The 41,662-nt window shown below is 62.1% G+C and carries 32 protein-coding genes and 3 pseudogenes (1 of these 35 cut by a window edge); 12 read left to right on the top strand and 23 right to left on the bottom strand.

Translation table 11 applies throughout. The features are described from left to right. The 3 genes and pseudogenes from AC27VQ_RS08055 to AC27VQ_RS08045 form a co-directional block, all read left to right on the top strand. Positions 1-3,171, top strand: a 3,171-nt coding sequence (locus AC27VQ_RS08055; RefSeq protein WP_488715858.1) for a hybrid sensor histidine kinase/response regulator, incomplete at its 5' end; no start/stop codon positions are given. Next, positions 3,164-3,695: pseudogene (locus AC27VQ_RS08050) on the top strand (response regulator); the annotation flags it as partial. The gene AC27VQ_RS08055 and the pseudogene AC27VQ_RS08050, both read left to right, overlap by 8 nt. Positions 3,696-3,766: 71 nt before the next feature. After that, positions 3,767-4,078 (top strand): annotated as a pseudogene (locus AC27VQ_RS08045) (response regulator transcription factor); the annotation flags it as partial. A 29-nt stretch (positions 4,079-4,107) separates the two neighbouring features. Here the strand turns inward: AC27VQ_RS08045 and AC27VQ_RS08040 are convergent. Continuing rightward, positions 4,108-4,461, bottom strand: a pseudogene (locus AC27VQ_RS08040) (ATP-binding protein); the annotation flags it as partial. A 430-nt stretch (positions 4,462-4,891) separates the two neighbouring features. Beyond that, on the bottom strand, positions 4,892-5,731 hold the full coding sequence (locus tag AC27VQ_RS08035) for an ABC transporter ATP-binding protein (protein ID WP_488715857.1): 840 nt from the start codon (positions 5,729-5,731) through the stop codon (positions 4,892-4,894). A 173-nt stretch (positions 5,732-5,904) separates the two neighbouring features. Between AC27VQ_RS08035 and AC27VQ_RS08030 the strand changes: the two genes are divergently transcribed. The 6 genes from AC27VQ_RS08030 to AC27VQ_RS08005 all read left to right on the top strand — a co-directional run bounded on the left by AC27VQ_RS08030 (position 5,905) and on the right by AC27VQ_RS08005 (position 13,721). Beyond that, positions 5,905-6,393 carry an RNA polymerase sigma factor gene (locus tag AC27VQ_RS08030; RefSeq protein WP_488715856.1) on the top strand — a complete coding sequence of 163 codons (489 nt, stop codon included), beginning with the start codon at positions 5,905-5,907 and terminating at the stop codon, positions 6,391-6,393. Positions 6,394-6,493: 100 nt separating this feature from the next. After that, on the top strand, positions 6,494-7,483 hold the full coding sequence (locus AC27VQ_RS08025) for a FecR family protein (RefSeq protein WP_488715855.1): 990 nt from the start codon (positions 6,494-6,496) through the stop codon (positions 7,481-7,483). Between the two features lie 167 nt (positions 7,484-7,650). After that, positions 7,651-10,083, top strand: coding sequence for a TonB-dependent siderophore receptor (locus AC27VQ_RS08020; protein ID WP_488715854.1), 2,433 nt, complete (start codon positions 7,651-7,653; stop codon positions 10,081-10,083). A 34-nt stretch (positions 10,084-10,117) separates the two neighbouring features. After that, positions 10,118-11,002, top strand: a complete 885-nt coding sequence (locus AC27VQ_RS08015) for an ABC transporter substrate-binding protein (protein WP_488715853.1) — start codon at positions 10,118-10,120, stop codon at positions 11,000-11,002. After that, entirely contained in the window at positions 10,999-12,981 is a 1,983-nt protein-coding gene (gene fhuB, locus AC27VQ_RS08010) for a Fe(3+)-hydroxamate ABC transporter permease FhuB (RefSeq protein WP_488715852.1), read from the top strand. The genes AC27VQ_RS08015 and fhuB overlap by 4 nt, the downstream gene beginning before the upstream one ends. Continuing rightward, positions 12,978-13,721: a siderophore-interacting protein gene (locus AC27VQ_RS08005; RefSeq protein WP_488715851.1), complete on the top strand. Its 744-nt coding sequence runs from the start codon at positions 12,978-12,980 to the stop codon at positions 13,719-13,721. Before fhuB ends, AC27VQ_RS08005 begins: the two co-directional genes overlap by 4 nt. A gap of 90 nt (positions 13,722-13,811) precedes the next feature. Here AC27VQ_RS08005 and AC27VQ_RS08000 read toward each other — a convergent pair whose 3' ends face one another. Both AC27VQ_RS08000 and AC27VQ_RS07995 read right to left on the bottom strand, forming a co-directional pair. Further along, the gene (locus AC27VQ_RS08000; RefSeq protein WP_488715850.1) at positions 13,812-15,440 is read right to left on the bottom strand and encodes a N,N-dimethylformamidase beta subunit family domain-containing protein; all 1,629 of its coding nucleotides are present in this window, start codon (positions 15,438-15,440) and stop codon (positions 13,812-13,814) included. A gap of 4 nt (positions 15,441-15,444) precedes the next feature. Beyond that, positions 15,445-17,928 (bottom strand): CoA transferase, encoded by a 2,484-nt coding sequence (locus AC27VQ_RS07995; RefSeq protein WP_488715849.1) that lies wholly within the window; start codon positions 17,926-17,928, stop codon positions 15,445-15,447. A gap of 72 nt (positions 17,929-18,000) precedes the next feature. Between AC27VQ_RS07995 and AC27VQ_RS07990 the strand changes: the two genes are divergently transcribed. Further along, the gene (locus tag AC27VQ_RS07990; protein ID WP_488715848.1) at positions 18,001-18,930 is read left to right on the top strand and encodes a GlxA family transcriptional regulator; all 930 of its coding nucleotides are present in this window, start codon (positions 18,001-18,003) and stop codon (positions 18,928-18,930) included. 52 nt (positions 18,931-18,982) lie between these two features. On the opposite strand, the gene AC27VQ_RS07985 is transcribed toward AC27VQ_RS07990, so the two are convergent. Further along, entirely contained in the window at positions 18,983-19,159 is a 177-nt protein-coding gene (locus AC27VQ_RS07985; RefSeq protein ID WP_488715847.1) for a hypothetical protein, read from the bottom strand. A gap of 234 nt (positions 19,160-19,393) precedes the next feature. On the opposite strand from AC27VQ_RS07985, the gene rsgA reads away from it, so the two are divergent. Beyond that, a complete protein-coding gene (rsgA, locus tag AC27VQ_RS07980; protein WP_488715846.1) occupies positions 19,394-20,416 on the top strand; it encodes a ribosome small subunit-dependent GTPase A in 1,023 nt (340 codons plus the stop codon). A gap of 117 nt (positions 20,417-20,533) precedes the next feature. Here rsgA and AC27VQ_RS07975 read toward each other — a convergent pair whose 3' ends face one another. The 7 genes from AC27VQ_RS07975 to AC27VQ_RS07945 are packed head-to-tail and all read right to left on the bottom strand — an operon-like array spanning position 20,534 to position 27,636. Further along, on the bottom strand, positions 20,534-21,802 hold the full coding sequence (locus AC27VQ_RS07975) for an amidase (RefSeq protein WP_488715845.1): 1,269 nt from the start codon (positions 21,800-21,802) through the stop codon (positions 20,534-20,536). Continuing rightward, positions 21,799-22,968: a substrate-binding protein gene (locus AC27VQ_RS07970; protein ID WP_421589929.1), complete on the bottom strand. Its 1,170-nt coding sequence runs from the start codon at positions 22,966-22,968 to the stop codon at positions 21,799-21,801. Before AC27VQ_RS07970 ends, AC27VQ_RS07975 begins: the two co-directional genes overlap by 4 nt. 52 nt (positions 22,969-23,020) lie before the next feature. Further along, complete coding sequence (gene urtE / locus AC27VQ_RS07965; protein ID WP_488715844.1) at positions 23,021-23,716, bottom strand: urea ABC transporter ATP-binding subunit UrtE; 696 nt, start codon at positions 23,714-23,716, stop codon at positions 23,021-23,023. Next, the gene (locus AC27VQ_RS07960; RefSeq protein WP_488715843.1) at positions 23,716-24,405 is read right to left on the bottom strand and encodes an ATP-binding cassette domain-containing protein; all 690 of its coding nucleotides are present in this window, start codon (positions 24,403-24,405) and stop codon (positions 23,716-23,718) included. Before AC27VQ_RS07960 ends, urtE begins: the two co-directional genes overlap by 1 nt. Next, complete coding sequence (locus tag AC27VQ_RS07955; protein WP_488715842.1) at positions 24,402-25,382, bottom strand: branched-chain amino acid ABC transporter permease; 981 nt, start codon at positions 25,380-25,382, stop codon at positions 24,402-24,404. The genes AC27VQ_RS07960 and AC27VQ_RS07955 overlap by 4 nt, the downstream gene beginning before the upstream one ends. After that, positions 25,379-26,227 carry a branched-chain amino acid ABC transporter permease gene (locus AC27VQ_RS07950; RefSeq protein WP_488715841.1) on the bottom strand — a complete coding sequence of 283 codons (849 nt, stop codon included), beginning with the start codon at positions 26,225-26,227 and terminating at the stop codon, positions 25,379-25,381. Before AC27VQ_RS07950 ends, AC27VQ_RS07955 begins: the two co-directional genes overlap by 4 nt. Then, complete coding sequence (locus tag AC27VQ_RS07945) at positions 26,227-27,636, bottom strand: amidase (RefSeq protein WP_488715840.1); 1,410 nt, start codon at positions 27,634-27,636, stop codon at positions 26,227-26,229. Before AC27VQ_RS07945 ends, AC27VQ_RS07950 begins: the two co-directional genes overlap by 1 nt. Positions 27,637-27,736: 100 nt before the next feature. Here AC27VQ_RS07945 and AC27VQ_RS07940 point away from each other — a divergent pair, with 100 nt between their 5' ends. Next, positions 27,737-28,690 (top strand): LysR family transcriptional regulator, encoded by a 954-nt coding sequence (locus tag AC27VQ_RS07940; protein ID WP_421589923.1) that lies wholly within the window; start codon positions 27,737-27,739, stop codon positions 28,688-28,690. A 449-nt stretch (positions 28,691-29,139) separates the two neighbouring features. Here the strand turns inward: AC27VQ_RS07940 and hisN are convergent, their stop codons facing one another. The 11 genes from hisN to AC27VQ_RS07885 all read right to left on the bottom strand — a co-directional run. Further along, entirely contained in the window at positions 29,140-29,913 is a 774-nt protein-coding gene (gene hisN, locus AC27VQ_RS07935; RefSeq protein WP_488715839.1) for a histidinol-phosphatase, read from the bottom strand. Positions 29,914-29,926: 13 nt separating this feature from the next. After that, a complete protein-coding gene (locus AC27VQ_RS07930; RefSeq protein ID WP_488715838.1) occupies positions 29,927-30,865 on the bottom strand; it encodes a phosphotransferase in 939 nt (312 codons plus the stop codon). A gap of 11 nt (positions 30,866-30,876) precedes the next feature. Then, a complete protein-coding gene (locus AC27VQ_RS07925; protein WP_488715837.1) occupies positions 30,877-31,806 on the bottom strand; it encodes a phosphotransferase family protein in 930 nt (309 codons plus the stop codon). After that, positions 31,793-33,061, bottom strand: a complete 1,269-nt coding sequence (locus tag AC27VQ_RS07920) for a Zn-dependent hydrolase (RefSeq protein WP_488715836.1) — start codon at positions 33,059-33,061, stop codon at positions 31,793-31,795. The genes AC27VQ_RS07925 and AC27VQ_RS07920 overlap by 14 nt, the downstream gene beginning before the upstream one ends. Next, positions 33,054-33,812 (bottom strand): DeoR/GlpR family DNA-binding transcription regulator, encoded by a 759-nt coding sequence (locus tag AC27VQ_RS07915; protein WP_488715835.1) that lies wholly within the window; start codon positions 33,810-33,812, stop codon positions 33,054-33,056. Before AC27VQ_RS07915 ends, AC27VQ_RS07920 begins: the two co-directional genes overlap by 8 nt. Further along, entirely contained in the window at positions 33,802-35,625 is a 1,824-nt protein-coding gene (locus tag AC27VQ_RS07910; protein ID WP_488715834.1) for a dipeptide ABC transporter ATP-binding protein, read from the bottom strand. The genes AC27VQ_RS07915 and AC27VQ_RS07910 overlap by 11 nt, the downstream gene beginning before the upstream one ends. Beyond that, complete coding sequence (locus tag AC27VQ_RS07905; RefSeq protein WP_488715875.1) at positions 35,625-36,533, bottom strand: ABC transporter permease; 909 nt, start codon at positions 36,531-36,533, stop codon at positions 35,625-35,627. The genes AC27VQ_RS07910 and AC27VQ_RS07905 overlap by 1 nt, the downstream gene beginning before the upstream one ends. A gap of 10 nt (positions 36,534-36,543) precedes the next feature. Continuing rightward, positions 36,544-37,524: an ABC transporter permease gene (locus AC27VQ_RS07900; RefSeq protein ID WP_313524622.1), complete on the bottom strand. Its 981-nt coding sequence runs from the start codon at positions 37,522-37,524 to the stop codon at positions 36,544-36,546. 63 nt (positions 37,525-37,587) lie between these two features. Beyond that, entirely contained in the window at positions 37,588-39,153 is a 1,566-nt protein-coding gene (locus tag AC27VQ_RS07895) for an ABC transporter substrate-binding protein (RefSeq protein ID WP_488715833.1), read from the bottom strand. Next, positions 39,126-40,595 carry an amidase gene (locus AC27VQ_RS07890; protein ID WP_488715832.1) on the bottom strand — a complete coding sequence of 490 codons (1,470 nt, stop codon included), beginning with the start codon at positions 40,593-40,595 and terminating at the stop codon, positions 39,126-39,128. Before AC27VQ_RS07890 ends, AC27VQ_RS07895 begins: the two co-directional genes overlap by 28 nt. A 378-nt stretch (positions 40,596-40,973) precedes the next feature. Then, on the bottom strand, positions 40,974-41,662 hold the 3' end of the coding sequence (locus tag AC27VQ_RS07885) for an amidohydrolase (protein ID WP_488715831.1). The gene runs 979 nt beyond the window's last position; only the last 689 of its 1,668 coding nucleotides appear in the window; its start codon lies beyond the right edge, outside the window; it ends in the stop codon at positions 40,974-40,976.

Genomic DNA, 41,662 nt, shown 5'->3' with positions numbered 1-41,662 from the left:
AACGCCATCGTGGCGATCATCGTCGCGAGCCTGATGATCCTTCTCGTCGGCCTGCCCATCAGCCGCTATGCCATCCGCCACGGCGTCGACATCGACCTCCTCACCCGCGGCGCGAGCTTCGGCTATATCGGCTCGACGCTAACCTCGCTGATCTACGCCAGCTTCACCTTCATCCTCTTCGCCATCGAGGCGTCGATCATGTCCGGCGCGCTGGAACTGGCGCTCGGCGTGCCGCTCTGGATCGGCTACATCATCTCGGCCGTCATGGTGATCCCGCTGGTGACGCACGGCGTGCAGCTCATCTCGCGCTTCCAACTCGTCACCCAGCCCTTCTGGATCGTGCTCAACATCCTGCCCTTCGTCTTCATCGCCTTCGCCGACTGGGAAAAGGTCGGCGCATGGCTGGCCTATTCCGGTCTGCACCATGCCTCCGGCCCGCCCGGCACCTATGCGCCGTTCAATCTCGTGGAATTCGGCGCGGCATCGGCCGTCATCTTCGCGCTGATGGCGCAGATCGGCGAGCAGGTCGATTTCCTGCGCTTCCTGCCGCCGGACGGGCAGCGCAAGCTGCACCACCGCATCGCCATCTTCCTCGCCGGCTCCGGCTGGGTCATCGTCGGCGCACCGAAGCTGATCGCCGGCTCCTTCCTCGTCGTGCTGGCGCTGTCGTCGGGCGTGCCCTCGACGCGCGCGGCCGATCCGGCACAGATGTATTACACCGCCTTCGGCTACATGTTGCCCTGGGATATGGCGGCCCTGCTGCTGATGGTCGCCTTCGTGGTTGTCTCGCAGCTCAAGATCAACGTGATGAACGCCTATGCGGGCTCGCTCGCCTGGTCGAACTTCTTCTCGCGCCTCACCCACAGCCATCCCGGCCGCGTGATCTGGCTCGTTTTCAACGTGGCGATCGCGCTGCTTTTGATGGAACTCGGTATCTACCGGCTGCTGGAGGAAACGCTCGGCGTCTTCTCCATCGTCGCCATGGCCTGGCTCTGCACGATCTCCGCCGATCTCTTCATCAACAAGCCGCTCGGCCTCTCGCCTGAAGGCATCGAATTCAAGCGCGCTCATCTCTATGACATCAACCCGGTCGGCCTTGGGGCCATGACGCTGTCTGCGGTGATCGCCCTCACGGCGCATTTCGGTGCCCTCGGTGAAATCCCGGCCTCGCTCGCCCCCTACATCGCCGCCGTCGTCGCCTTCCTCGCCTCCCCGGCCATCGCCTGGGCGACCGGCGGCAAATATTACCTCGCCCGCAAGCCCCGGAAGAGCTGGGCACTTCAGCATTCCATCACCTGCTCGATCTGCGAGCACCCGTTCGAACCAGAGGATATGGCCTGGTGCCCCGCCTATGCCGCGCCGATCTGCTCGCTATGCTGTTCGCTCGACAGCCGTTGCCACGATCTGTGCAAGCCGAAGGCGCGCTTCAACGCACAGGTAGCGGGTGTTGCGAAAAGCATCCTGCCCGAACCCGTTACATCCGCACTTTCCACGCGTCTCGGCCGCTACGGTATCGCCACCGTGCTGTCGATCACCGGCATGGGCATCATCCTTGCGATGATCGCCCATCAGGTCGGCACCCATTCACCAGAGACGGCCTCCGTGGTGGAGCGTACCATCGCGGTGGTGTTCTTCGTCTTCGCCGTGGTGGCCGGCGTCGTCTGTTGGTTCTACGTACTGGCGCATGACAGCCGTGTCGTGGCGGAAGAGGAATCCTCCCGCCAGACCACGCTGCTCCTGAAAGAAATCGCCGCCCACAAGAAGACCGACGCCGCCCTCCAGCAGGCGAAGGAAACGGCCGAGGCTGCCAACCGCGCGAAAAGCCGTTACGTCGTCGGCCTCAGCCACGAGCTGCGCACGCCGCTCAATGCCGTGCTCGGCTATGCCCAGGTGCTGGAGCGTGACGAGAGCATCCCGCCGCAGCGGCAGGGCGCCATCCGCGTCATCAAGCGCAGCGCCGATCACCTCTCCGGCCTGATCGACGGCCTGCTCGACATTTCCAAGATCGAGGCCGGCAAGCTGCAGGTCTATTCCAACGAAATCCATATCCACGACTTCCTCGACCAGATCGTGGACATGTTCCGCCCGCAGGCCCAGGCCAAGGGTCTGGCCTTCGAGTATACCCGTCCGGACAATCTGCCCGCCTATGTGCGCACCGATGAAAAGCGTCTGCGCCAGATCCTCGTCAATCTCATCTCGAACGCATTAAAATTCACCGATCAGGGTGAAATCCGGCTCGACGTCGCCTATCGCAGCCAAGTCGCCGCCTTCACCGTCACCGACAGCGGACGCGGCATTCTCGAAAAGGACCTGCCGCGCATCTTCGAACCCTTCCAGCGCGGCGATGCCGAACATGGCCGGATGACCGGTCTCGGCCTCGGCCTCACCATCACGCGACTGTTGACCCAGACGCTCGGCGGCGAAATCTCCGTCAAAAGCGAGCGCGGCAAGGGCACGGAGTTCCGCGTGCGCCTCATGTTGTCCGCCGTCGATCGCCCTATGGTTCCAAAAGACGCCGTGCGGCGCATCAAGGGCTATACCGGCCGCCGGCGTATCGTTCTTGCGGTCGACGACAATTTAGACCACCGCAATCTCATGGAAGAGGTGCTGCGCCCGCTCGATCTCACGGTGCTGACGGCAAAGGACGCTGCCGACTGCTTGCAACTGGTCGAAGGCCTGAAGCCGGACCTGTTCCTCGTGGATATTTCCATGCCCGACATGAACGGCTGGGAGTTGGTTGCGCGCCTGCGGGCGCTCGGGCAGGCCGGGCCGATCATCATGCTCTCGGCCAATATCGGCGACGGCACCGTGACTTCGTCCCAGACCGGTCACAGCGACGCGCTGTCAAAACCCTTCGACCTGCGCCAACTGACCGACAAACTTGCCCTGCATATGGGCCTAGACTGGATTTATCACGACGCGGCGAAGCGCGACGCGCCTGAGAATCTCAGCATCGTCATACCCGAAGAAAACCATGTCCAGGAACTGATCCGTCTCGGTGAGATCGGTTATGTGCGCGGCATCGAGGCAAAGCTTTCCGAGATCGCCCGCACGTCGGAACACCAACCCTTCACCGAGGCGGTGCGCGCCTATGTCCGGGCCTTCGACCTTGTCGGTTACAATGCCTTTTTGAAAACCTTGAACCGACAGGAAGGTGCGGCCCGTGACTGAGACAGCCAAACCCCGCGACATCGTGCTGATCGTCGATGATTCACCCGATGCCCTGGGCTTCCTGACCGAAGCTCTCGAACAGACCGGGTTCTCCGTGCTTATCGCCACATCCGGAGCGTCCGCGCTCAACATCGTGGATCGCATCACGCCGGACATCATTCTGCTCGATGCCGTCATGCCCGGGCTGGATGGGTTCGAGACCTGCCTGAAACTCAAGGCAAATCCAGCGGTCAGCCCCGTACCGGTCATTTTCATGACAGGGCTGACGGAGACAGAACATGTCGTACGGGCGCTGGACGTCGGCGGCGTCGACTATCTCACGAAGCCGATCAACATCGACGAACTGCGCGCCCGTATTCGTGTGCATCTGGCCAATGCTCGCTCCGCCCAGAGCGCACGCGTTGCTCTGGACGCAGCAGGACGCCATCTCCTTGCCGTTAGCGGGACGGGAAACATTCGCTGGTCGACGCCGCAGGCGAGCCGGCTCGTGAATGCTGCGATGGGAAATGACGACGGACTTGAGGCGATCACCGCCCATCTGCGCACATGGATGAGCGCGCACAACACGACGCGAGAAAACCCTTTCACAATCTGCAACGAAGGTCAGGCGAGCCTGCAACTGTCCTTCCTTGGTACGATCGGCGTGGACGAACATCTCTTCCGCCTCTCTGCCGAACAGCGCAAATCCGGCGACGAGACGCTGCGCCAGCGGTTCTCGCTCACCCATCGGGAGTCCGAGGTACTGCTCTGGATTGCCAATGGAAAGTCGAACCGCGATATTGGCGAAATCCTCGGCCTCAGCGCTCGAACTGTAACGAAGCATCTCGAACAGATCTATGTGAAGCTGGGCGTCGAGAACCGCGCCTCTGCAGCCGTAAAAGCGTCCCATGCGTTGCACCACGCCTAGCCGGGCTTCTCCAGCGGCGCCAATAGCGCCGAGCGGGTTTCCGTTTCCAACCGATTGACCAGATCGACTACGGTGAAGAAGCGGCGCGCGTGCTGTTCCAGATGAGTGCGGGGGCAATCGCGATGGCCAGGTGGCTCTTGCCAATTCCCGGTGCCGGTAGTCAATTCCCTCACTAGGGATTCGTTAACGGGCGTGTCGGCGAAGTCGAAGTCGTCGATGTCCTTGGCGAGTGGAAGCTTGGCGATGCTGAGCTGATAGCAAATGGAGCGGGCCTGCTTCTCGGCGATCTCCGATTGCAGGAGTTCACCGACGATGCGCGGCGGTTCGTGCTTCCGCTTGATTCTATTGCCCGTGACCTCGTCGCAGGCGCGGCGCATTTGCATGCTCAGCAATGTGGGTGCGGAGAATACGGATGATTATCTCCGCACATGAGCTTTATCGTGCGATATGACCTACCTCTGGCAATCAACCCAATGGTCGAAATTCGATTGGCACATTGACACTCTCGACGTCGAACCGCATGGCATCGGGACCGTAGCAGATGCGCGAAATCTTTGCGGCAATCGACGCAAATGACCAGAATGCCGCAGCCTCCGCATGCCGCGCCCGTGTCGGCGCAGCCGCAGCAATTGCGAAAACAATTTTAAGCTAGGATGGGGACCTAGCCGCGGTGAAAAGTTCCGTGTCTGCGTTGTCGTTCGACTTAGACATCGGCCACTCGAAAGCACCGTGCAGAGCGTAGGTCAGATCTTTCCGGAATGCATTTTCTGGTCGTCTGCCTCTTCGTCGGACGATGTGCTGCGAACGATAAAGTCAAAGAGGATAGGCGATTGGGTGTCGTGCGTTTGCTTCAGTTATCACATTCATTTCAATGCCGAAAATCGTATACAGGGTATCCGAGACCAGCACCTCCCTCGGCAGCCCTGTCGCCACGACGCGCCCGTTTTTAAGAGCATGAATTCGATCACAGAAGCGGGCGGCCATATTGATATCGTGGAGAATGATGATCACACTCTTTCCGCTGTCGTGGGCCAGCTGGCGTATGACTGACAGAACTTCCATCTGATGTGCGATATCAAGCGCTGCCGTCGGCTCGTCGAGAAGAAGGCAGCTTGCATCCTGGGCAACAAGCATTGCGATCCAGGCCCGCTGTCGCTCACCACCAGAAAGCGTTCCCACCAAACGTTCAGCGTACGCACCTATACCGGTCGCACGGATTGCGGCGTCCACCTTCTCGCGGTCAACACCGGAAAAGCGGCCTAACGCGCCATGCCAGGGATAGCGCCCGCATGCAACGAGTTCCCGGACTGTCATATCCGATCCGGTTCCCAGATCCTGCGGAAGATAGGCCACTGACCGCGCGAACGACCTGTCGTCATAGGCCGCGAGAGGATGCCCGGCATACGTGGATGTTCCCGCTGTCGGCCCAAGTTGGCGAGCAAGTATTTTCAGGAGGCTGGATTTTCCCGACCCGTTATGGCCGACGAGCGCCACGACCTCACCTTCTGGAAATTCGAGTGTAACGTCTGACAGAATCTCCCGCCCATCGATCGTCAGGCCAATATTGTTTACTGCAAAGGCGTGACCCAAATCTCTCTCACCTGGGCTGCCAATCGATTTCTTGATGTGATTTCGTGCATTCAGCACCGACATCTCCCCGACATTTCTCGACACCGTTTACCGTTGGTGATCCCGCGAGATCAAGTATCGAGCGCTGATCGTGCATCACGATAAATCGGCGTAGGTCACGACATTAGATTGCTAAAGCGCGGCCAAGTCTATAAGCGGAGTGCATTAGTCCAGTTATGCACAGCGGTAGATCACCCGTGACGACCAAGCAACACGAATTCGAGGCGCTCTATGCGTCGGAACGCTTTCGGCTCGAGAAGTTGGCCAGCCGCAGGATCGACCGCTCGAATGCAGCCGATGTCGTGCAGGACGTTTTCACCGTCCTTTGGGCTCGCGCGAAAGAACATGCCTCACTTACGCCAGCATATCTTTCCCGCGCCACGCAGTTTACAGCGATCAGCCATTTCCGGGCTGAGCAGAGGCGCCAAAAGCTCACCAAAGGCCTGACCGAAGAGCAATATACCCAACCCGTTATCCCGCCAGACCAGATCGTTGGCGCGCGCCAGGAACTCCGCTACCTTCAGGCTGCCATTTGCAATCTGCCGAAACGCACGCGGCAGATTTTTATGCTGAACCGCTTTCACGCCTGCACCTATGACGAGATCGCCGTTGCGCTGGACATCTCCTACAGCACGGTCGAGCGCGAGATCGCCAAAGCCCTTCTTGCCTGCCGCCAATTGCGGTAGTCAGGGATGCGACGCGAGGGTAATCGCACTCGGCGAACGATATGCTTAGAGGAAGGCCCGTTCAGCCGGGTCGGATTTCGAGTCAAGGCGATTTCATTCGATGGACGACAGGCAGATCTCTCCAGATGAGGCGCGGATCGAGCGGGAGGCAATTGCTTGGTTTACCCGCATGAACGGCAAACCTTCCCATCAGGACAATCGCCACTTTCACGACTGGCTTGCCGCCTCGCCGCTTCACAAAAAAGCATTCGAGGACATCGGAGGGTTATGGTCCGATCTTGGTGCCTCCGATCCGGAAGGAGATCCGGGGGACGGCGATCTCGCTCTTCCGCTGGAAAAAATCCGCTGGTTGCGTGAAAAACGGGCCAGAGGCAAGGCCGGGGCCGTTGTCACCGGCTGTCTCATGCTCTTGCTGGCCGGATCATGGGCCTGGCTGGAGCATCCTCACCTTTTGCAGGATGTGCAGGCCGATTTCGTCTCGCCGCGCGGTGACCGCCGCGAACTGGCTCTCAGCGATGGGTCGCATGTGCTGCTCGATGCCGATAGCGCGCTCGACGTGTCAATTTCTGCTCGTGAACGGCGTGTGAAGCTGCTGCGAGGGAACGCCTTCTTCCGCATCTCTCATACCGGCGCGACCTTCTTCGTCGAAGCAGCCGGGGGGGAAGCGAAGGTTCTGGGAACCGAATTCGATGTCTCGCTGAAGGAGCACGGACAGGTCACGGTTACGCTTGCGGAGGGCAGCCTTATGGTCGGCATGATAGGAGCCGAACAGGATGTTATCCTCAAGCCGGGAGAAAGCGTCGATTACGGGTCTGCAGGCCTCAGCCCCGTCAAACAGGCCATCATCGAAGACGAGATGGCTTGGCATGACGGCCGCTACATTTTCAGTAATGCCCGGCTCGCCGACGTTCTTGCCCAGATAGAACGTTACCGGCCCGGACGGATCGTGCTTGTGGGTTCGAGCCTCGGCGAATTCAGGGTCAGCGGCAATATTGCGCTCCACGACACCGACAAGGCGCTTGCCGCCTTGCAGTCAACCGTCGGCTTCCGCCTAAACAGTTTCGGTCGCATGACCGTGGTCGGCCCCTGACAGACACCTTCGAACCGCCAAAGAAAATTCTTGAGAAAATGTGAGGGTGCGCGCGCGCGCCGGGCGACATTCCTTATGAGAAGCCGATGCCGGACACCGGCAGGCTGTGCTGGTTTTGTTCGGAATGAGGGCGACGTATGAGGGGCAATGCATTGAGAAACAGGACCATGGTTCTGCTGGCAGCAACGATGATGGCAGGCTTTGCCGTGGTTGGCACCGGTGTAACACCGGCCGCCGCACAGGCTCTGGCGGGGCGCCAGCATAGTTTCGACATTCCCGCCAAGCCGATCCGCCAGGCGATGAACGACATCGTTCGCACCACCGGCATCAATGTCGTCTTCCCCGAAACGCCGGTCGCCTCCACAACCGGCAACAGCGTGCGTGGCACGATGAGCACGTCGCAGGCGATATCCACCCTGCTCTCCGGTTCGGGGCTTCAATTCAGCTTCACCAACGCCAACACCGTGACCATCATCAGTGACATTCCGGCAGACAGTGCCGGTGTAACAGGCGATGCAACCGTGCTGGCGCCGATCATACTGGCGGGCGACGCCGGTGGCGTTAATGGCTATGTTGCAGAAAGCAGCAAGACCGGCACCAAGACTGACACGCCGATCCTTGAAGTACCCCAAACGATCAACGTCGTGACGCGCAAGGAGATGGACGATCGCGGCGTTACCGATTTCAACTCCGCCGTCGCCTATACGCCCGGCGTGCGCATGATCGATTATCCTGGCGGCCAGGGAATGCCGGACATTTATTTGCGCGGCTTCAGGGCGATCGGCCAGTTCGCCAACTATCGCGATGGCCTGCGCAACGGCTTCAATAGCTATGACAGCGATATCGAGATGTATGCTTTCGACCGTCTCGACGTATTGAAGGGGCCGTCCTCGGTCCTTTACGGCCAGGCGACACCGGGAGGCCTCGTCAATGCGACGACCAAGCGCCCGACCGAGACGCCCTTGCGGGAAGTCGAGTTCCAGTATGGCAGTTTCAACAGAAAGCAGACAGCTCTCGATTTCGGTGGTCCCGCCAATGACGATGGCACCTTCCTCTATCGCCTGACTGGTCTTTACCGCGATAGCGGTACGCAAATCGACCACTCGCCCGACGACAGCTTCTACATCGCGCCGGCATTCACCTGGAAGCCGGACGATGCGACGAGCTTCACCCTGCTCTCCAATTACCAGAAGACGACAAAGGGCGGCGGCGAGCAGAGCCTGCCGATGGACAACACGATCTTCAACAACGGCGTGCGGATTCCGTCCAGCACTTATCTCGGCGTGCCCGGGCTCACCGAATGGAAGGTGGAAGGAGAGTCAGTTGGCAACGAGTTCAAGCATGAATTCGACAATGGCTGGACCTATCGCCAGAGTGCCCGGTTCAGCCATTCCAAGGTAGATTATACGGCCGGTTTCATCTGGGACTGGCCAACGGCGCTGGTTAATGGCCATTTCGCCAATATCGGCACGCAGAAGCGGCCGAAGACCATCAACAGCTTCCTCTTCGACAACAATGTCAGCGGCGAGATCGAGACAGGTCCTGTAACCCACACGATCACGCTCGGCGCCGATTACGGTTATTATTCCGGCAAGGAAAGCCGCGCCAACTCTTCCAACTTCATCACGATCGATGTTCTCGACCCGGTCTATGGCGGCCCTGCCCTGACTTATGATCCGCTCTGGTCGGATGAAAGGACCGTCACTTCGCAGTTCGGCATCTATGCGCAGGATCAGCTCAAGTGGGACAACTTGATTCTCTCGCTCGGCGGACGGTATGATTGGGTCAACGGTAAGATCTACGACAATCTCTCCGACAGCGTGACGAAGACAGACGATGCCGCCTTCAGCGGCCGGATCGGCCTTGGATACATGTTTGACAACGGCATCGTGCCCTATGTCAGTTACGCGACCTCCTTCCAGCCCGACTCAACGATCGATTTCTCGGGCAGCCCCTTCGAGCCGACAACGGGGCAGCAATACGAAGCCGGTGTGAAATATCAGCCAATTGGCTGGAATGCTCTATTCACCGCCTCGGTTTTCCAGATCACACAGCAGAATGTCACGACGGCCGACCCTCTGCATGTCGGTTATGCCGTGCAGCAAGGCGAGATACGCTCGCGCGGCTTCGAACTCGAAGCCAAGGCAAACCTGACCGGCGAGCTCAGTCTTACAGCCGGCTATTCCTACACGGATGCGCGTGTCACGGAGGACAATCCGAACACGAGCGGCGTCAGCGCGATCGGATCCCGCTCAGCGTCTGTTCCCTATCATACTGCATCGTTCTGGCTTGATTACGCTCTTCAGGACGACACGTTCGACGGCCTGAGACTTGGCGCGGGATTACGCTACGTCGGCAGTTCGATGGCAGTGATGGACACGACGACAGGATCGCAGGTCAAGGTTCCCGGCCATACACTTCTGGACGCTTCGATCGCCTATGACTTCGGCGCGAAAAACGTCGATCTGAATGGGTTGACGCTAGCGATCAGCGGCACAAACCTTACAGACGAAAAGTATTTCACGCCCAGCTTCTACTCGAACACCGTTGTTTACGGCAATCGGCGCGCCATCAACGCCACCCTCGCCTACAAATGGTAGACGCGTGATCCGGCGACGGACGTCACGCCAAATCATGTCCCGCCGGGCATTTCTCGGCGGGTTGATGTCTTTTGCTTTTCCATCGACAGCGGGTGCCCGTAAGCCTCCACCGCAGCAAATTGCCGCCTTGGACTGGACCAGTGCGCAAAACCTGCTGGCGCTCGGTGCAAACGTCATCACGCTGCCCGAGCGCACACGTTACGGCGAGCGCGTGGTGGAGCCGGAGGCACTGCCCCACACCCACGATCTCGGTCTTCGCTCAGAGCCAAATCTTGAGCTGCTTGACAGCCTGTTCCCGGACCTGATCGTTCTGCATCCGGAACTCGACATGCTTCGGCCGGAACTGAATGCGATCGCGCCGGCAATTCTCTTCGATCCCGATGCGAATGACGACCCACAACGCATCGACAGGCTTACCAATGCCCGCATAAAACTTGAAAGGCTAGCCGGCAAGATTGCAAGGCCTAGTGCATTTTCCTCCTACATGAATGCCTACGAAGCAGGGATATCAGAGGCTGCGGCGAGATTGCGAGATTATGATGGGAGGGCGGTCTATATCGTCACCCTACTCGACACACGCCGTGCCCTCGTCTTCGGAAAGAACAGCCTTTTTCAAAGCCTGTTCGACCAGTTTTCTATCGAAAATGCATGGGATGGCCCGACCTCTTTTTATGGACATGCGACGATCACGATCGATGCCCTTGCGCAGCAGCCCCATGCAAGATTGTTGTCAGTCGGGCGCGAAAGCAGATTGCTTTTGCAAACGGCGCTGCGATCTCCAGTCATAGCCAGCCTTCCCTATGTTCGGGAAAACCGGGCCGTTGCGATCGACGACGTGCTATTTTACGGGGGCCTGCCTTCGGCGCGACGTTTTGCGCGACTGGCATCCTTCGCGTTGACGGAAACCACTGCGCCATGAGGCCGGGCGACATACTACGCCATCCTTCGACCATTCTCGGCATAATGGCGATATCAGCTGCAGCCGTCTGCCTGAAAAACATCTATGCCGTGCTGCCTCAGGGGGCAGGCATCAGCACGATCCTGTTTCCGAACCCGTCGAGCACGGCGGAACTGCTGCTCCAATATACCGTTATGCCGCGCATCGTGATGGCCCTAATGGCCGGCGGGGCACTCGGCCTCTCCGGCTCGCTTATGCAGCGGATCCTGAAAAACCCGCTGGCAGAACCCGCAACGCTCGGCGTTTCGGCGGGTGCGTACCTGACACTTGCAATTGCCGGCGTTTTCGCACCTTCCATCCTGCTCGTTGCCCAGACATGGATCGCGATTGCCGGCGCAGCGCTTGCGCTTCTTGCCGTTCTCGGCCTCTCCTGGAGAGGCGGCCTCTCAGCGGAGACCGTGACCCTGTCCGGCCTGATCGTCAGCCTTTACTGTGGGGCAGCCAGCGCCGTGCTGACGCTGTTCAACCATGACCTGCTTCTCGGACTGTTCATCTGGGGCGCGGGATATCTCGATCAGCAGGACTGGACCGGCGTGCTTTTTCTGGCACCCCGTCTTGCGTGTCTGGCAATCGCCATAGCGCTCATTCTGCGCCCACTGACGATCCTCTCGCTTGACGACCGGAGCGCCCGCAGCCTGGGTCTCTCCACCACGACCTTCCGCATTATCGCGCTGGTTCTGGTGACCGCGCTCACCGGGCTTGTAACGGCACAGGTCGGTATCATCAGCTTCATCGGCCTCGCCGCACCGGCGATTGCGGGTGGCCTCGGTATGCGACGTACCGGTGGAGCGATTGTGTGGTCGAGCCTGATCGGTGCACTGCTTCTGCTGCTGACGGATCAGATCGTGCTCTCCTTTCCCGTCACCTATCGGCTCTTCCCGGTTGGGACAATTACAGGCCTGCTGGCCGCACCACTGCTGATTGTGATAATCCGCCGGCTGAGACCGGCGAATGTGCCGGAGCAACGGGCGCGCCAAGGGGGTGCTCGAAAGAGGCATCCTATCCTGTTGCTGGCTGCGCTGATCCTTGTCAGCCTCCCACTTTTCTGGCTTGCAGTTGCCCTCGGCCGTGGATTGGGTGGCTGGGAACTCTCCAGTGGTGACACCCTCCTCAAACTTTCGACTTGGCGATTGCCACGGGCAGTGTGCGCCTTTGCCGGAGGTGCGATGCTGGCGCTGGCCGGCGCCATTCTGCAGCGCATGACATCAAATCCGCTGGCCTCGCCGGAAATTCTGGGCGTTTCCTCCGGCGCATTGGTCGGCACAATCCTGTTCATCATGGCAGTCGCACAGCCGACACGATGGGGACAGATCAGCGCTGGGGCAGCGGGTGCTTTCATTGTGCTCGTAGTCATGCTGATCCTGTCGCGCCGACCCGCGTATGGCGGAAACCGGCTGCTCCTGCTTGGCGTCTCGTTGAGTTCGATTTCCAGCTTTATCATCGCGCTGCTGATGACGAGCCAGGATCCTCGCTTGGGGCAGGTCCTGAGCTGGCTTTCGGGGTCGACCTACGCTGTGACCCCCTCTGATGCCATCGCCGCCGCCGTCGTGCTGTTTTTCGGCTGCCTCACCATTCCGCTAATTGCCCGCTGGCTTGAACTTCTGTCACTAGGTGAACCCGCGGCATCGTCCCTCGGCATACCCCTGATTGAAAGCCGCTCGATCCTGTTTTCGATCGCGGCGGTCATGACGGCTGTGGCAACAACGCTGGTCGGGCCGCTCAGTTTTTCGGGCTTGATGGGACCACATCTCGCTCGCCTCGCCGGCTTTCGGCGCCCCTCGATCCATCTTTTTTCCTCGGCTCTGACGGGTGGGCTTGTTCTCCTTATTGCCGACTGGGCCGGCAGAAACATGATCTTTCCATATCAAATCCCGGCAGGTCTGCTGGCAACACTCATCGGCGGGCCTTTCCTCCTCTTCTTGATCGGACGAAGGGCATGAGGAGAAATGGCAGTTTCCGGGCGATGCACGTGCTCTCCTCGACACGAATCGCACCGAAAATGCAGCGCCTCCGTCTCACGGGCAACGACCTGCATCATTTCGATACCGACGCCAACCTCCATGCCCGCGCATACATTCCGGCGCGATGGGATGCGGATAGCCTGGAAACGTTTCGGGCCTTCATCGCGGCCGAAAGTCGCGAGGGAAGCGAGCTCGTCGCAACCCGCTATTATACGATCCGTCGGATAGACGCGGACGCAGGTTGGCTGGACATCGACTTTGCGCTTCATGACACCGAGGGACCAGGCTGCCGTTTCGCCTGTACGGCAAAGGCGGGCGATATCTGCGGTCTCTCTGGCCCGTGCGGATTGGGCATAAAAAGGGCAAACCGATATCTGTTGGTCGGGGATGAAACGGCACTTCCCGCAATCGCCCGGATCACGGAGAATCTGGGAGACACTCCCGCAGTGCACACTTTTATTTTCGCAGAGCCGGAATACTTTCGATCCAGCGTGACAAACCCTGTGAGCCCAAAAAATGCTTGGATACCGGGTGAAGAACGACAGTCGTTCTTTTCGCGCCTCGACGAACTCCGAAGTGCGCACTATTCACCTGACGATCCGCACTTTATCTGGATTGCCGGGGAACGGACGCTCGTTCGCGCCCTTAACCCGCTCCTCTCCTTAACACGCAAGAACCGCCTATTGTGCGTCCCATATTGGGGGAAAAATGATGGATGATCTGAACCTGGTTCAAATGCACGATATGGGCTGACTACAGAATATCTGCAGGGCAGTGCAACTCGGTGATGCTAAGCCACGAATGGCCCCTCACCGCTCACCAAACCGGTCGAGCACGTTTCGCGTAACGGTGTGAACTTGCATGTCACCACGCGCGAGACCCGCCACCCACTCACAGGTCGCAACGGTAAAAATCTCGCCGCGCTCCTTCGCCCAGTGCACAATCATGCCGTTTCCGCGGGCGCTGGCATCCAGAGTTTCGGGAGTTACCGCGCCATAGAGGGATTGCGCTTTAAAGGCGGCATCCGACGCCTCGATATACTGCGTCTCGCCCCAAATCCGATTGTCGGTTTCGATGTTGGTCGCAAGGCCCATCGCGAGGATGGTGATATCGAGGGAGCCGCCATCAGTCCCCGTGGGAAACGGCAACCCGTCGTCCATGCGGTAGTCCAGCCCGTCCACCTCATAGCCGAAAACACGCGAGGCGGCGCCCAACTGGTCCCCGTAGCCCAGTCCGGCTCCGGCAAAGGCCCAATGTCCGGATCGATACACGGTAAAGCCACCCGACCCGAGGCCGACACATCGCCCGAGTCCCGTGTAGATCCCACGCAACGCATTAACCCCAAAGGTCAGCGCGCCGGGCCGATCGACGGGTGCGACCTCCCAGGCCCCGGTGACCAGATGAGCCTGCCCGGTTCCTGAAAGAGGATCATTTTCGGCCAGATATTTGTAGCAAATCTGTCGGCGGCCCTCGTCTTCCAGCCGCGTCTGCCACAGGAAATTGCCCGCAAAGCGCGCGACCTTGCCTCCACCAGCGACGAAGGCGTCGACGGCATCGCGCATCGCTGCGCTCCAGTATTCGTCATGCCCCACAAAGATCACGCAGCTGTGGCCGTCTAAAAGGCCCGGGTCAGCGTCGAGGTCATGCAGAGTGGCGAAGTCGAGATCATAACCGGCGCTCTCGGCCCAGCGAGCAAAGAGGCGTTCATAGCTCGCCCAGCCGGCCGAGGCATATTTCTTGGAATAGCCGTAGGCATAGGCCCATTCCATGTAGGGATAGCGCACCATGCCGTCGGGGCGTTGCGGCCCTTCTGGCAGCGCTCGCGGGGCGCCGGCGGGCAGCTTGCAGAATCCACGCGTCCAAGGGCGCTGCGTCGATAGAACCGGGGAAAAGGCGTTGCCCTCCGGTCCGGTGATGCCTTCGTAATGGTTGGAGCCGCCCCAGCAGTTGTAGGCCAGCCATGTGCCGGTCGCGCAAACCAGAACATAGGGGGCGCGGGGAAGGTGCCGGGCGCGGCGGACCAGAATAAGGTGGTGTTCCTCAATCCGGTCGCCATCGCGCTCGGCGATGAAGGTGATCAGGTATCCCCCCGGCCGCCAATCCGTCGGCACGATGAAGCGCGCACTCTCCGGCCAGCCGCAGCCCGTAACCGAACAATCGGCCGGCGTATCGTGGTGATGGCCCGGCAGGTTCTCGACGGCAAGGACCGGCTCATACCGGGAACCGTCACGCCCGACTTCGTAGGACCAGCGCTCTGCCGTCGTCGAGACGTGCAGGACGACTTCCTCGCCGGGCGCATAGGTCATGCGAGGGGTGTAGCCCCAGATTTCCAGCACTGCGGCGTCCCGCGACGGGCCGATATAGTAGTGATCGAGGATGTGACGCGCGCGGGCGCGCGTCCGTGGGGTTATGGCGGGACCTTTGCCTTCGGTGGTCATCACATCACTCCGGAAGATATCGCGCGGACCAGCTTTCGCCGGCGACGCCCGCCTCGATCATCGCCGCGATCTCGGCTTCGCTATAGCCGAGACGCGACAGGATCGCCCGCGTTTGTGCGCCAGGCTTCGGGGCTGCTGCGGGAACCGTGATCGTCGCGTGCTCGGGCCGCACGGCATTAGGTGCGACCAGATCGACCCAGCGACCCATCGGGTGGCCGTCATGGCGGATCGCGCGATAGGTCGCTTGCCGGATGTCGGCCGGCCCCTCGCTTTCATGATGCAGACCGGCCTGGCGATTGCCCGAGAGGGAGCCAAGCGGAACCACGCTGGCCGACCCTTCGCGGAATCGTCCTTGCCAATGGGAGACCGGGTGAAGGGCAAAGCGTTCCGCCAACCTCTCGATCAGCTCGTTTTTGCCAAGCCCGGCCAAGTCTTCCAGCTCAGGCACGCGGGCGAGTGCCCCGCCCCGTTCGGTGGGCGCGGCGAAGAACATCCAGTCTTCGGCGGCGCGATAGCAGTGATAAAACGCCCCCCATCCACGCGCCTGCCGCCCGGCGGGTTCGTCAAACGGCGCACGGCCGTCAAAATCATACATGAACTGCGCCTGGATCATCGCGCCGCAGCCGGCCAGCGCGGCGCGGGCGACACCGCCCTTGCCGGTAACCCGTCGCCGCTCCAACGCCGCACCGAGCGCAACACAGGCCATATAGCCTGTCAGCACATCGATGGTTCCAAAATGGGCGTGTTCCTCGGGAGTATCCAGCCCGCCGCCGAACCTCACCATCACTCCCGTCGCCGCTTGGGCAAGATCGTCATAGCCCAGATGATCGGACTTCGGCCCTCGCCGCGGTCCGCCCCATGCGTCTAGTTGCACCAAGATCGCCCGGGGATTGAGCGCCGCCAACCTCCCGGGCGAGAGGTTCAGGTCATCGCGCTGCTGGTCCGTGCCGTTCATCGTTACCACATCCGCATCGGCAATCAGCCGCTCCAGAGCCGCACGTCCCTGATCGCTGCCCAGATTGAGAAGCACGCTCTCCTTGCCCCGGTGGGCGTGCAGGCCGAACACGATCGCATTCCACGGATCAACCGAGGGATTGACTGGCTGTACCGAAGTGACCTTGGCGCCAAAGCGCGCCAAAGTCGATCCGATCGTCGGGCCTGCGATCACATTCGTCAGATCCACGACCTTCAGTCCATCAAGCCAGCCGCCCTTGTTCCTGCCTTGCGGGTGGGGCCGCGGCGGTTCAGCCATCAGACGAGGCAGGTCGTCGCGGAATTCGTCGGTCGTGGGCCCCGGCCGCTTCTCCAGGGCGCCATCGTCGCCCAGCAGCCATGCCAGGTTCCCCAATTGCCGCATCGGGCCATGGCGCGGATCGTCGACCTCCAACACCAGACCGGAGGCGCGCGCATGCGGATCGTCCAGCCATTCCCGCGTGCTGCGTTGCGCCGAGGCCGGCGCCTTTCCTGCACCGAAAAGCTCCTCCCATTCCCACGAGGGCCGTGTGAGAAAGGCGGCCTGCATGGCCTCAGCCACACGCTTGCGGTCGCGCGACCCAACGGGGTAGTTGCGCATCGCCCAGTCTTCGGGCCAGTCCTTCCGGTCGAGATAGGCGTCGAAATCCGGTAGCGTTGCGGCAAGGTCGTCCAGACCCAGCACATGCAGGACCCGCCGCGGATGCGTGACGATGGAGCAGGACACTACATAGAAGCCGCGCCCGTCGGCGCAGCGATAGGTTCGGTAAAAGGGGTCTAGGAACTCACCAAGATCGGCATAGCTGAGGTTCAGCGGTAGATTTTCCGCGCGACGGCGATCCAGTTCCACCTCGCGCGGGGATTTGTAGCGCTCCGGGTAGTCCTCGATCTGCTCGCAATTATAGACCAGTCCCTCGAACAGGGCCGACGCCAGTGGCACCTCGATATGCTCGCCACCCATCCTGTCTTTTGCCCCGAGTGCTAACAGAACTGACATGGCACCAAACGCTGCGCCATAAGCGGAGGCGAGGCCGAGCGGCGTGAAGGAGGGGTTGATCCCCATCAACTGCCGGTTCAGCCCCATATCGGTGAACTGCCCCGTGCGGGCGGCGATCACCGCCTCCCAGGCGGCCAGTGGCGCAAGCTCGGTGTCGGTTGAGGCAAAGCCGGGCAGTGAAAGCGAGATGATGCCAGGATTTGCCGCGCGCAGATCGGCTGGCCCCAGACCCAGCCGCGCCATGACGCCCGGCCGAAAATTGTCGATGACGACATCGGCGCGAGCGACCATCGCCAAAGCGGTTTGCCTACCGTTTTCCGTCTTGAGGTCGAGGGTCAACGCTCGCTTGCTGCGCGACAGCATTTCGAAAGCAGGATCGTGCCAACGCGGCCCGCCCGGCGGATCGATGCGGATGACCTCGGCGCCCAGATCGGCAAGCATCATGCCGACCATCGGTCCGGCAAGGTAGTGGCCAAAGTCCAGAACGCGGATGTGGTCGAGCGGACGGCGGTTCGTCATGAGGGTCTCCAGAACGGGTTTGGGCCAAACTAACCTTGATCATTGCATCCCGAGCATCATAATCTGCCAAATATGAAGCACGATCTGCCAAACGCACAAAAGTCGCTGCGCATCAACGTTCTGTTGTTCGAGGCCTTCTCGAATATGCTGCTCGCCTGTCTCATCGAACCCATGCGCGTGGTCCGCGACGAACATGGCGCGGAGATCACCTGGACGGTGCTGACACCTCATGACGAGGCCGTACGTTCGTCCAGCGGGTTGGCCATGGCGCCGGAGCAGCCGCTTGCGGAGACGGGTTCTTGCGATCTCCTGATACTGATCGGCGGCGACCGGTTTCGCGGCGACGCAAACGATCCCGCCGTGCGCCGTGCCTTGCGGCTGACCAGAAAGGCGGGTGCCGTCATCGCCGCCGATACCGGAGCGTGGCTTCTGGCGCGTGCCGGCTACCTGCATGGCCGTCGTGTGACGTTGCATTGGCAACTGCTGGCGGAGTTTTCCGAAACCTTCCCCGACGTGCAAGTTGTCTCCGCGCCTTTTGTGGTCGACGGACGATGGATGACGTGCGGCAGCGCGGCCGCGGCGATGGAATTGGCCTTACAGGAAATCACGCGCAGGTTCGGAGCGACCGCGCGTTTCGATGCCGCAGCGATGTTCCTGAACGGCCCGCGGATGACGAGGCCCGCCGAACCCGCCTTCGGGGCGTTTCCATCCCATCCCAACGCGCGCCTGCGCCAGGCACTGGACCAGATGACGGCCCATATCGAGCGGCCTCTTGCCTTACCGGAGATTGCCACTACCGCGGGCTTAACCTTGCGCACCATGGCCCGACTTTTCGAGGAAGAGCTGGGACTGTCACCGGGCCGCTGCTACCTCCACATGCGGTTGGCGCGGGCGCGGGAACATTTGCTTCAACCTGGGCTTACCAAAGCCGAAATCGCGGCGATGTGCGGGTTTTCATCTGCTGCCTCTTTGTCGCGAGCGTTGAGGCGAGCGCTTGGCTAAATTTCGGTTGCCGCAAAGCTCTTGATGGGATGTAAACCTCTGGCACCTGTTGTCAGCGGAAATGCAGTCCGCCCATCTGCCAATCTCCGTCCGCCGCCTTGAGCGGGATCGAACCGGCGGCGACGAATTCGTCTTTTGTGCGAATACCTGTTAGAGCAATAGCATGCTGAGAATGACGGTCGGACATCATCTTCAGGTTTGGAAACATTGGACCGAAGCTGGAGAGCATTTATGGGTTGGAAAACGCCAAAGTTTGAATACGTGAATGGGTATAAGATCATCGAGATCGATGGGCCTGCCTTCCAGGTTTCCGACGGCGACAGTCACTTGGGGGAGCCTTTCCCCTATTCCGGCGAGGCTGCTGCTTACGCGAACTCTTTGCCAAAGCGAGAACGGCACTGCGGCTAGGTAGAAGGCCTGTGAAAACCATCAGTAAGCTCCCTCAGTGAATGCGAAGCGGAATTTGACAAACGCACCTCTTCCCACATCCCTGGAGTTGCTTGGTTGGTCTGATTTCTTCGCAGATCAGATCAAGCCTGCCGAGGAAGACCTCGTGCCACGGCGTGTCGCATCAGTCCACCGGGCACGCATCGAGGCAATCGGTGTTGCAGGGCCAGTCGAGCTGGAACTTTCAGCCAATGCCAACACGGCGGATTTTGCGGTAGGCGACTGGGTACTAGCCGATCCGTCGTCTGACATGTTTGTTCGCCGGTTCAATCGAAAAACCGTTTTTCAGAGACGTCCGGAGGTCGGACGTGGCCAGCAACTCGTTGCTGCCAACGTCGATACACTGTTGATCGTGACATCGTGCAATGCCGATTTCAACACTGACCGGCTGGAACGTTATCTCGTCATGGCCAACCAGGCGGGAAGCAACCCGGTCGTCGTGCTGACAAAGGCTGACACCGCTGACGACGTTGGCCTTTTCCAGACGCAGGCCGAGGCTCTGCAGCGTGGCCTGCCTGTCATTGCACTGAATGGACGCTCCACCGATGTAAGCCTTCTTCTGCGTCGCTGGTGCGGTGCTGGCCAAACGATCGCCCTTGTTGGATCATCCGGGGTCGGAAAGTCGACGCTGGTGAACACGCTGACCGGTCCTGCCTATGGCTCGGAGCAGAAAACCGGCAGTATTCGCGAACATGATGCGCAAGGCCGTCACACCACGACCGCGCGATCCCTGCATGCCATTCCCGGTGGCGGTTGGGTTATCGATACGCCTGGAATTAGGACGCTCTACGTCAGCGATGTCACCGATGGCATCGACACGCTTTTTGCCGACATCGTGGAACTGGCGCCGCGTTGCCGATTTCGAGATTGTACCCATGTGCATGAACCGGGCTGCGCAGTTCAGGCTTCTGTCAAAAGCGGCACTTTGGCCGCCGACCGCGTTGAACGGTGGCGAAGCCTTGTTTTTGAGAACCGGGATAGAACACCGACCATCAGCGGCCCTCGCGGCAACAAAATTGTTCGAAAGCAGAAATATTGAAGGTCGGCACACTTTGACGGGATACGAACGGGCAACCGATCGCAGAAATGCACCATGAATTCGGCCGCATTGGCACCGGCGTCACGTAATCGACACGCTAACTCCAGGCGCGTACCGTTACACAAGCGGCAGCGCCAGCGTTCCATGGTCGTCATTTCGGGCGGCGACGACCTGTAAGCTACCGCCATGTGCCGGCAAGGCCGCGGCGGGATGGCCCGTATGGTCGAAGAGGCAGGTCAGCCGGACCAGTCCATAGGTGAAATCCCGCTTCTTTCCACCGACATCCAAGGTTGCCGCGGCTTTCGGTGCCTTGGCCATTGCAGTCGTGGGACTCACGATTGCCACGCCTTCTTCAAGGATCGAATCGACCGCCGCCCGCATCTGCTGGCGGTCGCGACAGGCGGCAAGGTATGCCGACATGCCGATCGATTCCGCATGATCGACGGCCCCCCGTCCCTCTCGCGGCAATTCGGCGCCGGGGATGACGAAGCCGCGGTAGAAGGCGGCCGTCTCGACGCAGAAGATCGTGCTGTGAACGCCGCTCACCCGATCGAGCGCAGGGAGGCGGGTTTCAGACAGCGTGATGCCGGCGCGTTCCAACGCTTTCAGCGTTTGAGCAAACGTTTCCTGTACGTCTTGCGCGCATTCCGCAATCCAATCGGGATCGAAGACGACATGCCGTGCCGCAGGGCTGGGCGACAGGTCGGGCGCAAGCGCGTTGGCCACCAGCGATAGATCCTCACGCGTGCGGGCCATCGGACCGACATGATCCAGCGACGGCACGAGGGGCCAGACACCTGCCAGGGACCACCGGCCGAAACTCGGTTTCAAACCCGCGACGCCACACAGCGCGGCAGGGATGCGAATCGATCCACCGGTATCGGTACCGATTGCCGCATGGCAAAGCCCCGCCGCCAGCGCCGCAGCGGAACCGCCCGACGAGCCGCCGACGGAGAGACCGGGATCGACCGGGTGCACCACCTCGGCGGTCCGCACCCCGAAGGCGCCGGGGTCGCTGATCGTGGTGCCGACAATCGTCGCGCCAAGCACGCGCAGCCGCGCGGCGACCCAGCTATCCGCCGATGCTTTCCGGTTCCGCAGGAAGCGCATGCCGGCGCTTGCATGCGCCGGCACCGTGTCGATGTTTTCCTTCACCGCCACGCAGAGCCCTGCAAGCGGCCCCGCGTCGCGGCCTGCCGCCCTTGCAGCATCGGCAGCGCGAGCCTCGGCGAGCGCCGTGGCTTCCAATGTCTCGCGATAGGCGTTGATCCGGGGATTCTCCCGGACGATGCACGCCAGCATCGCCCGGGCGATCTCCTCGGCACTTGCCGCGCCGGACAGGAAGGCGGCCCTTGCCGCCTTCCCCGAGGTGAGGATGTCGTTCAATTCAGGGTGCATCCGGGTACATCCGGGTCGATCTGGCCAAAATTCTCGACGGTTTCCCAATGGCCGTCAGGCGTGCCGCGGGCGAGGATGGAATTTGCGCGCAGGCAGTTGTTGGCGGCGAAATTCACCTTACCCTGCGGGGCGTCGAACTCCACCTCGCGCAGCGCCTTGATCACGGCCTCGCTGTCCGTCGATCCGGCCTTCTCCACGGCGGCGGCATAAAGGTATACACCGTCATAGGCCGCCTCGCCAATGGCGTTGATCGGCTTGTCGGCACCGTATTTCTTGGCGAAGGCCTCGGTGAAGATTTTGTTGCGCGGCGTGTCGAGCTTCATGAAATAGGCCTGGTTGGAAAGCGCGCCCGCCGTCAATTCCGGGTGGGCGAAGGAGAACAGCTCGTCCAGCGCATTGGAAAAGAGCTGCTGCTTGAAGCCGAAGGACTGGTATTGCTTCAGGGCCGTGATGACATCCGCGCCCGCCACCATCATCCAGATAAAATCGGGGTTGGCCGCCCGCGCGCGGTCGAAGATCGGTGCGAAGTCCTGCGTGCCGAACGGTGCGAACTCGGCGCCGAGCAGCTTGCCGCCGAGCTTTTCGATCTCCGTCTTGATGACCTCGGCCGAATTGCGCGGCCAGATGTAGTCGGAACCGATGACATAGACCGTCTTGCCGGTATTCTTTGTCAGCCAGCCGAGCGACGGCACGATCTGCTGGTTCGGCACCTGGCCCGTCGAGAAGAAGCTCCGGTCGCAGACGCCGCCCTCGTAATAGGTCGAGTACATCAGGATATGGTTCGCCGGGCTGGTGACCGAGCGGGCGGCGACATGCTCCAGCGAGGCGATCATGCCCATGGTCGCGGCGACTTCGTCCTCGAACACCAGCTTGCGCGCCTTCTCGATCGCGCCGCGGGTGGTGGTCTGGTCGTCCTCAACGACATATTCGATCTTGCGCCCGCCAATGCCGTTGGCCGCGTTCAGTTCTTCCACCGCGAGCTCGAAGCAGTGGAGCTGCGTTTCACCGAGAATGGTTTCAAGGCCGGTGAGACCCGACAGGAAGCCGAGCTTGATCGTGTCGGCGGCGCGCAGGATGGACGGTGCGCCGAGCGCCGAGGCGGCGGCGATGCCGGCAAGGCCCTGGAGCGCGCGGCGGCGGGTGATAAGCGTCATTGTAGTTCCCCTTTTGGTTCGCCTTGATGCAATCCCGGCCACCCGGGCGTCTTCAGATGGCCAGATACCGGTGAAGCGTCTCCTCTTCGAGCGTCTGCGGTGCGCTTTCGTGCACGATGCGCCCCTTCTCCATGAACAGCACCCGGTCGGCCGCCGAGAGGCCGAGATCGAGGTTCTGTTCCACCAGAAGCACGCCCAGACCCTTTTCGGCCGCGAGCTTGCGCAGGATATCGCCGATCATCTGAACGATGTTTGGCTGGATACCCTCGGACGGCTCGTCCAGAAGCAGGAAATCCGGCGCGGCGGCGAGCGCCCGGCCAAGCGCCAGCTGCTGCTGCTGCCCGCCCGAAAGCGTGCCGCCCAGCTGGTTGCGGCGCTCGGCAAGGATAGGGAACATCTCGAAGATCTCGGCCGGCACCGTCGCACTGCGGTCCCGGCGGGCACGCGTGCCCATCGTCAGGTTGTCTATCACCGAGAGCTTGTGGAAGATGCCGCGACCCTGTGGCACATAGGCAAGGCCTGACCGCGCGATCTTTTCCGGCGGCAAGCCGGCAACGGCGCTGCCGCTAAGCGCAACCCGTCCCGCCCAGGGCCGGTTGAGGCCGATCAAGGCCTTCATCAGGGTCGTCTTGCCGACGCCGTTGCGGCCGAGGATCGATACGACCTCGCCCTTTCGGACCGACAGGGTGACACCTTGCAGAACCTCGGTGCTGCCGTAGCCTGCGCGCAGATCGTTCACATCCAGCATCACGCACGCCCCAGATAGATATCGCGCACCATCGGGTCGCGCTCGATTGTCGCAAAATCGCCTTCCGCGACGAGCCGGCCCTGATGCATCACCACGGTCCGGGCGGAAAGCGCCCGCACGAAATGCATGTCATGGTCGATCACCACCACCGTGCATGTGCCGCGAAGCGACAGGAGGAGGTCGGCCACGGCCTGGGTCTCCTCCGGCGAAAGACCCGCCGTCGGCTCGTCGAGCAGCAGCAGGCGCGGCTTGCGGATCAGCCCCATGGCGATTTCCAGCCATTGCTTCTTGCCGTGGGCCAGCACCTCGGCGCGGATATCGCGCTCGGCGGCAAGCCCGGTGCGCGCCATCACTTCTTCCGTGTCGCCACCGCCAGCCACAGCCAGGTTTTCCGCGACCGTCAAAGAACCAAAGACCGACGGAACCTGGAACTTGCGGGCGATGCCGGCGCGGGCGATCGCATGGCGCGAGAGCCGATCGATCGGCTTGCCCTCGAACAGGATGCAGCCGGAACTCGGCGCGATCGCACCGCAGATCATGTTGAGCAGGGTGGATTTTCCGGCTCCGTTGGGTCCGATCACGCAGGAGACCTCTCCTGCGGCAAAGGTTACGCTGACACCCTCGACTGCGACCAGCCCGCCGAAGTGGCGGCCGAGACCTTCGGTGCGCAATTCTCCGCCGACCATCATGCCGCCCTCCCTTCCTTCATTGTCTTCCAGCGCGTCCAGAGTTTCTGCGCGGCAGCGGGCAGGCCATCGGGGAAGAAGAACACCATGGCGAGGAAGAACGCGCCGATGAACAGCGGCCAGGCCGACGCGCTGAGCGTGGAGACCTCCTGCTGCAGCCGCCAGACGATCATCGTTCCCGCGACGGCGCCGATGAGGGAACCGCGACCGCCGACCGCGACCCACATGATGACCTCGGTCGAGAGAAGAAGGGCGATCATGTCCGGAGCGACGAAGCCGGTTCCCGTGACATAGAGCGCGCCTGCAAGCCCCGCGATCAGCCCAGACAGGACGAAGACCACGAGCAGGTGAAGCGACGTGTTGTAGCCAAGCGTCTGGGCCTTGCGCTCGTCATCCTCGATTGCTCTCAGAACGAGCCCCCTCCGGCCGCGCAGCCCCGCCCAAAGGGTAAGCACGATACCGAACAGCACGGCAACCACGAGATAGTAGAAGACCTTGCCGGTGATCGGGATGCCGATGGTGAGCGGTGGCACGCCGATCAGACCGGCATCGCCGCCGGTGATGGAGGACCAGCCGATGGCGATCTGCTGTGCGATCAGGGTCAAGGCCAGCGTGACGATGGTGAAATAGGCTCCGCGCACCCCGCCGAAGATGACGAAATAGCCGACGGCGAGCGCGATCATGCCGGCAAGGCCGACGCCGAAGGCAAGCCCCGCAAGACTGCCCCAGGCCGCACCTGGCGCCACGTGGATCGTCATTATCGCCATACCGTACGCGCCCGCACCGAAGAAGGTGGCGTGGCCGAAGGAGAGGACGCCGGTACGCCCCCAGAAAAGATCGAGCGAGACGGCAAAGAGCGCGAAAAGCAGGATGTCGCGAAGGCCGGAGACCCCGGAAAACGAACCGAATGCCGGGTAGGCCGCGAGCGCCGCCATGATGGTGAAGGTGATGAAAAGCCAGGTCTTGTCGCGTTGTGTCATGCCGGCACCAGCCCCTGCGGACGGAACCGCACGATGACGACCGCAAGGATCAGCACGCTGGCCTGCGCCACGGTGATCGGTACGGTGGTGGAAAGCAGCGATTCCAGCCCTCCCACGAAGGCCGACCCGGCGACGACGCCGGGGATGGAGCCCGCGCCACCGACAAGGACGACGAAGAAGGACCGTGCAAGATAATTGACGCCCATCAGCGCCGTCACCGCGACGAGCGGGGCGATGAGAACGCCGGCAAGGGCCGCAAGCGCCGCTCCGCTTGCAAAGGCTCGGCGATAGACCCTCTCGGCATTCACGCCAAGCGCCCGCGCCATGCCCGCATTCTGGATCACCGCGCGGACATCAAGGCCGAAGGGGGTCTTCCGGAAGGCCAGCACACAGCCCGCCATGACCGCAAAGGCGAAGACGATGAGGAAGAGCCGGTAGGCCGGATAGGTGGTGCCGAGTATTTGCACCGAGGCCTCGAACGGCGCGGTCACCGGCCGGGGTGCGGCGCCATAGATCAGGATGATCGCCTGCTGCAGGATGAGGCTCAGCCCCCAGGTGGCGAGAATGGTGGAGATGGGCCTATCGTAGAGGCGCCGGATCACCGTAACCTCAAGGACCGTGCCGAGAAGATAGCCGACAACCGGCGCAACGATGAGCGCCAGCCAGAAAGAGCCGCCGGCCGCCTGTACCGTGAACAGCGTATAGGCCCCGATGGTCACGAACTCGCCGTGGCTGAGATTGATGATGCCCATCAGGCCGTAGATGATCGCAAGTCCCAAGGCGACGAGCATCAGGATGCTCATGAGCGTCAGCGCATTGAGGGAAAGTGAGATGATATCCGGCATCACAGTCCTCCCATCAAGCGGCAGGCCGCCTCGGCGGCATCGAGCACGAAGCCGTCTCCACCGCGTGGGCCGACGATCTGCAAGCCGATCGGCAGTCCTTCCGCCATTCCGCAGGAAAGAGTGCAGGCCGGCTGCTGCGACAGGTTGATCGGGTAGCTGAAACCTGCCCATTCGGTCCACCGCGACAGGCCGGAACCCTCCGGCACCTCCCGCCCGGCCGCAAAGGGCAGGCAGGCGGTGGTGGGGGAAAGAAGCAGATCATAATCTGCGAGCAGACGGTCCATCGCCGCACCAAAGCGGGCGCGAGCCTGCTGGGCGGAGATGTAGTCGATCAGGCTTAAGCGCGATCCTTCCGCCGCGGCCTCGAGGAAGCCGGGATCGAGGTCCCCATGCATGTCGGCCGGGATTTGGGCGAGGCGGCTTGCCGCGCCCGTCATCCAGTGCGCGTGGAACATCTCGTGCAGGTCGTCGCCTGGCAGCCGAACCGGCTCGACGATTGCGCCTGCAGCTTCGATCTGCCGGATCGAATCCAGGACAACCCGTTCAATGGCGGAATCCAGCGATCCCGTCGGCGGCGTCATCCAAAGAGCGACTTTTCGCCCCTTCCAGTCGAAGGGCCGGGGATCGAGCGAGGGCATCTCGCCCCAGGGCTGGCTCCAGTCCCGCAGGTTTCGTCCCGCCATGGCGGACAGCATCGCCCGCGCATCCGCCGGGCTGCGGGTCATCGGACCGATATGGGCGACCGTTCCGAAGACGCTTGGCGGATCGGCCGGGACACGGCCGAAGGTCGGCTTCAGGCCGAAGGTTCCGGTGAAGGCCGCCGGCACCCGGATCGATCCGCCGCCATCCGTGCCGAGGTGGAGGACGCCAGCGCCGGTCGCAGACGCAACAGCCGCGCCACCGGAGGAACCGCCGGGCGTCCGCTCAGGATTCCAGGGATTACGCGTGATCCCAAAGGCCGGGCTGTCGGTTACGGCCTTCCAGCCGAATTCCGGCGTCGTGGTCTGGCCGATGAAGACGGCCCCGGCCGCACGCATGCCCGCAACGGACGGCGCATCTCTGGTCATCGGTGCGGCATCGGTTGCCCGGCTTCCGTACCGCACCGACCACCCCTCGACATGCACGATGTCCTTGAGCGTGGCGGGCACGCCATCGATGGCAGAAAGCGCCGCGCCGGCCCGCCAACGGGTTTCGGCCGCCCGGGCCGCCTCCAGCGCGCCCGCATGATCGATGCGGGTGAAAGCATTGAAACGCCGCTGGACATCCTCGGCCCGGGCAAGGGCCGCGCGGGCGACCTCCACCGGCGAAAGCGTACCGGCCCCGAAAGCGGCGATCAGGGCGGCGACATCCATGCGGCAGAGGTCCAGCGCATCGGAGATTGGCGAGATGGACTGGCGGCTGCTGTTCAACGGCGTCTTCCCTCCTGAAAACCAGTGAAGACAGCATGGCCGAAACAGTGCATTCTATAAAATGCAAAATATGATGCTGATTGCTACATGGAATGGATGAATGAACCTGACCCTTCGCCAGCTTCGTTATCTCGTGCTTGTCGCGGAGACGGGATCGATATCGGCTGCGGCGCGCGCCTGCCGCATTGCGCAATCATCCATTCTGGCTGCCGTGGGCCAGGCGGAAGGCGAGATGGGCTCGGGGCTCTTCGAACGCCGCCCCTCCAAGGGCGTCACGCTCACGCCGGCCGGTGAGCGTTTCATCGCGTCAGCCCGGCGCCTGCTCTCCGCCGAGGCAGAATTTGAGCGCACGATGGACAAATACACGTCCGGCATGCCGCCGGTCCTGAAGATCGGCTGTTTCGAGCCCTTCGGCGCCTTGTTCATGCCGGAGCTCCTGCATCGGTTCGTCGCGGGGTACGATACGGAAATCCAGCTCTTCGAGGGCGAGCAGCCGCAGCTCTTGACCTGGCTTGAAACGAACATGGTCGATGCGATCGTCGCCTACGATATCGGCCCCGGCCTCCCCGCGGATGCGGTCACCCTCGCCCATGTGCCGGCGCACGCCCTGCTTCATGCCGACGACCCCCTTGCCCAAAAGGAATGCCTCAACCTCGCCGAACTGGTGACGCGCCCCCTGGTGCTGCTCGACCTTCCGCAGACCTCCGGATATCTCGTGACGCTTTTCGATCTCGCAGGCCAGAGACCGCGAATCTCGTTTCGCACCCGCGGCTACGACACCGTTCGCGCCGCCGTGGCATCAGGCTTTGGCATGTCGATCCTCAATATGCGCCCAATCGGGCTTGGAAGTCCCGACAGCGACCGGCTGGTACGCCGGCCCCTGATTGAAATCCTGCCGACGCCACGCCTGATGATCGCGGATCGATACGGAGGCGCAAAGCCGGTCTTCCTCCGCCGCTTTACCGAGCTGGCGCGTGATTTCTTTGCGGAAATAGGCCCGGAACGCTACGCTGTCGCCCTACCAGATAGATATCACAGCCTCGTGGCGAATTGATGAAAACGATAGATAAACGAATTCGTGCAACGGGGGTAGACCGTCTGAAAACTCCCATTGAGCGTCGCTTTGACGCCCAAACAGGCCGAGCGGCTGCTTTGGAGAAATTTGCGGCCCGCGTGAACGGCCGGAGTGGAGGCGCAAAGCTGCCAAAGCCGTGCACTTACTTCGCCTTAAAAGGATGTGAACTGACGACCCCGCACCGGAGTGTTTTATGGGCTTGCAATGCTCACATCATGATTGCCGGAAACGGTTTCGGTCAGTCTGGGAACCCCTGGGACTTTGCTTTGATATCGTTGTGACGACGGGCATCCATCTATGCTTCCTCGTTTACCTGGGGCATGTTGGAAATTGAGGACGTCGGCAATCATCGCCCGAGCGAGCAAAAAAAGACCGGCGCCCGTGGCGCCGGCCAAGCCGCAGAGACAAGGGACGCTTTGCAGGGGAAGTCAAGCCGTCGCCAGGGCTGCCAGCGTCTGTGCATGCAGTTCGGCCGTCGCTGCCGCGACAATGGCGCCACCGCTTTCCGCTGGCCCGCCGCGCCAATCCGTCACCACACCGCCGGCCTGTTCGATGATCGGAATGAGGGCAACAATGTCATAGGGTTGCAGACCGGCCTCAACGACAAGGTCGATTTGGCCAGCGGCTAGCATGCAATAGGCGTAACAATCCGTGCCGTAGCGCGACAGGCGAACCCGCTGTTCCAGCCGGTCGAAAGCAGCCCGCTGGGCCGGATCGAAAATCGCGGGCGTGGTCGTGCAAAGCGTGGCATCGGCGAGATCTTTCGTTGCTCGCGTCGCAAGCCGGTTGCCGCCATGCGGCCCTTCGTAGTGAGAACCCTGCCCGGCCGCATAGAACAACTCGCCGATAAAAGGCTGCACCATCATGCCGGCGACGGCATTGCCGTGTTCCGTCAAACCCACACGCGTACACCAGAGCGGAATCCCGGAAATGAAGGAGCGGGTTCCATCGATTGTGTCGATAACCCAGACAAACCGCTTCTGCGAACCTTCTGCACCGAACTCCTCGCCAAGGATGCCATGATCCGGGAACTCGGCCCGGGTCAGCGCACGGATCGCGTTTTCCGTTTCCCGATCAGCTTCCGTCACGGGATCGAACCCCTCCGCAAGCTTGTTGGAAACCAGACCGGCCTGCCGGAACCGCGGCAAAGCCTCGCGCGCCGCCACCGCGGCGAGCCTGTGCATGAAGTCAACTGATATCATTGCATTGCCTTCCTCAAACCGCCTTCAGCCATTCTGCCCAGCGCGGATCGCTCATCACGAAGCGCGCCCGCATGTGCTTCCAGAAGCCGTATTTGAAGAAATCGAAGTCGAGACAGGAGATCCGGTTCTGCACCATGGCCCAGGTCGACCATTTGAGATCGACCAACGCCTTGAACAGGGAGACACGCGCAAGAAGCGCCGGATCGAAACGGCCATAATATTCCTCGATCATCTCCGCCTCCACCTCCGTCGAGAAACACATCTCGCTGAACCACAAAGCAAGCTCGGCCGCGCGGTCATTGGTCGAGGCATATTCGAAATCGACCAGCATGACCCGCTGATCGGCATGCAGCAGGAAATTTCCGGCGAGCGTGTCGTTCATGCAAGGTGCGAGGTCGAGACCGGATGCCTCCAGAGCCTGCCGCGCCTCCCGGTAGCGTGCGTTCAGCCAGCCGAAGTCCTCCGGAAACTCGCCGCCGAGCACCAGAGCCTGATCGAAATGCTCGTCAATCATGTCGAATGTCGTCTTGCGCTGGGAGAGCGGTGTACTGTCGTTGAACGCCTTCAAGGCGCGCAGACCATTGAAACGCACGACCGGGTCGAGGAAATCGGCATTGGTGGAGGTGCGCAGCCCCTCGACGAACTCGCTGACCTCCACACCCGTTTCCGGAAAGAAGTCGATGATGCGCGCGCCGACACCCGCGGCATGCGCCTTGCGGCCGGCCTCGTTGGCCGTGCGGCGATCGATGAACATTTCCGTGCCTTCGCCCGGAATCTTGACGAAGAAACTGTGCGGCGCCCCTTCGACATGCACCCGCCAGTTCGGATTGCTGATGCCTCCCGGCACCGACTCGTAGAAAACCGGGCGCTCCCGCCAGTCCGCCACAGCAAGGATAGCAGCCTCGATCGCCTGCTCGCCCGGAGATACGCCTTCACCCAAACTGCGTCGCATTCGCCCCTCCGTCAGACCTGTTTCAGCCATGTCTCGAAGCGCGGCCCCTCGATCACGGTCCGCGCCCGAAGCAGCCGCCATTCGGCGTATTTGAAGAATTCCACGTGTTTTCGCGGCGAGCGCGCCGCGCTGATGAAGCCCCACAGCGCCCACATCAGATCATCAGCCGCACCGTAGAGCCGCGCACGGGCAAGGGTCCGCGCATCCGGCCGACCAGTAGCGATCTCGATTGCGAGCAAGGCGTCGCCATCGAAGGGAAGCAGTTCGGCCAGCACCGTTCCGAGATCATGCGCGGGATCCGCCTGTCTCGCCCATTCGAAATCGACCAGTCGGACAGCGTTTGCCGGCCCGACCATGACATTCGACGATGCACCATCGGCATGGCAAGCAACACGATCGACGCCTGCCGCGGCAATTGCGGCACCAATCCGCCCGACCGCCGCTGCCACAGTTCCCACCGGCGCGGGCAGGATGGCGCCAGCCCCTTCGGCAAGCCCTCTATACACCGCGACAAGATCGAATACGCTACGCTCCTCCGCTAGCGGCGCTGCGGTCTGGAAGCGACGTTTGGCAGCGAGCAGGTTTTCGAGTACGGCGGGGCGGCGGAGCACGTCGGCATGACCCCATGCCCATTCCTCGCCCAGCGCCTCGAAGACGAGAACACCCCGCGCGGTATCAGCATGCAGCAACCGTGGTGCGATCCTGATTTCTCCAGCCTTCCGGCTGGCTTCGGCGACGCGCTCCGGCGCGATGAAGTCCGCCATGTCATCATGCCGGTGCTTGATAAAGACCGGAGGCTGGTCAGGCACCGTCGCGAGACAGCAGATATTCTCGACGGCTCGATGGACGGGAGACACAACACCCGCGAGCGGTGCAGAGAGAACCGCACCGGACAGGCCGACGGCGGCAAGAGCGGAGTGTATCGCCTCATCGTTCTGCATGAAACTCTCCCTCGGCGAGCCGCCGCAACATCTCCGTCAAAACCGTGAGGCCGGCCTCGACATCCTCCGGGCGTGTCAATTCGTCAGGATGGTGCGCGGCGCCATCGACGCTCGGAATGAAGATCAGGGCCGACGGAATGCCCATATTTTGCAAAGCGACGGCGTCGTGTCCGGCCACGGAATGCATGCTTAAGGGCTCGAAGCCGCAGCGACGCGCCGTCTCGCCGGCAAGCGTCACCAGACGATCGTCCATGCCGGCAGGCGCGCGCAGCACGTCGGCGGCGATTTCCAATCGCGTGCCGGTTTCCCGCGCCGCCTTCTCGAACGCAGCGATTGCTGCTGCCCCCGCATTCCCCAGTTCGGCAACATCGAGACCGCGTAGTTCGAACCAGACCATTGCGCGCTCGACCACGACATTCGGCGAATTCGGCTCGATGACGAGGCGCGCCGCCGAGCGATGGAGATGGGGATAATGCGCAGCGACAAGGGCCTCGAAGGCCGTGATGCCCTGGGCTGCGGCAAGAAGGGCATCGCGCCGATCCGCCATCGGGGTCGGCCCCGTATGAGCCGCACGGCCGATCCAGGCTGCGGTGATCTTGCGCGCGGCCCAGGTTCCCTCGACCACGCCGATACGCCGCACGGCCTCCGTCAGGATACGGCCTTGCTCGACATGCAATTCGACATAGGCGTCGGGACGCGGCGGTACTTTGCCCGTTTCACCGGTCACACCGATGGCACCAAGCGCATCGCGCAACGCCACGCCAGCTCCGTCCCCGAGAGCGAGCGCTTCTTCCAGCGGCAAGGCGCCTGAAAAGACCGCGCTGCCGGTGAGGCTCGGCTGGAAGCGCGCGCCCTCTTCATTCGTCCAGTTGACGACAGCGAGATTCCGGCGTGGCCGAAAACCGCCGGTGCGAACCCGCGCATCGATATCGAGCGCCGCGCAGCCGGCCGCAAGAACGCCAAGCGTGCCATCGAAACGCCCGCCGCGCGGCTGGCTGTCGAGATGCGACCCGGCGAAAATCCAGCCGGCTCCTTCCCCCGCCCAATCGAAGCAGGCGAACTGGTTGCCGATCGCATCGGTCGCAATGCGGGCGCCACCTTTGGCCATCCAGTCAGCGAAAAGGCCACGCGCCGCGCCATCTTCCGCGCTCGCCGCCAGCCGTGTGATCCCCTGCCCCGGATGCGCGCCAATCGCCGACATCCGGTCGAAAATCTCGATCACATTGGAGCCGGCCGTCACCGTCGCGCTATCCATGGATGATCTCCATATCCTCGGCCTGAACGGCGGACATGAGAGCATCCGGCAGGCGGCGGTCCGTTACCAGCGTATGAACCCGGCTGAAAGGCGCGGTGATGACATTGCCGACCTTGCCGAATTTGGAATGGTCGGCGAGCATCACGCTTCGCGATGTCTGCTTCAGCAGCACCTGACGGATGCGCGCCTCGTCCTCTTCGAAGTCCATGAAGCCATAATCGGCATTCACCGCCGCCGCGCCCATGAAGACCATGTCGAAATGGAACTGCTGGATGTAGGCGATGGTGTCATAGCCGACGAGATCCTGCTCCACCGGGCGCAGATGCCCCGGCGTCATCAGCACCTGAACGCCAAAATGCTCGCAGGCCGCCTGCGCGATGCGCAGAGAATTCGTGTAGAGCCTGAGTTTCTTGAAGCCGACGAGCCGGCGGGCGAGCGCCAGCGTCGTCGTGCCGGTGTCGAGGAAGATGACGCAGTCATCGATGATGAGATCGCGCGCAAGGCTCGCCACACCGTCTTTTTCCAGCGCGTTCAGCTTGATGCGTTCGGTGATCGGCGTATCGGCGGTACGGCCTGCCGGGATGGCGCCGCCATGCACGCGCCGCACGGCTCCTTCGGCCTCGAGATCCTTCAGATCGCGCCGGATCGTTTCCCCGGAAACGCCGAATTCAGCCGAAAGCTCGAGCACACTGACACGCTGATCGCGGTCCAGGCGCTCCAGGATGACCTCCTTGCGGATCTCACTCGACATGAACGGCTTCCTCCTCATGCAGCGCCTCGTGCCGATGCAGGCAGGCGGCGTAGTTGCCCCCGGCAAGAGCCAGCAGCGGCGGGTCGGTTTTCTGGCAGTCGCCCTGCGCACGCGGACAGCGCGAGCGGAACGAACAGCCAAGCGGCAAGTCGATCGGGCTCGGCGGCTCGCCGTCGAGCAGGTATCGAACACGCGGAAAACGGTTATCCTCCAGCGTCGGCATGGCGCTCAGCAGCGCCCGTGTATAGGGGTGGTGCGGCTTTTCGAAAAGCGTGCTGTTGTCGGCCAACTCCACGATGCGCCCGAGATACATGACGGCGATACGGTGGCACATCCGGCGCACGAGTGCGAGGTCGTGCGAAATGAACACATAGGAAAATCCGTGTGTTGCCTGCAGCCGGTTGAAGAGATCCAGAAGCTCCGCCTGCTCCACCTGGTCGAGCGCCGACAGCGTCTCGTCGAGGATGAGCAGGCGCGGCTTCAACACCAGCGCGCGGGCGATGTTGATACGCTGGCGCTGGCCGGCGCTCAGGCCCACCGGCAGACGATCGGCGAGCTCCATGTCGAGCCCCACCTCGGCCATCGCCTCCTGTGCTCGCCGCGACGCCTCCGCCCGGTCGACACCGTGAATGAGCAACGGCTCCTCGATCATGCGCTGGAGCGGCATGCCCGACGGCAGCGACCCATAGGGATCCTGCAAAAGCAGCTGGAAAGACCGGCGCATTTCGGTCAGCGAGCGAGCGGAAAGATGAGAGAGGTCCTTGCCGAGAAAAGCAATGCGGCCGCCATCCGGCCGCTCCAGCCAGGCGAGAAGGCGGGTCAGGGTGGATTTCCCGCAACCGCTTTCGCCGACGATGCCGAAATTCTCGCCGGCCTTCACGGTGAAGGAGACGTCGCGCACCGCCTTCACCTCGTTATAGGCGTTGAAGGAACCACGGCGGCGCACAAGGTAGGAGCGCATGACGTTGTCGACGGTCAGCACCGCCTCGCCCTCTCGCGCCGGCGGGGCCGCCACATTCTTCCAGATCGACGGGATGCGTGAGATCAGCGCGCGCGTATACGACTGCTGGGGAGTTGCTGCGAGCTCCACCGTGCGGCCTTCCTCCACGATACGGCCGCGCTGCATGACGAGCGTACGCTCGGCGATCTGCGCCACCACCGGCAGCGACGACGAGATGAAGAGAAAGGCAGTGTCGAGGCTCTGCCGCAAGCCGTCGATGAGACGGATGATCTGGGCGGCCACCGTCACGTCGAGCGGCTGGGTGATATTGTCGGCGATCACCAGCGAGGGATCGGAAACGAGCGCATCGACGATCATCACGCGCTGCATCATGCCGCCCGAGAACTGGAACGGCGCCTCGTGGAAGCGAGCAACCGGCGACGGAATGTGCACACGAGCAAGCAGGTCCAGCACCTTCTCGCGCGCCTCGGCCCGACCGATTTCCGGTCGCACGCAGCGTAGTTTCTCGACAATCTGCTGGCCGATGGGCAAGCGCGGATCGAGCGAGCCCATCGGATTGGCTCCGATGAAGCCAATGCGGTTGCCGCGGATGGCGGAGAGCGCGCGCGGCGGCAGCGCCAGGACGTCCTTATCCTCGAAGACAACCTTGCCGGCCGCGATCTCCAGGGGTGTCGTCACAGCGCGCACCAGCGCACGAGCCAGCACCGACTTGCCGGATCCGGCCTCGCCGACAAGGCCAAGCACTTCGCCGGGCGCCAGAGAAAAGCTGACATCATCGACAATGCGCCGGTTGCGGCCTTCCCGATCGAGGTCGACACTGAGATTGGAGACGGCGAGAATGGGACCGGGCATTACGCTTCTCCTCGCAGAACCGCATTGCGCGCGCGCTCCAGCGCCGACCCCATCAGGTTGAGGCAGGTCAGCGAAACCAGCATAAAGACGCCGGGCATGGTGGCGATCCACCAGGCATTCAGAAGGTACTTCCGCGCATCGGCGATGACATTGCCGAAGGTCGGCGTGGGCGGCTGCACGCCCAGGCCCAAAAAACCGAGAATGGATTCGAAGATCATCATGCGGGCGATGTCGAGCACCGCGACGAAGGCGATCGGCGGCAGAACGACGGGCGTCACGAAGAGCAGCATGATACGCAAATCCGAAGCCCCAAGCACCCGCTCGCCCAGAACATAGCCGCGGCTTCGCTCGCCGAGCGCCACGGAGCGGGCGACGCGAGCATAGAGCGGCCAGCCGGAAAGGCCGAGCACGAGGATGATCGCCGGCACCGTCGGGCGGGAAACGCCGAGAATGGTGATGGCGAGAATGATCATCGGGATCGAGAGCTGCGCGTCGGTGAGCCGCATGATGACGGCATCCACCCAGCCGCCGCGGAACCCGGCATAGAGGCCCAAGCTGCAGCCGACGACGAACATCAGGACAACGGTGGTGATACCGATCAGCAGCGAATAACGTAAGCCCACCAGACAGCGCATCAGCACGTCGCGGCCGAGCTGGTCAGTCCCGAGAAGGTAAGGCCACTTCCAGCCCTCTGCCGGAAACGGCGGCAGGAGCTTGGAACCGTAGGCGATCTTGATCGGGTCGATCGAGCTTATCAGCGGCAGGAAGATCGCCAACCCGACGAGCAGGCCGAAACCGATCAGGCCTATGCGGAAATCCGTGCGTGCGGCCGCGATCTGAAGCATGCGCCGGGTGGGGGTGACACCCCGTTTTACCGCCGGACGCGCGGCAACGGTCTCATGAGCGATATCGGCCACGTCAATACTCCAGTCTCGGATCGATGGTCATCGCGATGAGGTCGACGAGGACGTTGATCATCACGAACATCACGGAAATGAAGATGGCGATGCCCTGGATGAGCGGGAAATCGCGTTGCAGCACGGCGTTGATCGTCAGGAGGCCAAGACCGGGATAGTCGAAGATGAACTCGATCACGAGGACACCACCGAGCAGCATGCCGAGCTGGACGCCGAGCAGGTTGATGAGCGGGATCGCCGAATTGCCGAGCGCATGGGAGAAGATCGTGCGGCTGCGGGTAAGGCCGCGGATCGGCGCCAGCTGGATGAAATCCTCGCGCATCACCTGCGCCACCGAAACGGTGAGCGTGCGCAGGATGAACGGCACGATCTCGACGGCCAGCACGATCGCCGGCAGGATCGTATAGCTGAAGCCGCGATAGCCAATGGCCGGCAGCAATTTCAGTTTCACCGACAGAAACAGTGTCAGGACGATGCCGAGCCAGAAATTCGGCGTCGATACGCAGATGGAGCCGATGGCAAGCGCCAGCTTGTCCGGCCACTTTCCCGGATAGAGTCCGCCGAGCGTACCGAGCGGCACAGCTACCAGCAGAGCCAAAGCAAGGGCGACGGCGGCCAGCTGAAGCGTCATCGGCAATGTGGCGAGGATAAGATCCAGCACCTTGGCCCGCTCCTCACGAGTGGCATCATCGAAGGATGCACCGCCGAGGCTTGCCCCGCTCTTCGGTCGCACGAAGGACGTGCCCAGATCGCCGGTCACGAGATCGCCGAGATAGGACACGAACTGGACCGGAATGGGTCGGTCGAGGCCGAGCTCCTTGGCCTTCATCGCCACCACCTCGTCCGGCGCCATGCCGCCGACGATGAGGCGCGCGGGATCGCCCGGCACCACGCGCAGGAGCGTGAAGATGATGAAGGTCACGAGCAGAATGATGAGCGCTCCCTGCAGGACGCGTCTCACCAGGAACGATAGGACGAACATGCGTCTCCCCTTGCACTGATCGGTATGGAGCGGCCGCCCCTCAGGGACGGCCGCCGCTTGCCATCAGGCGAGGGTCGCTTTGTTCGCGTCCATCATGCCGTTCGGATAGAAGTACATGCCGTCCAGACCCTCGCGCATGGCGTGGATGAAGACCGAGGTGAAAAGCGACAGCGCCGGCACCTTGTCGGCCAGCATCGGCATCACCTCGTTCTGGATCACCGCCTTGCGTTCGGCAGGATCCAGCGTGTTGCGCTCCTTGTCGAGCACCGCGTCGAGATCCTTGTCGTCGATGCCGCAGATGCGCTTCGAGATCGAATGGAAATGGGTGCGCAGCACGAGGTCCGGTTCCGGCGAGCCCGTCGACCAGCCGCAGTCGATCATGTGCCCCGGTCCTCCGCCCGGACGGTCGTAGAGCCGCTCGTTCCAGGCCGCCACTTCCATGACATTGAGCTTCACCGGGAAGCCCTGCTCCTGCAGCATGGCCGTGATGACCTCGCCATACTCCTTGGTCTTCGGATAGAAGCCGACCGAGGTGATGTATTCGAGTTCCGGCAGGCCCTCACCCTTCGGGAAGCCCGCCTCGGCCAGAAGCCGCTGGCTTTCCTCCGGATTGTATTCCGGATAGTTCGGCGTATCGACGTAGCCGAACTTGACCGGCGAAATCCAGGCTTTGGAGGCGTGGCCGGAAACACCGAGGATATCGAGCAACACGGCGCGGTCGATGGCATGGGCGGCCGCTTTGCGCACGCGCGGATCGTTGAAGGGCGGTTTGGAGCAGCGGAACCAGAGATATTTGTTCTCGACGGAAACCGCCTTGTTCAGCTTGTAGCCGCCGGTTTCCTCAATGGTCTGGACCTGCTCGGCCTCGAGACGTTCGATGAGATCCGCCTCCCCGTTGAGCAGTGCCAGCGTGCGCGTGGTCGCATCGCCGACGAAGCTGAAATTGATGCCGGGAATGGCCGGTTTGCCGAGATAGAAGCCGTCGAAGGCTTCAAGCACCGTGGTATTGCCGTCCTGGCGGGCAAATTTGAAGGCACCCGTGCCGTTCGGACGGGAGGACAGCGTCTTCGGATCGGCGACATCCTTTGCCGACATGATCGGCAGGAAGGCGGAGAGGAACCAGAAGAGGCTCGCCGGGTAACCGCCCTTGTCGGTCTTGATGCGGGCGACATGATCGCTCACCACCTCGACCTCGCAGGCGCCGGGATACCAGGCTGCCGGCCGGTCGGGCTGGCTGGCATATTCGAAAGTCGCCTTCACGTCTTCGGCGGTGAAAGGCTTGCCGTCGTGGAAGGTCACCCCCTCGCGCAGCGTGAATTCGAGCGTGTGCTCGTCGACGAGCTTCATGTCGGTCGCCAGTTCCATCACCAGCTCGTCCGGCTTGTCAGGCCGCATCGGCGCACGGGTGAGATAGCCGAAGACGAAGCTCTCCAGATTGATCTGGGCGAGCGTGGTGTGCGAGGACGGATCCCAGTTGCCGGTCAGGTTCTCCGCCGACATGAAATTGAGGACCTTGCCCTCGGCGGCATGCGCCGGATTGACGAAAAAGGCAGTGTTGAGGACCGGAAGGCCGACGGCGACGCCAGCGAGCGCGGAACTCTTTAGGAATGCTCTCCTGTTGAATTGCATGACGATTTCTCCGCAGTTGGATTGCTGGGTGTTCCCCACCCCGCTTTGTCGCCAGCAACGACAAGCGGAGGTATTTTATTTTGGAAAAGGTGATCTTCGGCCTGCTGGCAAAACGCCATGACAAGCGCATCGGCATGCCGCCGGCCAACGACCTGAAGGCCGACCGGCAGGCCATTCACCGTCAATCCGCAGGGCAGCGAGGCCGCAGGATTGCCGGACAGGTTGAACGGATAGGTGAAGGGTGTCCAACCGGTCCAGGCCAGCACCTCGGACGGCGACGTGAACCCTTCCGGTGCCTCGCGGTCGGCGGCGAAAGGCTCGACCGGCACGGTGGGCAGAAGCAGCAGGTCGATATCCTCGAAAAGTGCGTGGACGCTGCCGGCGAATTCCGCGCGCGCCTTGGCCGCCCAGAGATAGTCGGCGAGATTGTAGCGTGCCGAAGCTTCGACGAGACCGCGGAAACCGCTGCCGAAAGCCGAGAGATCCGCCTGCGCACCATAGGCGACGCCACGGCCAGCGACCCAGAGCGTTTCGAAAATCCGGATCGGATCCTGCCAGTCCGGAACGACCGTGTGGATATCAACACCAAGCGCCGCCGAAAGCGTCGCAACGGCTTGCCGCACCACCCGGTCGATTTCAGGCGTGACCGAAAAGCCGAACAGGCTCGGCGCGAAGCCGATGTGCAACGAACCGAGAGATTGTGGCACGGTATAATCGGCGCCGTCATCGGGCAGCGCCTGATGGTCGCGCGGATCCGGTCCCTTGACGACGTTGAACAGGACGGCACTGTCCTTGGCCGAAAGGCTCATCGGACCGGCATGAGACAGCATTTCCGTGGCACTCCACGGCCAGGCCGGTACGCGCCCCAGCGAACCCTTCATGGCGAAAACGCCGCAAAAGGCCGCCGGGATGCGCACGGAGCCGCCGCCATCGGACCCCAGCGTGAAGGGGACCATGCGCGCAGCAAGCGCCGCACCGGAACCGGAACTCGAGCCGCCACTCGTCAGTTCCGGGCTCCAAGGGTTGCGCGTCGGCCCATAGAATTGCGAGTATCCGGAGCCGGACCACCCCATCTCCGTTGTCGTCGTCTTGCCGATCATGATTGATCCGGCATCGATCATCCGCTGGACAATCGGCGCCGTCGCCTTGGGAGCGAAATCCTTGTAGGCGGCAGAGCCGCGTTGGCAGAGCCTGTCAGCGACGAAGAAAAGATCCTTCACGCCCATCGGAATGCCATGAAGCGGGCCACGCAACCGGCCTTGTGTCCGCTCCCGGTCGCAGGCACGCGCCTCGTCCAACGCTTCCGTTTCATAGACCTGACTGAAGGCGTTAACGATCGGGTTCAATCGCCGGATGCGCTCAAGGCTTTCGCGCACAAGCGCCTCGGACGTGAGGCCGCCGTTAGTAAGTGCCGATCTGAGTGCAAGAACCGAAAAATCCACGACCTTCATCTCCAGTTATGTGGATTTATGTTGGATTTGTTGAAATTGTCAATATGCAAAAAAAACCACAAAATGCGCAACGAAGCGCGCACCATGTGATGCGGACTGATTATCGTGCGTGTTGTTGTCGTCTGACCTTGTTGAACTGGTCTACCAGTAACGAAGGCTGGACGCGGTAGTGCGAAACTCGCCCACGTCGCTTCTATGTCCATCGGCCCGCTGATGGCCAACGAGGTCATCGCCGCATATCTCAAAGTCAGCAGGACGCCGCCGACAGTCTTAGGTTTGAAAAAAGCTCTTGAACGGATGCGAACCGGCGGCCCCGCTGTTGCAGAATGCGCACGGACTCGAGATTCTAATCGCGGATCTAATGGCCGACTAAGCGCCTCTGCGATAGCTGACTTTGCCGCCACAAATCGTGATCGCAGGCTCCGCCTCGTGCAGAACATCCGCCTGCATCAGCTCTATATCGTGGGAAAGCACGACGATATCGGCGAGATAGCCGCATTTCAGTCGGCCCTTGCGGTGTTCCATGAATTGGGCATAGGCGCCCTCAACCGTATAGGCCGAGAGCGCCTCCATCAGCGTGCAGCTCTGGTCGGGATAACCCGGTGCGAAGGGTTTGCGGCGGATGGCGGCCTGGATGCCGAGGATCGGAGAGATCGGAGAGACGGGCCAGTCGGAGGCAAAAGGAATGTGGGCGCCGGCTTCACGCAGGGTGCGTGAGGCCCAGGCATAGGGCCAGCGTGCCTGGCCGACGCGTGACAGCGTGGGCTCCAGCGGCAGGTTCATTGCGCCCGGCGGATGCTGCGGCTGCATGGCGGCGATGACGCCGAGGTCGACCAGCCGCTGGATGTCGGCGGGGCGGATGACCTCGACATGTTCGATGCGGTGACGGCTGTCGCGCGCACCGTTTATGCGGCGGGCATGCTCGTAGCCATCGAGGATGGAGCGCACGGATCCGTCGCCGCAGGCATGCACCGCGATCTGCAGGCCTCGCCGGTCAGCCTCGGCGGCAAAGGCGTTGAAATGCTCCTGGGTGAACAGCGGTTCGCCATGCCAATCGG

It is taken from the genome of Shinella sp. 20P9.1.1, assembly GCF_057798995.1.
This window is presented reverse-complemented; position numbering and strand designations above follow the sequence as displayed.

What these genes read in the sequence shown, in the direction of transcription:
- AC27VQ_RS08035 (WP_488715857.1), bottom strand. Translation starts at nt 5,731, where the DNA reads ATGTCGGTGCTGAATGCACGAAATCACATCAAGAAATCGATTGGCAGC.
- AC27VQ_RS07940 (WP_421589923.1), top strand. Translation starts at nt 27,737, where the DNA reads ATGAACCTGACCCTTCGCCAGCTTCGTTATCTCGTGCTTGTCGCGGAG.
- AC27VQ_RS07995 (WP_488715849.1), bottom strand. Translation starts at nt 17,928, where the DNA reads ATGACGAACCGCCGTCCGCTCGACCACATCCGCGTTCTGGACTTTGGC.
- AC27VQ_RS08000 (WP_488715850.1), bottom strand. Translation starts at nt 15,440, where the DNA reads ATGACCACCGAAGGCAAAGGTCCCGCCATAACCCCACGGACGCGCGCC.
- AC27VQ_RS08005 (WP_488715851.1), top strand. Translation starts at nt 12,978, where the DNA reads ATGAGGAGAAATGGCAGTTTCCGGGCGATGCACGTGCTCTCCTCGACA.
- AC27VQ_RS07895 (WP_488715833.1), bottom strand. Translation starts at nt 39,153, where the DNA reads ATGCAATTCAACAGGAGAGCATTCCTAAAGAGTTCCGCGCTCGCTGGC.
- hisN (WP_488715839.1), bottom strand. Translation starts at nt 29,913, where the DNA reads ATGATATCAGTTGACTTCATGCACAGGCTCGCCGCGGTGGCGGCGCGC.
- AC27VQ_RS07920 (WP_488715836.1), bottom strand. Translation starts at nt 33,061, where the DNA reads ATGGATAGCGCGACGGTGACGGCCGGCTCCAATGTGATCGAGATTTTC.
- AC27VQ_RS07915 (WP_488715835.1), bottom strand. Translation starts at nt 33,812, where the DNA reads ATGTCGAGTGAGATCCGCAAGGAGGTCATCCTGGAGCGCCTGGACCGC.
- AC27VQ_RS08025 (WP_488715855.1), top strand. Translation starts at nt 6,494, where the DNA reads ATGGACGACAGGCAGATCTCTCCAGATGAGGCGCGGATCGAGCGGGAG.
- AC27VQ_RS07970 (WP_421589929.1), bottom strand. Translation starts at nt 22,968, where the DNA reads ATGACGCTTATCACCCGCCGCCGCGCGCTCCAGGGCCTTGCCGGCATC.
- AC27VQ_RS07955 (WP_488715842.1), bottom strand. Translation starts at nt 25,382, where the DNA reads ATGACACAACGCGACAAGACCTGGCTTTTCATCACCTTCACCATCATG.
- fhuB (WP_488715852.1), top strand. Translation starts at nt 10,999, where the DNA reads ATGAGGCCGGGCGACATACTACGCCATCCTTCGACCATTCTCGGCATA.
- AC27VQ_RS07900 (WP_313524622.1), bottom strand. Translation starts at nt 37,524, where the DNA reads ATGTTCGTCCTATCGTTCCTGGTGAGACGCGTCCTGCAGGGAGCGCTC.
- AC27VQ_RS07930 (WP_488715838.1), bottom strand. Translation starts at nt 30,865, where the DNA reads ATGCGACGCAGTTTGGGTGAAGGCGTATCTCCGGGCGAGCAGGCGATC.
- AC27VQ_RS08015 (WP_488715853.1), top strand. Translation starts at nt 10,118, where the DNA reads ATGTCCCGCCGGGCATTTCTCGGCGGGTTGATGTCTTTTGCTTTTCCA.
- AC27VQ_RS07985 (WP_488715847.1), bottom strand. Translation starts at nt 19,159, where the DNA reads ATGCTCTCCAGCTTCGGTCCAATGTTTCCAAACCTGAAGATGATGTCC.
- AC27VQ_RS07925 (WP_488715837.1), bottom strand. Translation starts at nt 31,806, where the DNA reads ATGCAGAACGATGAGGCGATACACTCCGCTCTTGCCGCCGTCGGCCTG.
- AC27VQ_RS07910 (WP_488715834.1), bottom strand. Translation starts at nt 35,625, where the DNA reads ATGCCCGGTCCCATTCTCGCCGTCTCCAATCTCAGTGTCGACCTCGAT.
- urtE (WP_488715844.1), bottom strand. Translation starts at nt 23,716, where the DNA reads ATGCTGGATGTGAACGATCTGCGCGCAGGCTACGGCAGCACCGAGGTT.
- AC27VQ_RS07990 (WP_488715848.1), top strand. Translation starts at nt 18,001, where the DNA reads ATGAAGCACGATCTGCCAAACGCACAAAAGTCGCTGCGCATCAACGTT.
- AC27VQ_RS07960 (WP_488715843.1), bottom strand. Translation starts at nt 24,405, where the DNA reads ATGATGGTCGGCGGAGAATTGCGCACCGAAGGTCTCGGCCGCCACTTC.
- AC27VQ_RS07950 (WP_488715841.1), bottom strand. Translation starts at nt 26,227, where the DNA reads ATGCCGGATATCATCTCACTTTCCCTCAATGCGCTGACGCTCATGAGC.
- AC27VQ_RS08020 (WP_488715854.1), top strand. Translation starts at nt 7,651, where the DNA reads ATGGTTCTGCTGGCAGCAACGATGATGGCAGGCTTTGCCGTGGTTGGC.